The sequence below is a fragment of the Kordia sp. genome, assembly GCF_050633145.1.
Lineage (GTDB): Bacteria > Bacteroidota > Bacteroidia > Flavobacteriales > Flavobacteriaceae > Kordia.
This window is the reverse complement of record NZ_JBOEFY010000040.1, coordinates 133,527-191,197: the sequence shown is the minus strand read 5'-3', so window position 1 is coordinate 191,197 and position 57,671 is coordinate 133,527. Positions and strand designations below refer to the sequence as shown.

Genomic DNA, 57,671 nt, shown 5'->3' with positions numbered 1-57,671 from the left:
CTTTACGGCAAACATTCAACCATCAATCGTATTCAACTATCTAGGAGATTTTGGAGCAACGCAAGAAAAGTTTGAAGACAAAAAACTACAACAAGCGTTTGAAAGTATTGGTGCAAGTATTGCCGATGAAAACGGAAGTGATACGTTATTAAATGTTTACGGAATGATCGGATCTGGTCAATTACAAATTTCGTTAGACTACCAAAAAGAAAGTCTTGATGATGAGAAAGTAGCCGAATTAATGGAGCGTTACAAAATGTATCTCTCAAAACTAATCTATGAAGTATCAAAAGAAGAAACAACGTATTTAACGCCTTCAGATGTAACATACAAAGGATTATCAAGAGACATCTTATCAACATTAAATTCAGAAAACACATTAGAAGATGTATATGAGTTATCTCCATTGCAACAAGGTATGTACTATCACTGGAAAGCAGATGCATCTACATCACAATACTTTGAACAATTAACATACCGATTAAAAACCAACGTATTACCTGTTGAAGCAGTAGTAAAAGCATACCAAGAATTAGTGTCAAGACACACAATTCTTCGTACAAGCTTCACCGAAAAATATGGAGAATCGTTATTGCAAATCGTTCACAAATCAGTAGATGGAACAGTTGTATTTGAAGAATTTAATGGAGAAGCAACCGATAAAAACATAGAAGCGTTTGTAAAGCAAGCGAAAAATGCAGACAAAGCAGAAGGATTCAACTTAGACAATCCATCGCAAATGCGTTTAACGTTGTTGCAACTAAAAGAAAACACGTATGAATTTATATGGAGTTTCCACCACATTCTTATGGATGGATGGTGTGTAAGTATGCTAATTAACGAATTCTATCAAATACTCAACGGAGTTATCAATGAAGAAGCAGTATCCTTAGCAAAACCATTACCATATTCAGACTATATAAAGTGGCTTGACAAAGTAGATAAGGAAAAATCATTAAACTATTGGGATACATACATTGCTGGATACAGCGACATCGCAAAAGTTCCTTTCGAATTGCAAAACCAAGACGATAGCGCGTTTACAAAAGCTGTAGAAACGCTGACACTTAAAAACGATACGTTCCAACGAGTAAAACAAGTATGTAGCTCATTAGAAATAACGCAAAACACATTCATACAAGGTGTTTGGGGTTATTTACTATCAAAATACAACAATACCAAAGATGTTATTTTTGGAACAATTGTTTCAGGAAGACCAACTGATTTAAGAGGAGCCGAAAATATGATCGGACTCTTTATCAATACCATTCCTGTACGAGTTGGATACACTGCAGAAGATACGCCAGAAACGCTATTAAAAAAGCTTCAAGTAGCTGCTGCGGATGGAAACTCACATCACTATGTAGGACTTTCAGAAATTCTGTCACGTCAAACATCAATTGAGAACTTTATCAATCACATTCTAGTATTTGAAAACTATCCTTTACAAGATACCATCAAAGAAGAATTAGAAAGTTCAAAATCTGCTGCAATTCAAATAGAAATTGAAGCAATGGATGTAGCAGAACAAAGTAACTACGATTTTGAAATCATTGTAGTTCCAGAAAGAGCAGGACTCAGTGTAAAATTTGAATACAATACGTTTAAATATGATGCAACACTCATCAAAGAATTAGCAAATCACTTTGCTAAAATAGTAGATCAATTCTGTGATGATGCTTCACAATTATTAGAAGATATTAATTTCATTTCAGAAGAAGAAGAAGCGAAATTACTATATGAATTCAATGATGCAACAGTAGCATATCCATCAACAGCGACTATTGATGAGTTATTTACAAAACAAGCAACAAAAACACCAAACGCAATCGCAGTTTCTTACAATGAAACGCAGTTGACTTATGGAGAGTTAGAAGCGCGTTCAAATCAATTTGCAAACTTCTTACAAGCAACTCATAACATTGAAAAAGGAGATGTAGTTGCTATACTATTAGAAAGAAGCGAAAACTTGCCAGTAGTTATTTTAGGAACTCTAAAAGTAGGAGCAACGTACTTACCATTAGATCCTGAATATCCGCAAGAGCGAATTGATTTTGCACAAAAAGACAGCAACTTCAAAGTAGCAGTAACGCAAGAAGTGTTAAGCGCATTCAATGAAGAAGAATCAAAAAGTGAAGAGCGAAAAGCTGTAAATACAACCGCAGATGATTTAGCGTACATTATGTACACATCAGGTTCTACAGGAACGCCAAAAGCGGTGATGATTCCACATCAAAGTGTAGTTCGTTTAGTAAAATCGGCAAACTACTATGATTTCTCTGCGTCTGATAAACTAATCTCTACAGGAGCTTTTTCTTTCGATGCAACGACATTTGAATATTGGGGAATGTTACTAAATGGAGGCGAATTGATTCTATGCGATCAAGATACCTTATTGCAAAACAGTGCATTGAAAAATGAAATTCAAACAAGAGAAGCAAACGTAATGTGGTTTACTGCAGGTTGGGGAAATCAATTAATAGATGATAACATTGAAATCTTTGAAGGACTCAACACAGTATTACTTGGAGGAGAAAAATTATCTCCAAAACATATTCAAAAACTAAGAAGTACATATCCAGCACTTCAAATAGTAAACGGATATGGTCCAACAGAAAACACAACGTTCTCATTAACCTATAACATCAAAGAAGTTACGGACATCATTCCTATTGGAAAACCAATAAGTAACAGTTCGGCATACATCTTAAACGAAAAACAACAATTGCAACCAATTGGAGTTATCGGAGAAATATACTTAGGTGGAGACGGATTGGCAAAAGGATATTTGAATGATGCAGAAAAAACAGCTGAGAAATTCATTGAAAATCCATACAAAACTGGTGAAAAAATCTATAAATCAGGCGATTTAGGAATGTGGCTTCCAGACGGAAACATTCTGTACATGGGAAGAAACGACAATCAAGTAAAAATTAGAGGTCACAGAATTGAACTTGGAGAAATAGAACAAGTGTTACAAGCACAAACTTCTATAGCGCAAGCTGCCGTTACGGTAAAAACTGTAGACAAAGACAAAACGATTGTTGCATACATACTTCCTCAAAATGAAGCTATAGACAAAGAAGTATTAAGAAACGATTTAAAACAAGTACTTCCAGACTATATGATTCCAAATCATTACGTAGAAGTGACAGAAATGCCACTAAACGCAAACGGAAAAGTAGATTACAAAGCCTTACCAGAATTACAAGAAGTAGATATCATACGAACTGAATATGTAGCCGCAACTACAGAAACAGAGCAACAATTAGTTAATATATGGCAAAACTTACTACAACTCGAACAAATTGGAATCAAAGACAACTTCTTTGACTTGGGCGGACACAGTATAAAAGCCATTAAAATGAGCCACGATATCAGTACTGTATTTGAACTTGATGTAAGTATCAAAAACATATTTGTATATCCTACAATTGAGCAGTTAGCTGCACAAATTGAAATTGCTAAAAAACAGCAAGAGGCAATTACTTCAAACACAGAATTAAACGAAATTGAAATATGATAGATTTTATAAAAAATCTTTCTGATCAAGGTATATATCTCCGCTTAAAAGAAGGGAAACTAAAACTTTCTTTTGAGGGAGATATTAGCCCTGATACGTTACAGGAGGTAAAAGCAAGGAAACAAGAGATCATAGCATACCTGGAAAATCATAGTTTTGAAACTGCGTCAGAAGAAAAAATTGAAGCAGCAACGTTTTCTCCAGATAATAGCTACCCGATCTCAGATGCACAACGAAGACTTTGGGTATTAAGTCAATACGATGGCGGATCGTCTGTATACAACATTCCATCAAGCGTACCATTAAAAGGTGCGTACGACATTGAAAGCTTCAAAAAAGCAGTCAATGCAGTCATAGACCGACACGAAATATTACGTACGGTTTTTAGAGAAGATGAAAATGGTGATGTAAAACAATGGATACTAGACAGAAACGACATTCATTTCGACATCAAATACAAAGACTTTACAAACGTAATAAACAAAGTTGTAGCTGTTGAAAACTATATTATAGAAGATTCTTTCAAAGAATTCGATTTAGCAAACGGTCCTTTATTACGTGCAACACTTATTCAAACGCATGAGCAAGAATATGTATTCTATTACAACATGCATCACATCATTAGTGATGGATGGTCGATGGAAATATTACGAAAAGATATTTTAGTCTACTATGAAGCATTTGTAACTGATACAAAACCTGCAAATACAGCGTTAAGCATTCAATACAAAGACTATGCGTCTTGGCAATTGGCACAACTAGAAACAGAAACTTTCAAAAAACATAAAAGTTATTGGTTAGACAGTTTATCAGGAAAATTACCTGTCTTAGATATGCCAAGCACAAAGCTTCGACCAAAAGTGCAAACTTATAATGGTACATTGCTAAGTACATTTATAGACAAAGAAACAAGTAAACTATTAAAAGAATACTCGCAAAAAAATGGCGGGAGCTTATTTATAAGCCTACTAGCAGTTTTTAAAATCTTACTCTATAAATATACCAATCAAAAAGATGTTATTATTGGAAGCCCTGTTGCAGGAAGAGAGCACAAAAAATTACAAGATCAAATAGGGTTTTATGTAAATACCTTAGCATTTAGAAATCAAATAGATCCGACTGAAAGCTTCGATACATTTTACCAACGTATCAAGCAAAACACCTTAGAAGCATATAACCATCAAATGTATCCGTTTGATAGACTTGTGGAAGATTTAAAAATCAAAAAGGATGTTACAAGAGGAACCATATTCGATTTAATGTTGGTGCTTCAAAACAATGGAGACAATCAAGTAAAGTTAAACTATACAGACGAGCAACTAAACAGAATTATTGAAGTAGGAAACACAAGAGCAAAATTTGATCTCAACGCCACTTTTGAAGAAATGGGCGTAAACATCTTATTTGACTTTGAATACAACTCAGACATCTATGACAAAGAAATCGTAGAAAGAATGATGCAGCATTACAAACAATTAATGCACTCATTACTAACACAACCTGAAGCGTGCATTTCTCAAATAGATTTTGTTTCGGAAGAAGAAAAAGAAGTACTAACAACGGTATTCAATAACACAAAAGCAGACTATGCTACAAACAATACCATTGTAGATGTATTTAAAACACAAGTACAAAAAACACCAAATGCTACAGCATTAGTTTTTGAAAACAAAACGCTTACGTACCAACAACTTGATGAAAAATCGAATGAGTTGGCGCATTTCTTACTAGAAAATAACAAGATTGAAAATGAAGACTTTATTTCAATTCAACTAGGAAGAAGCGAATGGATGATTGTAGCAATACTAGCTGTATTAAAAACAGGAGCAGCGTATGTACCTGTGCAACCTGATTATCCGCAAGAGCGAATTGATTACATAGAAAAAGACACGCAATGTAAAGCAATCATTAATGAAGCATTACTAGAAAAATTCCAAGAACAACGTTACAGTACGTCCGCAGTAAATGTTGAGGTGTTACCAAATAACCTAGCATACATTATTTACACTTCGGGAAGTACAGGAACGCCAAAAGGAGTAATGATTGAACACAAAACAGTGATCAATCTAGCATATGCTCAAATTCAAGAATTTGGAATCACAACCGATGAAAACATATTGCAATCATCAAGCATTACATTTGATGCTTCTGTAGAGCAAATATTCATCGCATTATTAAGTGGAGCCAAACTAAGCATTGCCAACAAAGCGTTACTATTAGACACAGAAAGATTAGCCGATTATATAGAGAGCAGTAACATAACGCACATTCACAGTGTGCCTAGTTTCTTAAAATTAATTCCAAGAAGAAAATACAGCGCTCTAAAAAGAGTCATTTCTGGTGGAGACAATTGCTCGTTAGAATTGGCAAAATCATGGGCTAGAAATTCAGTAAAATTTTACAATGAATATGGACCAACTGAAACTACAGTAACCGCTATAGAGTCATACTATACAAATGATTTGGCAACGAGGCGTGGCGATATGCCAATTGGAAAACCATTACCAAATTACAGAGTTTATATTTTAGATGAATTCTTAAACATAGCGCCTACTGGAGTTACAGGAGAAATTTGTATCAGTGGAGATGTACTGGCAAGAGGATATTTAAACTTACCAGAAATAACGGCAGAAAAATTTATAGAAAACCCTTTCGAACAAGGAAAAAAACTATACAAAACTGGTGATTTAGGAAAGTGGATGCCCGATGGAAGTATTGAATTCATTGGTAGAAAAGACAACCAAGTAAAAGTACGAGGATATCGAATAGAACTTGGAGAAATTGAACATGTACTAACACAAATAAAAACAATTGAATCTACCATAGTATTAGCAAAAGAAACGCAAACAGGAGAAAAAGAATTGGTAGCGTACTTTACGTCTGAAACGGAATTTACATCAGAAGAATTACGCGATCAACTCAGCAAAAAGTTACCAAACTACATGCTTCCTGCATACTATGTACAACTTGAAGAATTTCCATTAACGGCTACAGGAAAAATAGATCGAAAAAATCTACCAAATCCTAAAAACTTAAAACTTTCTAGCGGTAGCGAATATGTAGCGCCTAGAAATGAAATGGAAGAGAAGCTGGTTAAAATTTGGCAAGAAGTATTGCAACTTGAAAAAGTTGGAGTCAAAGAAGACTTCTTCTTACTAGGCGCGAGTAGTTTAAAATCGATTCGTTTGGTGAACATGTACAACAAAGTATTTGGAGTCAAAGTAACACTAAAAGACATATTTAGTCATTCAGATATTGCTTCACATACACGTTTGATTAGATCATCTAAAAAAGAAAAATTCATTCAAATAGAAAAAGTAGCTGAGCAAGAAAGCTATCCAATCTCTTTTGAACAAAAGCGAATTTGGTTACTATCGCAAGATGAAAAAGCATCGATAGCGTATAACATGCCAACAACGCTAGAGTTTGATGGACAAATGAACCTTGAAACATTTCACAAAGCAGTTTGGAAAGTACTCGAAAAACACGAAGTACTACGAACGGTGTTCAAAGAAGAACAACAAGGCGATGTAAAACAATGGATTATTCCAATAGAAGATTTCAAATTTAAAATTGATCACAAAAACTTACAAGAAGAAAAATACCAATTCACAGATGTTGAAGCATATCTAAAAGCAAAATTCTATACGCCTTTCGATCTGCAAAACGGACCGTTAGTTCGTGTAGGTTTTTTACAATTAGAAGCAAACAAATTCATCCTATACTATTGCATGCATCACCTAATTAACGATGGTGCATCTATGGAAATACTAGGAGATGAAGTTTCAAGATATTATCAATTACTTGAAGAAGGGAAATCAATTGACGAAGCTCCATTACGTATTCAATACAAAGACTATGTGGCTTGGCAATTAAAAATGTTTGAAACAGATGCAGTCAATGATATTTCTGACTATTGGAAAGAAACATTCGAAAACAATGTGACGAAAGTAAAATTTCCATTCGAGAAAAAACGACCGGAAAACTTTCAGTCTAACGGAAACATCATACAATTTGATCTTCCAAAAGAAATCAAAAATGGTTTTCAGGAAATCACAACAGCATCCGATGGAACCATGTATATCTCGTTTGTATTCTTAGTAAATACACTCATGTATCAATATCTCGGAGACAAAAACATCATGGTAGGGTCGTCATTCTCAACCAGAACGCACGAAGAACTTAGCGAGCAAATAGGTTTCTATGTAAATAACTTGCCTGTTGTCGCTACTGCAGATGAATCTCTAACATTACAAGAGTTTTACAATCAACTCAAAAACACGGTACTTACCATAAACTCAAACTCATGGTATCCGTTAGAAAAAGTAATAGAAGATGCAAAGTACACATACGACTCATCGTATTCAGGATTGTTCAATGTATTGGTAGAATATCACAGTAAAAATGCAGCAACAAACAATGCAGAAACAGAAGCTTTTTACAATGAAACAGAATACACATACAACGTTCCTTGTCAGTTTGACTTATCGATGGAATTCTTTGAAAATGATCAAAAAATTACCTGCGTATTAACGTATAACAATGCGCTGTATGAAGAATCTCAAATAGAACTATTAAAAGACAGATTTGTCAAAATAGCAGAAACACTCACAACAAGTATCGACGAATTTGATACACTCACATTAGGCACATTCAACTACGAAGATGCTTACGAGCCAGAAATGAGTTTCTCAGATGCACTATTTGCAGAACTAGAAGAAAACTTCTAATCACAACTTACATAAAAAATGATGCGGTCATTACTTAGATGACAAGGGAACGCTTTCTCTAAAAAGAAAGAAAATTTATTAACTATAAAAAGCTAAATCATTATGATTAAACCATTAATTCATTCGATGGCTGTGTGTCCAGATATGACTAGGACATATCCAAAAATCACACATGGAAAAGGTATCTACTTATATGATACCAACGGAAAAAGATATTTAGACGGCTCTTCCGGATCTTCTTCAGTGTCCAACATTGGACATGGTAGAGAAGAAATGGTAGAAGTCATGGCAGATCAAATATCAAAAATTACAGTACTTCCTACACATGCTTTCAACAGCGACGTAGTAGAAGGATATTTGCAAAGACTAACAGAATTTGCACCAGAAGGTTTCACCAAAGCTTGGACCGTAATGAGCGGAACAGAAGCTGTTGAAAATGCCATCAAACTTGCATTGCAATATCACCAATTAAGAGGTGATAATTCGCGATTTAAAATCATTTCACGATGGAAAACCTATCACGGAAACTCAGTATTTACGCTAGATGTTGGAGGAATGAAAGCGCGTCGTGGTTTATATGACAAATGGCTACACAACTTTCCACACATATCGGCAGCATACTCATACAGAAAACCAGCAGATTTAAGTGAAGAAGAATACACGCAAGAATTGCTGGAAGAATTTGAAAACGCCATCGTAAAAACAGGACCAGAAACGGTAGCGGCATTCATTGCAGAACCTGTAATTGCAGCAGCTTTAGGTGCAGTGCCACCACCAAAAAACTACTTTAAAGGAATCAAATACATCTGTGAAAAATACGGAATCTTATTCATCTCAGATGAAATTCTTTCTGGGTTTGGTAGAACTGGTGAAAACTTCGGAATCAACAACTTCGGTATTACACCAGATATTATCGCTTCTGGAAAAGGAATTAGCGGAGGTTATTTCCCATTATCGGCAGTCATTGCTTCCGAAAAAGTAGTACAACCATTAATTGATACCAAATCAGCATTCTTAGGCGGACACACTTTTGCGTGTAACCCAATGGGAGCAAGAGTTGGAAATCAAGTATTAGACATCATGGAACGCGAGCAATTAGTAGCACGCTCTAAATTCATGGGGAAACTATTCAAACAAAAACTAGAAACACTATACGAATTTGATATCGTAGGTGATGTACGCGGTGTAGGATTACAGTGCGGAATAGAATTGGTACAAGACAAAGTAACCAAAGCACCATTTCCATCAGAAATGAAACTCTCTAAAAAAATAGGCGAAAAAGCTATTGAAAAAGGAGTGGTTTTATATCCAGGAAGTGGATCAGTAGATGGAAAAGCGGGAGATCATATTCTCGTTACGCCACCACTAACAATAAATGAAGAACAATTAGACGAAATCGTAGATGTAATGAGAGACTGCTTAAAAGAAGTAGTATCCGAATCTAAAAAACTTACAGTATAAAATGGACAGAGAGGCAATCTTACGACAGGCAAAGACAGAAGAGTTTTGGTCAAAAAACATGCAAGAAATTGCAGAACTAAACGCATCTTCTTTTTTTGGAGGAATTCAATTGAGAGGAGAAAAGGGCAATACAAGTTTAAAAATAAACTTGAATACAACAGATATTACAGCAGTAAAAAAACTATGTAATAACTCTGAAGTATTACTTCATAACTATTTTTTAAATGTTATTAGCAAGTTATTAATTGATTACAAAGAGGTCCCTTTTTTCCTTTCTCCTTTAAACCAATTCCAACAATTTAAGAATAGCGAAAAAATCTTTTTTATCCAGCCTGAGATTAATTCAGACGATCACTTTAAACAACTGTTCTCTACTCAAAAAAACATGCTTGCGCAACAGCTAAAGTATGTACTCTCTTGGGAAGAAATCACAGCACTAGTTGAAGATGAAAACGTACTGAATAACCTCTCCCAATTTGGTTTTGTGGTTAACACCAAAGAAATAGCAACAGAACTTGAGGCACATGTAAACACATTTTTTCAATTTGTATTAGATGCGGAAAACCCATATCTAAAAATACAAGTAAAAGGTGAAATGTATGCGCCGAGAGTTCTGGAGTTATTGGGCGAAAACTTCAAAACCTTGCTAAGCGAAGTCATAGCAAAAACCTATGAACCAGTAAAAAACTTGCAAAGAAGTGGAACTACTGAACAAGCTATTTTAGCAAACATCAATGAGCCAAGAAGCTACTTTTCATTAGAAAAAAATACGCTCGAACTTATTGATGAACAATCAAAACTATACACAAGTAAAGTTGCTTTAAAACACAACGATCAAACGGCTACGTATGGCGAATTAGCGTTAAAATCAAATCAAATAGCTGCGTTTTTAGTAGACAAATACAATGCACAAAAAGATGATCTTTTTGGAATGATGTTGTCTCGATCTATCGGAATGGTAGAAGCTATTTTAGGAGTTTGGAAAGCAGGAAGCGCGTATGTACCAGTTGGCACTGAATTACCAGATGAAAACGTAGTACAAATCATTGAAAACTCGCAATTCAACGCAATCATTACAGATAATGAAGCAGTTGTAACACAACTTGCAAGATTGAATGTTAGTGTACCTGTAATTCACTTAAAAAAGGATGCTGCAACAATTGCTAGTTATTCAACAGAAGAATTACAAATTCCTATTAATGACAATGACTTAGCCTATGTAATATACACAAGCGGATCAACTGGAAAGCCAAAAGGAGTAATGATTGAACATTTAGGAATGTTAAATCACATTGGCGCAAAACTTACGGAAACAAATATTACCAAAGATAGTGTTGTAGCACAAAACGCACCACATACTTTCGATATCTCAGTATGGCAATTAATCGCACCATTAGTAGTAGGAGCAACAGGTATTATTTATGACAATGAAACCATCATTGACATCAAAGAATTTGTATCACGATTAGAGGAAGATCAAATCTCAATCTTAGAATTAGTGCCATCGTATCTGTTAGAAATGTTATTTCACATTGAGCAAGAAGATGCAAACATACAACTAGCATTAACGATCTTAATTTTAAATGCAGAAACGTTGACAAAATCAATGGTAGAGCGTTGGTTGACATTATATCCTAAAATTCCAATTGTAAACACCTATGGAGCTACGGAAGTATCTGATGATACATCGCACTACGTAATGAGTACTGTACCAACAAGTTATTCGGTTCCAGTAATGGATTTCCCAATTCAAAACTTTGAAGTACACATTGTAGACGAAAATTTCAGAAAAGTACCAATTGGAGTACAAGGAGAAATCTTATTAGCAGGACCATGTGTAGGACGTGGATATTTCAACGATCCAGAACGTACTGCAAAAGCATACTTGCAAGGTCCGGTAGAAGGAATTACAAATTGCGAACGTATTTATAAAACAGGCGATTTAGGACGATACATGCCAGATGGAACAATGGAATTTGTGGGTCGTAACGACAACCAAGTGAAAATATCGGGGCACAGAATCGAATTAGACGCTATTGAAAACATCACTGCAGGAATTGAAGGCATCATAAATGCAAAAGCGGTTGCGCATACAGACAAGCAATTCATCGCTTTATATTATTTGGCTGACACTGCTGTAGAAAAATCAATCATAGAAGAAACAATTTTACAAAAACTACCAAAGTATATGTTGCCATCGGCAATTGTACACATGACAAACTTTCCATTAACGACCAATGGAAAAATTGACAAAAAAGCATTACCAGATCCATTACAATACTTACAAAATGATACCTCAGCGTATGTAGCGCCAGGAACAGAAACGCAAGAAAAAATTGTAGCAATATGGCAAGAAGTATTAAATGTAGAAAAAGTAGGTGTTAACGATCATTTCTTTGAATTAGGCGGACACAGTTTAAAACTGATGCGTCTAAAGAACGAATACCACAAAGAATTTTCGGTAAACATCAAAATCAAAGAATTCTTTGAAAATGCTACTTTAAAAGCACATGCAGCTATCATTGATGCTGCCGAAAATGATGTATATGTAGCCATTAAAAAAATACCAGAAGCTACAAGTTATGAAGTATCAAACGGTCAAAAGCGCTTGTGGATTGTAAGTCAAATACCAAATGCATCTTCTGCCTACAATATGCCATACAGAGTATACTTAGATGGAAGCTACAATATTGAAAATCTTGAAAAAGCAATTCATGCGACTATTGACAGACACGAAACGTTGCGAACGGTTTTTAAAGTAAATGAAAATGGAGAATTACGACAAGTAATTCAATCAACAACAGAAACAAATTTCAACATCACACGATTAGACTTTAGAGAAATCAAGGATATTCCTGGAGCTGTTGAAGAATACATAACGCATGACACGCATAGAATGTTCGATTTGGAGAACGGACCCTTATTTAGAGCTACACTAATCCGTACTACCGATGAAAACTACCTTTTCTATTACAACATTCATCATATCATAGGTGATGGATGGTCTACTAAAATACTAGTAGAAGATGTCATGCGTTTTTACCAACAATTTCAAAACGGAAACAATGAAGAAGTTTCTGCATTAACAATTCAGTACAAAGACTATGTAAACTGGGAAAACGAACAAGTTGCTTCTGGGAAATACATAAGGCATCAAAACTATTGGACGAAACAGTTCTCAGGAAAAATTCCGCAAATAGAATTTCCTGAACAGAAAAAACGACCAGCAACACGTTCGTATGCAGGATATGCACTCGGACTTTACATTTCAGAAGAAAACACAAACAAGTTAAAAGACTTTTGTAATGAAAACGATGGTAGCTTATTCATGGGAATGTTGGCAGTATGGAATGTACTTATTCATAAATACACAAAAGAAACTGACATTATCATTGGTTCGCCAGTAGTAGGAAGAGAACATGCCGATTTAAAAAATCAAATTGGGTTTTACATGAATACATTGGCATTGCGAAACAACATCAATCCTAATGATGATTTCAATACAGTATTCCAAAAAATAAAAAGAAACACGCTTGAAAGTTACGATCATCAAATGTATCCTTTTGATGCTATCATTGAAGACATTGCTTTACAAACAGAACGAAATAGAAATCCGCTGTACGATATTATGTTTTCATACCATAACATCGAAGAAAACAAGCAAACAGGCATTCAAGTATTTTCAAAAGATGTCATTGATCTAGGCTTTGTAAAGTCAAAAATTGACTTGCTTATCAACGGAATGGAAGTAGGGAATCAATTATACCTAGAAATCAATTATGATAGCGATCTCTTTGAAATGAGCATGATGAAACGATTGTTACGCAACTACAATCAATTGTTAGCTGAAGTACTTTCAAACAGTACGGAAAGCATTCAAAACATCAAATATCAAAAGGAATCAATCAAACAATTCAAAAAGAACAATCTTTTAAAACTTAAAAGCATAAAAGCAAACGCGATATGAAAAATCAATTATTAAAACTAAGAAATATGGGCGCTGTGCAAACACTTAGCGCAGACGTAGTAAAAACTTCTTTTCTAGATAATGGATTGAATTTTCCATTAGTGTTAGAATCTACCACGAGTGATGTAGTCCTTGAAAAATGGATGGTTGACAATCGAACAGAATTTGAACAAAAATTACGCAAACAAGGTGGAATTTTATGCAGAGGATTCAATATCGATACCGTAGAAAAGTTTCAAAGCTTAATGGACAAGTTTCCAAACGAACTTTTAGACTATGCATTTCGATCGTCACCACGTTTTGAAATTACAAACAATGTATATGTTTCTACAACGTATCCGCCAGAGGAAATCATCAACATGCACAGTGAAAGCTCGTATGCGCCAACACATCCAAGTCGCATTGTATTCTGTTGCATCATTGCTGCAGAAGAAAGAGGTGAAACTCCAATTGCAGACAACCGATTAATTCTGGAGCACATGAGTGATGAATTGAAACAAAAATTCACAGAAAAAGGTGTGCAATACAGAAGATACCTTAACAGCTTTATGGGCTTAGGTTGGGAAGAAGTTTTTCAAACAGAAGACAAAGCAAAAGTAGAAGCAGAGTGCAAAAAGAACGGCATGGACTTCACTTGGGTAAGCGATCAAGAATTGGTACTTACTTGGACTAAAAAAGCAATTTGGGAACATCCTGTAACGGGCGAATTGGCTTGGTTTAATCACAGTTTATTCTTCAACAAATACATGTTGCCAGAATCAATCTTAAACACTGTAGAAACAGACGATCAATTACCAAACAACACATTCTTTGGAGATGGAACACCAATTTCGAAAGAAGAAATAGAAGAAATAAAAAACGCTTACAAAAAATCAACCGTGATGTTTCCTTGGGAAGAAGGAGACGTATTATTCTTAGACAACATGTTTGCATCACATGGAAGAAACTCATACAAAGGTGATCGAAAGATCATTGTTTCCATGTCGTAAGCAAAAAAATAAGATCACGTAGTAAAGCATTCATTCAAAAAACTTACAACAATTAAAAACGTATATACATTATGGCTTCAAATGTCGCAGAAAATATAGATGGATATGAATTCTCTGATAATCAAAAAAGATTATGGAATGTAGCTAAAGAACAGCTTTCAGCATTCTATAACCAAGTGGTACTTACTGTACAAGAAAACAAAACCTCAGCAGAAGTTTTGCAAGCAATACGTACAGTATTCAAAGCACATGAGGTGTTCACATTCAGATCACATAACAACTATCAATATTATTATCCTGTTCAATATCAGTATAATGCAGAATGTATTGATTACAAAGAAATAGACGGAAATGTAACAGCAGCTCAAACAGCAATTGAAACTTACTTATCGGAACCTTTTCAACCATCAGAAAATGCAGGAGTACGTTTTTGCTTTACAATGCAAGACAACTTTGTAAAAACAATTCACATTCGATTATACAGTTTATGGGGCGATACGTATAGCGCGTTGTTTTTAGCTGAACGAATGAACACGCTTTTAAATGCTACAGAAAATACAAGTAATGATGCTGATGCAATTCCGTATATCAACTATGCAGCTTGGCAAAACGACCTAATCAAAAATCCAGAAGACGATGCACAATCATTTTGGAAAACCTATGCAGATGAAAAAGGAAAAACAATCATTCCTTTTCAAAAAGCAATTACAGGAACGTTTACTCCAAAAAGAAAGCAAATTGCAGTTATTGATGCAGCAGGAAAAAAAGAATTGGAAACAGTATGTGCAGGGAAAGAAGGAACACTTTCAAACGGTTTGTTCTATCAATACCTTTCGTTCTTAGCAACCTTTACCAAAGAAAACGTAACTGTTGGGTATGTGCAAAACGATCGAACGTATGATGAACTTAAAAGTACACTCGGATTTGTAAACAAAACACTTCCTGTAGTACTCGAAACAGCTTCAATTATTGAGAATGGAGACATCAACATGATCCAAAATCAAATAGAGCAAGTAACAAATTGGTCAGACTATTACACGATCAAAAAAGACAACCCACAACAATGTTTCAACTACTGTTTTGAATGCATTTCGGCAGCTAATGAAACAACAGCTATTACCGATGTATATTCTATACAAAACACATTCAGAGTAAAACTAAGTTGTGTTGTATATGCTGATAAAATTGTGGTAGACGCGTATTATGATACTGAATACTATTCGGAAAATGATATAGCGGTCCTGGAAGCACAATTAAAAAAGCATTTCACAAATAGTACATTACAACCGAAAAAAACACAGAAACTAAGTACAATTGAAAACGAAATTATAAAAGCCGCAAACAGCACTTCTCAAGCATTTGAAAGTTACAATGCCATCACTGAACTCATTGATGAGCAAGTAGCAAAAAATCCAAAAGGAATTGCAATTGCGTATGACTCTATTCAGTTTACATACCAAGAATTACAAGAAAAAGTAAACAAACTAGCCAACCATTTAGTCAATCAATATAAAGTATCAAAAGGAGATGCGGTTTGTATCTTATTAGATCGATCGGAAGCATTTATAGTAAGCTTACTAAGTGTCTTAAAAACGGGCGCGTATTATGTACCTATCAGTAAAGAATATCCTTTAGAAAGAGTTCGATTCATCTTAGAAGATACAGCTTGCAAACTATTGCTTACAGATGTAGATACAAAAGCAGATGAAGGCACTACGGAAATAGAAACTTTTAATCCTGAGCGTGTAACAGCATATGAAAATGAAGCAGTAACGTTTAAAACGAATGTACAAAATACAGACACAGCGTATTGTATTTACACAAGTGGATCAACAGGAAAACCAAAAGGTTGTCTTATCTCGCACAAAAACATTCTCAACTATATCTCTTGGGCAAATCAATATTACTTTACCAATGCAGATTTAGGAAATTGGGGATTCTTTACAGCAGTTTCGTTTGACTTAAGTGTTACAGCAATCTTTACCAGTTTGACTAGAGGAAAAAGGCTTACCATCGAAAAAGAAGGAATGCACATTGCAGAATTGCTAAAAAAGAATTTTGAAGATCCTACAGTTGATACACTCAAGCTAACACCAGCGCATCTTTCGCTATTGGCAGAACTTGACATTAAAGAAACTGCGATGCGTGTTTTAATCTGCGGAGGCGAACAACTAACACAGCAACAAGTAAACATTGTCAAAGCTATCAGTCCAGATATTACACTATTTAATGAATACGGACCTACAGAAGCAACAGTAGGTTGTATCACTAAAGTAATTGAAGCTGGAGAGAAAGTTTCTATCGGAACGCCAATAGCAAACATGTCTGCTGCCATTGTAAACGATCAAAATGAAGCTTGTGAAATTGGCGCAACAGGAGAATTAATTCTTTCAGGAACAGGAATTAGCAAAGGATACTTGAACAGAGATGATATAACTGCTGAAAAATTTGTAAACGGATCTTCTAATGAAGATAGAAGACAGTACAAAACAGGCGATTTGGCACGTTGGACAGCAAATGGAAATATTGAATTCTTAGGTAGAATTGACGATCAAGTCAAAATAAGAGGATATCGTATTGAACTTGCTGAAATAGAAAACTGTTTATCACAATTTGATATTATTGATGAAGCAGTTGTCGTAGTTCGAGAAAATGATGTTGCAGAAAAAGAACTAGTAGCGTATATACGCGCAAAACACACACTAGATGCAGCAACTATTCAAGAATATCTTGCAGAAAGAATTCCTGAGTATATGCTTCCAGAACACTATGTACAACTTATTACATTCCCACTTACAATCAATGGAAAAGTAGATAGGAAAGCATTGCCAGAACCGTACGGAATCACATTATCTAGCGGTGCGGAATACCGAGAAGCAACAACAGAAACAGAAAGTAAACTTGTAACTCTTTGGGAAGACATTCTAAAAAGAGAACAAGTAGGAGTAGATGATAACTTCTTCTTAATAGGAGGAAACAGTTTAAAAGCAATGACTGTAATCAATCATATTCATAAAACATTTGAGATAAAATTACAGCTAAAAGACTTCTTTGAATCTGCGACTATAGCAGATATAGCAACACAAATAGATTCATTAATCGTATTACAATCGCTCAAAGAAGAAATGAATTCTGAAAAAGAATTTGAAAGCGAAATCATATTATAAAGACAGCACCACCATGTATACATTATTAAAAACATTAGTAGCAAATAATATTCATCTTTCTGTTGAAAATGGAAATTTGAAAGTAAAGTTTGATGGTAAAAAATTACCACAAGACTTACTTTCTCAAATCAAAGAGAATAAGGAAGCATTGATAGCGTATCTTTCACAAGAAGACGCTGTAGCAAACTTACACATCGAAAAAGCAACAGAAAATGTTTCGTATCCTTTGTCTTCTGCACAAAATAGATTGTGGATTTTACATCAAGTAGATCCAGGTGCGGTAGCTTACAACATGGCAGGACAAACAACACTCGACGGAACCTATAACCTTGAAAACTTTGAACGTGCTATCAATGCTACAATTGCACATCACGAGATTTTAAGAACTGTTTTTAGAGTAAATGAAAATGATGAAGCAAGACAATGGATTTTAACTCCAGAAGCTATAAATTTCAAAATTTCACACCGAGATTTTAGAGGTTTAGAGGTAGCAGAGCAACAAGAAAAAGTAACAGCATACATTCAAGAAGATACTGTAAAACCATTCGACTTTGAAAATGGACCTTTATTACGTGCTACAATGCTTCAAGTTGCAGACGATCAGTTTGTATTCCATTACAACATGCACCACATAATTAGTGATGGTGTATCTATGGATAATTTAGCCAAAAGCATCATCATGGCGTACAATGCCATTGAAGCAGGAGAAGAAGTAACATTACCAGCATTACGCATTCAGTACAAAGACTATGCTGTATGGCAATTAGCGCAATTGGAAAGTGAAGCATCAAAAGCAGATAAAAACTTTTGGTTAAATCAATTAGCAGGAGAATTACCAACCTTAAATCTTCCAGCTACAAAAAAGCGTCCTACGGTTCAAACAACAAACGGAAAAAATCTTGCAACGTACATCAACAAAGACACGGCACAGCAATTCAAAGCCTTATGTCAGCAAGAAAATGGAAGTTTATTTATGGGATTAATAGCTGTGTTAAATGTTCTTTTTTACAGATATACCAATCAGAAAGACTTTATCGTTGGAACACCAATTGCAGGTAGAGACAATGTAGATTTAGAAAACCAAATTGGTTTCTACGTAAACACATTGGCCTTACGAAATACACTTGAATCAGAGCAATCTTTCAAAGATGTATTTACCAATGTTAAAAAGAATACCTTAGAAGCCTATGCACATCAAGCATATCCGTTAAATCAGCTAATTCAAGACTTAGGTTTAAAAAGAGACGTGAGCAGAAGCGCCATTTTTGATGTAATGGTTACAATGCACAATTTCGATAATAGTACTGTAAACCTTCAAGTGAATGAAAATGAGATTGGTACTATTATGGATTATGGAACGGCACAAAGTAAATTTGATCTTGAATTAAACTTTAAAGAAGTTGATGGATACATATACGTAGCAGTAATCTATAATGAAGATGTATATGAAGGAGAAATGATTTCTAACTTTATGACGCACTTCCAAAGTGTATTGGAAGCAGCGACTAAAGTACCAACAGAAAAAATTGGACAATTAGACATTTTACAGCAAACAGAATTAGCTACGTTAGAAGCGTTCAATGCAACAGATGTAATCTATAACGAAGCTAAAAATGTAGTAGATTTATTTGCAGCGCAAGTAGCAAAAAATCCTAACAAAACGGCTTTAGTATACGAAGGTAAAAAATTAACGTTCAGAGAACTTGACGAAAAATCAAATCAAGTTGCTAACTATATTGAAACACTAAACTTAACAAATACATTAATTCCTATCTGTGTTGATCGTTCTTTTGAAATGATCATTGGAATTTGGGGAATCTTAAAATCTGGAAACGCGTATGTACCAGTAGATCCAACATATCCACAAGACAGAATAGACTATATTTTAGACGATACACAAGTTTCGTTAGTATTCTGCAACACTGCGTATACAGCATTCTTTGAAAATGTAACGGTGGTTGACTTAGATACATTTGACTATAATTCGTTCGCAACAACGTCGCCAAATGTGAGTATTTCTGAAGATCAGTTAGCGTATTGTATTTACACGTCAGGAACAACAGGAAAGCCAAAAGGAGTATTAAACGCACATGCAGGATTAGCAAATCGTTTATTCTGGATGCGTGACGACTTAAATATCACAGCAGATTCTGTATTATTCCACAAAACACCGTACGTATTTGATGTATCTGTTTGGGAATTAACAATGCCTTTCATTGTTGGATGTCCATTAGTAATTGCACGTCCAGAAGGACATTTAGATCCAGAATACTTACAAGATACTATTGAGCGTGAAGGTGTAACATTCATTCACTTTGTACCATCAATGTTAAATGTATTTATTGATGTTGCATCGGCAGAAAAATTACAAAGCTTAACACACATTGTATGTAGTGGAGAAGCATTATCTGCTGCGGTTACAGAAAAAACGAAGCAACTATTAACAACTCCAGAAATTGTTAACCTTTACGGACCAACAGAAGCTGCTATTGATGTAACGTCAATGAACTTAAGAGCAATTGATACCGAAAAAGAAGGTGTAAGTATTGGAAGACCAGCAGCAAACACAAAAATATATGTAGTCAATACAGACTTGCAATTACAACCTGTTGGTGTTGTTGGAGAATTGCTAATTGGAGGAATTCAAGTAGCAAATGGATATGTAAACAAACCTGAATTAACAGCGCAAAAATTCATCAAAAATCCTTTCCAGGCAGAAGGAAATGTTTATAGAACGGGCGATTTAGTTCGTTGGTTACCAAATGGAACGTTAGACTTCTTAGGAAGAAAAGACGATCAGGTAAAAATTAATGGATACCGTGTTGAATTAGGCGAAGTTACAAATGCTATAGAAAACTTAGAAACTGTAAAACAAGCAGTTGTAGTTGTCGATGAAGCATGTGGAAGCAAACGTCTTTTAGCGTATTTTGTTGCTGAAAATGAATTGACTAGAGAAGGAATTCAAAAGGAATTAAAAGGCAAATTGCCAGAATATATGATTCCTGTCGATTTCATGCAATTAGATACAATTCCATTAACAATCAACGGAAAAGTAAACCGAAAAGCATTGCCTGCTTTCTTAATTTCTGAAACGGAAACTACGAACTATGTAGCACCACGAAACGAAAAAGAAGAAATCATTGCTGCAATTTGGCAAGATGTTCTAGGTATAGAAACTGTTGGTGTCAATGATAACTTTTTCTCTTTAGGAGGAGATTCAATCATTGCAATTCAATTTATCAGCAAAGCGAAAAAACAAGGAATTACACTAAAGGTAAAAGATGTATTTGAATTCCAAACTATTGATGAATTAGCAACGAAAGTAAATCACGAAATACAAATCATCAGTGAACAAGGAGTTTTAGAAGGAAACTTCGGATTGTTACCAATACAATCATACTTCTTTGAAAAAGGATATACAAAAGACGATCAATACAACCAATCGTTATTATTAACCCTACCAAAAAACATCACGCGAAATCAATTAAATGAAGCGGTTGCAGGTGTATATCAAAAACACGATATCTTACGTGCACGTTTTGAACTTGTAAACGATGAATTTGTTGGTGAGTATGAAACTACAATCCCTGAAATTTCAGAGGAAACAATTACAGCAACAGAAGCTATTGGAGAAGCGGTAACAAAAGTATGTGCTTCCTACCAAGAAACACTAAACACAACAGAGGGAACTGTTGCAAGATTTGTGCTAATAAACACTCCAGAAAGTGAAGCTGCAAATCGTGTATTCATCGTAGCGCATCACTTAGTAATTGATGGTGTTTCATGGAGAATTATAGCAGATGATTTAACGGCAAACTTGCAAAAAGTATCTAAAGGAGAAACTGTAACTATTGGAGAAAAAACAACATCATTCAGACAATGGCAAGAACGTTTGGCTACGTATGCAAACAGTGAAACATTAAACGAAGAATTTGCGTATTGGAAATCGATCACAGAAAAGATAGAAACCTTACCACAAGACACAGATTTTGATGGAAAAACAACCTATCAAGGTGTAGATTCTTATAATGTAAGTTTCTCTCAAGAATTAACAACGAGCTTACTAAAAGAAAGCAATCAAGCATTCTCAACAGAAATCAATGACTTATTATTAGCAGCCTTAGCAATGTCGTTCTCAACATGGACAAACAACGACAATCTTGTAATTGGATTGGAAGGTCACGGTAGAGAAGAATTATTTGATGATGTAGACATTACAGAAACAGTAGGATGGTTTACATCTTTATATCCTGTATTGCTCGAAAACTTTCAAGATGATGTAGAAGCAACGATTGTTCAAGCAAAAGAAAACCTAAAAGCCATTCCAAACAAAGGAATTGGATATGGAGCATTACGCTATTTAGCTGCGGACGAAAGTAAAAGAGAAAGCTTGCACAAAGACATAGAGCAAGTAATCTTTAACTACTTAGGTCAGGCGGATCAAGGAAGTTCTGAAACAGCTTCTCTATTCAACTTTACAAATGAAGGAAAAGGAGAAGACATTCACCCAGAAAACGAATACGGAGGAAAAATCACAATCAACAGTGTTGTTACCAATGGAACATTAAGCTTACGTTGGGATTATGATACCAATCGTTTTGCAAAAGAAAGCATTGAAACGCTTGCAGAAAATTACATAAAAGCGTTAGAAATAGTTGTAAACTTCTGTAAATCACAAACGGAAACAGTAGCAACTCCAGCAGATTATGGACTCAATGGATTATTACCATATCAAGATTTAAGAGCATTCAAAGCAACAATGAATGCAGAAGAAATTGAAGATATCTATCAATTAAGTCCAATGCAAGAAGGCATGTTATTTTACAGCTTGCTTAACAAAGACTCAAATGCCTACATTAATCAAATAAGTCTTGATTTAACAGGCGAATTCAACCTAGAAAACTTTAAAAACGCATGGAAGCAAATCATACAAAAACACAGTATACTCAGAACATCATTCCACTTAGAAGGACTCAACATTCCTGTACAATGTGTACACAAAAATGCGGAGCTGCCAATAACTGTTCTCGATTACACGACAAAAGATAATGTTGAAGCTGCAGTAACTGCTTTCGCTAATGAAGATGCAAGTACAGCTTTTGAAATGGACAAAGCGCCATTATTCAGAATAACACTTATAAAACAAGCGGAAGATAGTATCAAACTAATCTATTCAACGCATCACATTATCTCAGATGGTTGGTCAACTCCAGTAATTTTTGGAGAATACTTAGAAAACTATCAAGCATTAGCAGCAGGAAAAACAATTGCAACGGATGAAGTAGATAATTACAAAGAATATATCACACACATTACAGCTAAAAACAATGCAGAAGTAGTTAACTATTGGAAAAACCAACTAAGCACGCTTACATCACCAAGCTTATTGCCTTTTACAGATACCACAAAAAATCTGAACAAAACGTTCGGAAATACAAGTATGGTATTATCAAAAGGAAAAGAATATGTGATGGAATTGGAAGCATTTGCTAAGAAAAATCGTTTAACGGTAAACACAGTAATTCAAGGAGTTTGGGCATACTTACTATCGCAATACACAAACAATGAAACGGTTGTGTTTGGTACAGTAATCTCTGGAAGACCAACTGAAATAAAAGACATAGAAAAAAGATTGGGATTATACATCAATACCATTCCATTATGTACTTCTATAACACAAGAAACAAACATCGTTTCATGGTTAACAGACATTCAAAGTAACTATGCAGTTTCAAGAGAAGAATACGGACATTCGTCATTAGTAGACATTCAAAAACAAAATAATGTAGCTAGAGAATTATTTGATAGCTTATTAGTCTTTGAAAACTATCCGTTAGATGCTATTGAAGAAGCAGAATCAGATGTGGTAATCAATAACTTAGAAACAAAGCAGCAAAACAATTATGTATTAACAATTTCTATCGGACATGTTTCTGAAACAGGAATGAACGTAGAATACGAATACAATTCTGAAATACTATCAAACGAAATCATCACCATGATGAAAGGACATTTTGATACACTTTTAGAAGCAATTGTAAAAAGTGAAACTATTGGCGACTTAGAATATTTAAGTAGTGAAGAAATAGCATTATTATTAGACACGGTAAACAATGTAGAATCACCAAGCAATTCAACATTGGTATTAGATAGATTCAATGCGCAAGTAGCAAAAACACCAAATCAAGTTGCGATTTCTTTTAAGGATGAAACATATACATACAAAGAACTAGATGAAAAATCGAATCAATTAGCAAACTGTTTGGTAAACGATCACAGCATCAAAAATGGTGATGTAGTCGGAATCAAATTAGACAGAAGCAATTGGGTTTTAATCTCTATTTTAGGAATCTTAAAAACAGGAGCGGCGTATGTGCCAATTGATCCTGCGTACGGTTCATCAAGAGAAGAACACATTTTGAGCGATGCAAACCTAAGCTTGTTAATAACAGAGTCAAGCTATATGTTTGACATGTTTGATTTTGATGGAAACATGCTCACGGTTGATATTGACTTTGAAGCAGACGAATTTTCAATAGCATTTGAAGCAATAGGAATTACGGAAGAAACAGTAGCGTATATGATTTATACGTCTGGATCTACTGGAAAACCAAAAGGAGTACTAATTCAGCATGGAGCTTTAGCAAACTATTTAGATTGGGGAACGAAGCAGTATTTAACTGAAAACACACTTGAAAACTATGACTTCGGATTGTATACATCGTTATCTTTCGACTTAACGGTAACAAGCTTATTCTTACCAATAGTAAATGGAGGAACGCTTCACATATACGATCAAGGAGATATTTCACAAACCTTAACATCGTACTTAAACAGTGGAGTTTCATGTATCAAACTAACGCCAGCACACATTACATTGTTAAAAGAACTTGACATTGAACAAAGTGCGGTTGCGGTTGCTATTGTTGGAGGAGATGCTTTATTACCACATCACGTGGAAACATTAAGAAGCATCAATCCAAACATGAAAATATACAATGAATACGGTCCTACAGAAGCGACTGTTGGTTGTATGGTGTTTGAAGTAACATCGAAAGATGAAATTACGATTGGAAAGGCAATTCAGAATACTGAAATCTTTGTATTAAACAGAAACAATCAATTAGTACCAAACGGAGTTTCAGGAGAAATTTGTGTCGGTGGCGCCGGATTGGCAAAAGGATACTTAAATCGTGAAGATTTAACGGCAGAAAAATTCATTCCACATCCCTATGTACAAGGAAAAAGATTGTACCGTACTGGTGATGTTGGAACTTGGTTAGCCGATGGAAACTTAGCGTATTTAGGAAGACAAGACGATCAAGTAAAAATACGAGGATACAGAATTGAGTTAGGAGAAATAGAACAACAATTACTCAACAAACAAAGTATTCAGGAAGCGGTTGTGTTAACACACACCATGGAAAACGGCGAAAAACAATTAGTTGCGTATCTAGCTTTTGAAGAAAAAGAAGATACAGCAATGAACATTCGCAAATTCCTTGCGGAAAGCTTACCAGCATACATGATTCCTGCACACTTTGTTCCTGTAGAGCGTATGCCACTTACAGTAAATGGTAAAATAAACAAAGAAGAATTAGCAAACTTAAAAGACGTAAAACTAGATGGAGGTTCAGAATATGTAGCTCCAAGAAATGAAACAGAAGAACAAGTTGCAAAAATTTGGGAAAAAGACTTAGACATTGATACGATCAGTATTCGCGATGATTATTTCCACTTAGGAGGCGACTCTATCAAAATGATTCGTTGTATCAGTTTCATAAACAAAGAGTTTGATGTTGAAATGCCAGTAGCAACGTTCTATGAAAATCCAACCATAGAAGGAGTTGCAGCATATATTTCAGAAATTGAAAAAACGGGACGAGGCGCAAATACGATAAAAGCAGAAATTGAAGCAGAAATTGAAGCAATTGCTGCAGCTGTATTGGCGGTGCATCCAACACCTGAAAATGTAGAAAATGTATATCCAATTAGTGATGTACAATTGGGAATGGTATTAACAAGTCAGCTAACCAAAGAAACTGATGAACATGGTGTATATCACGATCAATTCTTATTCCAATTAGGAACCGTAGACATTCCTACATTGATGCGTGCAATGGAGTTAATGGTACAAAAGCATGAAACATTACGTACTTCATATCACTTATACGAATATGAGAATCAAGTACAAATTATTCATAAAAAAGTACCTGTATCAATTGGTTATGAAGATATCAAAGCGCTGAACAAAGAAGAAAAAGAAGAACACATTCAAAACTTCTTACTAAAAGAACGTACAGAACGTCCTTTCGATACCACAAATGCGCCAACATGGAGAATTAATGTATTTCAAATCGCAGCTTCAGATATCATCTTTGTATTCCAATTTCATCATGCAATGATTGATGGTTGGGGACAAAGTAACTTTAAAGTTGAACTCTTTGAAACGTACGAACAATTAAGAAAAGATAGTACATACACACCAGCGCCATTACAATGTAGCATGCGTGACAGTATTGTGTCTGACTTATTAGAATTACGTAAAGAAGACAATAGCGCATTTTGGAAAGACAAAATGAGCGGTTACAAACGATTAGAAATCTTAACAGATGAGCACTTAGACGATCAATTCATAAAAATATATCCTGAAGAATTTACTTCTAAGATTATTGAAAAATGTAAGCAAGATCAAATTACGCCAAAAGCATTATTCTTTAGTGCGTATTTATATGTGTTATCGTTACTCTCTAACGAATCTGATACAACCATAGGATTGGTAGCGCACAGGCGTCCAATTGTTGAAGACGGAGACAAACTATTAGGATGTTTCTTAAATTCAGTACCATTCCGATTTGATGTAGCAAATACAACAGATAAAACTTGGTTAAGCTATGTAAAGACTATTGAAAACGGTTTAAACGAATTAAAAGGAAAAGATAGATTCTCTCTAAATGAAATTGCAGACTTAGTGGGCGAAAGTTCTCAAGGAAATCCATTCTTTGATATCTTATTCAACTATATCAATTTCCATGTACTAGAAGAATTACATGATAATGAAGAGTTTAAAACGCAGCAAGCACAACGTGAAGTAACTGATTTTGAATTTGGCGATTATGAAAGAACCAATACACACTTAGACTTTACCGCTGAGCGATCTGCCAAAAACGTTTCCATAACGTTAACGCAAAGTCGTGCATTCAAATCGAATCATAGTCTAGCAGACATTGTTTCTTACTATGAAAATTTCCTTGACAATTACTTGGAAAGAGATCAAGAAAAAATTAATGCCTATACCATCTTCTCAACTGAGGAGCGTAGCGAATTAATGAACAATGCCAAAGGAAAAGAATTGGAATTACCTAGTAAAGCAACCATTACAGGTGTTTTTGAAACGCAAGTACAAGAAACACCAAACAATGTTGCAGTTGTGTACAGAGACAAGTCGTTAACGTACAAACAACTAGATGAGGTTTCAAATGCATTTGCACAGTTCTTAGCACAAGAATACAAAGTTGCTAAAAATGATATCATTGGAATTCAATTAGATCGAAGTGAATGGATGACAGTTGCCATCTTTGGAATATTAAAAACAGGTGCCGCGTATCTTCCAATAGACATTGCATACCCAACTGAAAGAGTTGCATACATGCAGGAAGACAGTGAAAGTAGATTGACAATTACAAACGAATTAATTACAAAATTCTTAGAAAATCAATCACGTTACGCAACTGAAAAAGGAGCACATGTTCGTAACACCAACGATACAGCGTATATCATTTACACTTCAGGATCAACAGGAAAACCAAAAGGAGTTATCATTGAAGACAATACCATTTTAAACACCATATTATCGCAAGTTGAAGCTTTCAATTTAAAACAACAACGAAATGTATTACAATTTGCATCGTTCTCGTTTGATGCTTCTATCTGGGAAAGTTTCATGTCGTTACTATCTGGTTCAACACTATTTATTATAGATGAAAAACTACGAAAAGATCCAACGGCATTAGAAGCGTATATCGGTGAAAACAACATTGACATAGCAACACTTCCGCCAGCATACTTAACATTGATGAACATTCAGAATTTGAGTGGCATCAAAACCTTAATCACAGCTGGTGAAGCACCAATTTATGAAGACGTAAAAGAATTCTTAGCACTCGAAAAAGGAACATACATCAATGCTTACGGACCAACAGAAGTAAGTATTTGTGGTTCTACACATCACATTTCAAGTGTACAAGAATTAGAAAGCGGAAACATTTCAATAGGAAAGCCAATTGCAAATGCTTCTATCTATTTACTGAATGACCTGAATCGCTTACAACCTTTAGGAAGTATTGGAGAAATATGTATTGGAGGCGCAGGATTGGCACAAGGATACTTAAATCGACCTGAATTAACCAAAGAAAAGTTCATTCAAAATCCTTTCAAAGAAGGAGAACTACTTTACAAAACGGGCGATCTAGGAAAATGGCTGTCAAACGGATTGCTTGAATTCCACGGAAGAAAAGACAATCAAGTCAAAATACGAGGTCATAGAATTGAGCTTGGAGAAGTAGAATACCGATTACTAGAAAGAGATACCATCAATGAGGTTGCGGCCTTAGTCATAACAGACGATGCAGGTAGCAAACAATTGGTTATGTATTTCACTTCTTGCGAAGAAGAGGTATTATCTGAACTAAGAACAGAATTACAAGAAAAATTACCATCCTACATGATTCCAGATGGTTTTGTACAATTAGAAACCATGCCACTAACAATAAATGGTAAAATTGACAAAAAGAAACTAGCTGAAATCAAAGGGAAAAGTTTACTAGCAGTTGAATATGTAGCTCCTAGAGACGAAATGGAATTGAAACTTGCAGCCTTATGGCAAGAAATTCTGAAAAAGGAACGTATAGGAGTCAAAGATTCCTTCTTTGAAATAGGAGGAAACAGCTTAAAAGCAATTCAATTAATAGCACGTATTCAAAAAGAATACAATGTCAACTTTGAAATTGCGGGACTCTATGATACACCAACCATAGAAGCACTCAAAGAAAAACTAGAAAATGTTCTTTGGGTTACGAATCAATTTGTGGAAAGCGAAGAAAATATTGAAAGCTTTTCATTCTAAATTAACAACACACTAATCATGGTTCAAACAATATTACATACACTCAAAACACTCAATGTTAAAATTGATGTAGTTGATGAACGTTTAGACGTAAAAGCTCCGAAAGGAGCTCTTACGCCTACGTTAATTGAAGATATAAAATCTCATAAACAAGCGTTAATCGACTTCATTAAAGAACACAAAGCAGTAAGTGCAGATACATACGAAATGATACAACCTGTTGAAAAACAAGTACATTATCCTTTATCTTCTGCACAAAGACGTTTATGGATTCTTAGTCAATTTGAAAAAGAATCTATTGCGTACAACATGCCGCAGTATCGTGAGTTTTCAGAAGATATAAATATTGAAAACTTTGAAAAAGCAATTTTTCAAACTATTGAAAGACATGAAATTTTACGAACGGTTTTTGGTGAGAGTGAAACAGGTGAAGTACGACAATTTATACGTACTATTGACGAACTTAACTTTACAATAGATCATCAAGATTATTCAACGCTATCAAATAAAAAAGAAGTAGCTGCGTATTATATAAATACGGACGCTGCCAAACCTTTTGATCTCAAAAATGGACCGTTGCTCAGAATAGCTATTTTAAAAATGGCTAAAAACAAAAGCATCTTTTATTTCAATATGCACCACATTATATGTGATGGTTGGTCAATGAATGTCCTAACAAATGATGTAACGCACTTTTATCAAGCATTACAAACGGAAATAACGCCAATGTTAGATCCGCTGGAAATTCAATACAAAGACTTTGCAAATTGGCAACAAGAAGGCTTGGAAAGTAACCAACAAAAAGCTGCTGCAAACTATTGGAAACAACAATTTTTGGGTGAATTACCTGTATTAGAATTGCCAACACAAAAAAAGCGTCCTTTATTAAAAACTAGTAGTGGAAAAACATTTATAACGTACATTGATGCAGCTACAACAAAAGCTTTAAAAAGTTTTAGTACAAAGCATGAAGGAAGCCTTTTTATGGGATTGCTAACTGCGATGAACACACTCTTTTATAGATACACATCGCAAGACGATTTTATCATTGGTAGTCCATCCGCAGGAAGAGAACATGTACAATTAGAAAATCAAATAGGATTTTACTTAAATACCATTGCGTTACGAAATAAAGTAGCTGCTACAGATTCTTTTAGCTCACTATTCTCGAAAGTACGAAACACCACTTTTAATGCGTACAAACACCAACAATATCCTTTTGATCAATTGGTGGAAGAATTAAAGTTAAAAAGAGACAACAGTCGCAACCCAATATTTGATGTCATGTTGTTATTGCAAAATTTCAACGAAAACACAACAGAGGTTACCATTGAAAATCCAGAAGAAATAAAAATACAAGGAACTGGATTTTGCAAATATGACTTCCTATTTACATTTCAAGAAATAGGTGAGTACTTATCAATGGAAGTAAACTTTAATACAGATGTTTATGAAGATGAATTGATTCATGATTTTATAAAACACTTCAAAAACGTACTTTCTGAAGCATTAAAAGCACCAGAAACGGCAATTGGGAAACTAGCATTTATCTCTAAAGAAGAAAAATCAACATTACTAAATACATTCAATGCAACCAACACTTCAGATGTTGCTTCTATGAAAACACTCGTAGAATCCTTTGAAGCACAAGCGAAAAAAACACCGAACAACATTGCTATTGAATATGAAAACAAAACATATACCTACCAACAACTAAATCAACTTAGCAATCAATTTGCAAGATTCATTCAAGAAACGTATGACATTAAAACGGGAGACATTGTTGGTATTCGTTTGGAACGTTCAGGAGCTTATTTAGTATATCTATTAGGAATCTTAAAAACAAGAGCTTGTTGTGCTCCAATTAATAGCAAGATTCCTTTAGAAAAATTAGCACACATTACTAAAAACACCAGTTGTGTACTAACAGAAACTGAACTTGAAAAATTTTATTCGGAACAATCAAAATTTGACACAGCAAACCTAAATGAAACCTACAGTTTAGATGACTTAGCATACATTGTATACACTTCCGGATCAACAGGAGTTCCAAAAGGATGTATGTTACAACACAAAGGAATTGTAAATCATATTCACAGTAAAATTGAATTACTTGAGCTAGATAAAAACACTACAATATGTCATACCTCAAAAATGTATTTTGTTGGTGGAATTTGGCAACTGTGGACACCTTTATTCCTTGGCGGGAAAGTACTCTTAACAACCATGTCGGAATTGCAAAACATTCCATCATTAATTGACAAAGCTGTAGCAAATAAGGTTGACGTGTTAGAAGTAATTCCGTCACAACTTAATGCATTATTCGCCATAAAAGAAGAAACAAAATTAAAAGCATTTAGAAAAATCATTCTAACGGGAGAAAAACTCACCGTAAGTTATGTGAACAAATTTTTTGACATTCATCCAACAATCGAACTTATAAATACGTACGGACAATCAGAATGTTCTGATGTTACCACGTATTTTCAGATGAATTCTAAAATAGAACAAGGAAAAATTCAAATAGGAAAGCCTATCAGAAACACAAAAATGTATGTGTTAGACGACAACAAAGAACTATGTCCAATTGGTGTAGTAGGAGAGTTGTGCACTTCTGGTGTTGGTGTGAGTCCTGGTTATTTAAACCAACCAGAATTAACAGCAAAAAGCTTTGTTGCAAATCCGATTCATACAGAAGAACGCTTATACAAAACAGGCGATTTAGGAAGGTGGCTTCCTGACGGAAATCTTGAAATACTTGGACGAAAAGATCATCAAATCAGTATCAGAGGATACCGAATTGAAATGGGAGAGATTGAAAGTACACTTCAAAAATATGAAAATGTACGTAGAGCCGTAGTTCAAGCAAAAGAATTAAAAGAAGGAGAAACATCATTAATTGCCTATTTAGAAACCAATGAAACATTTAGTTTGCCAGAATTGCGTTCCTATCTTAAAGCACGCTTGCAAGAATACATGTTGCCATCGTATTTCATTGTATTGGATGAATTACCGTTGACACCAAATGGTAAAATTGATAAAAAATCATTACCACATCCAAGTACGGTAACCTTACAAACAGGAAATACATTTATAGCACCTAAAACGGCTGTAGAAAAACAAGTAGTAGCAATTGTCAAAGAAATCTTGGAAGTAGACAAAGTAAGTGTCAAAGATGGATTTTACGATTTGGGAGGCGATTCCATAAAGCTTATTCAATTATTACACGAACTTAAAAAACGAGGATATAACATACGTCCAGAACTTGTATTACAAGCAACCGACATTGAGGAAATTGCAACGGAATTAGAAAAAGTAGGCATTACAAATATAACAAACGATACAGCTAATTTCTGTATTGATATTACTGCTGATACGCTGATTGAGATTTCAGAAAATCAAAAACACATGATGCACTATAAAGACTCACAAGCAATTGTTGGTCCTTTTGTATTGCCACAAGATGTCGATGAAATTTTAGTACAAGAAGTAGAATACTTTTTAAATTATTTTCCTGAATTGCATATTGAATTCATAGAAAAAGACGGAAAAATATATCAGCGAAAAAGCACAGATAAAACTGTAAAAATTGACACAGTTTTTAAACAAGCTAATATCACCAATGACGTATTAGAAACATGGCAAGAAGAAATATCATTACAAGAATTTGATATTATAAACGAAGCTCCCATACGCTTGCATATTTTAAAAGATAGCACAAGCGGACGAACGTGGTTTTGTTTAGCTATCAGTCATGTACTTGCAGATTTACATACAGCATTGGTAATGCACGAAGTACTAAATACCTACATATTTAAACGTACAATAGGCAAAAAAGAAGAAGCATATTCAAGTTTGCACTATGCAAAATGGCAACAACAATTTTTGGAAACAGATACAGCAAAAGTTTCTAGAGATTTTTGGACAACATTCCTAACAGGAAACACAACAAAAATCACAAACAAAGAAACGGAAAATGAAGCTGCGTATGCTTCTGAAACATATACCATATTGGATGCCGATTTCAACGAAATTAAAGCGTATGCAAATCGTATAAAAGTACCAATATCTGTTGTCTTTATGGCTTACCATGAATACGTAATGGAGCAACTTTATGAGGAAAACATTCCGATGCAGTTAATGCTTGTAAATGGTCGTGAGCGCGAAACAAACGGCTTCGATAGTTCTAAAGTTTTAGGAGTTATCAATAATGTATTGCCAATGCCGCTACGAAAAAATAAAAACAGTTCATTTTCAGAACGTTGTCTTGATATGCAATTAAAATACATCAAAGCACGACAACATCAAGGAATTCCGTATGAGACTATTCGTACAGACTTTATAGAAAAAAGTAGTGTCGATATTGATCTACTACCCAAAAGTGTAGTCAACTTTCAGCAATTACCTGGTACTTTTACAGAGTTAAATAATCAATTAGTACAAAGGAAAATAATAAGAATGAACAGAAACCTAAATTTTGACATTACATGCAGAACCAAACAAAATGGAGTACAAATAGAACTCTTGAGCACATTGAGCAAGCTAGAAAAGCTGAAAAATGCAGCGCTGACGCCAAAAGACATACTTAAATTCTCAATATAAAATAAAAATCAAACAGGAATTAAGTATGAGAATAGGTATGATTTTCGGAAATAAATTTCAACACAATACACAAAAAAAACAATCATGAAAAAAACAGTTTTTAACACACAAGCAAACTTGATATGGTTCTTTATCATGCTGCCATTTGCCTTACTTGCCCAAGTAGAGTTAAGCGGTAATGTTAAAGATGAAACAGGTCCGTTACCTTTTGCAAATGTTGTAATTAAGGACGCTTCTGGAACAATAGTTACAGGTGCAATATCTGACGAAAACGGAGCTTTCAAAATAAAAGTAGACAAAGGAACTTATACCGTAGTGGTTAGTTTTATTGGAAGCAAAGATTGGACAAAACAAGTCACATTAAATGAAGATACTTCTTTAGGAGAAGTTACACTAGGAGCAGATAAATTGGCAACAGTAGTTGTTGTAGCCAGAAAAAAACTCATTGAATATAAACCAGATAGACTTGTGTTAAATGTAGAAAATAATATTTCTGCAGCAGGAGGAAACGCCATCAACGCTTTAAGTGTTGCGCCAGGAGTTATTATTCAAAACAACGACATTAGTATGTTGGGGAAAGGAGCTTCACGTGTAATGGTAGATGATCGTCTGATAGAGTTATCGGGAGCCGAATTGGTTAATTATCTAAATTCAATTGCTGCTGATGACATTAAAAGTATTGAAGTAATTACAAATCCTCCAGCAAAATATGATGCAGCTGGTGAAGGTGGATTGATCAATATTATCATGAAAAAAGGAAAAAGAGATTCATGGAGAAACTCTTCAACATTAAGTTATGATCAAAACACATTCAGCTTTTTTACTTTACGAAACAACTTCTTCTATAACAAAAATAAATTCAGATTCACCTTAAGTGCTAATGCAGTTACAGGAGACATGCGTAATAAAGCAGATTTAGATATTTCCTTTACGGATGGACCTTTGATACTGAAAGGAGATGAGAAGCAACAAAGAGATGATCTTAGTGGTCGAATTACAATGGATTATGACATTAGTGATAATGTTACCGTAGGTATTCAATACCAAGGAAATTCAAGTGATCCAGACAGACATTATCAAAACATTACCACAAAATTTGATAATAGTAATACTGTAGAATCACTTATTGTTAATGATGGTGATGCAGATTTAAAACGAGCAAGTCACTCTTTAAATGCACATTTAGAATCTACCTTAGATACTTTAGGAAGACGTTTATTCTTCGATATAGATTACTTTAATTACGATGCTGATACAGACAACAGATTTGTTGCAAATAACTTTTCGGGTACAGGAACATTCTTAGGAATTGATCAGGCAGCACGAAACATTTCTAATCAAGAAATTAACAACGTAAGTGTACGTGCAGATATGGAGCATCCTACTAAATTTGCAAACTTTTCATACGGTGCAAAATACAGTACAATTAATACAGACAGTGGGATTGAGTTCTTTGATGAAACTTCTGGAACTCCAGTATTTGATACCAATCAATCAAACGTATTTGAATACGAAGAAAATAACCAAGCAGTATACATTAGTGCCGCTAAAAATTTAAGTGACAAATGGAGCATGCAACTTGGTTTACGATTTGAAGCAACGCAAACAACAGGGTTTTCACAAACATTAAATCAGACAAACGATAACGATTATTCGAAGTTCTTTCCAACGTTTTACTTAAGTTATGTAAAAGATGACAAAAACACATTTTACTTTAACTATGGAAAACGAATCAATCGTCCAAGTTTCTCAAACTTAAATCCTTTTAGAACATATATAAACAGTACAAGTTATTCTGAAGGAAATCCGTTCTTACAACCATCATTTACAGATAACTTTGAATTTAGTTATACATACAAAAGAAAATGGCGTACGTATGCATTCTTAAACATTTTATCTGATGGATACGGTGTTGTTTTCAACGCAGACGAAGCGGCTAACAATCAAGTAATAACGCGTCAAAACTATTATGACGAATATTTCTACGGAATTGGAGAAAGCTATTCAACAAGTATAACATCGTGGTGGCAAAGTCAAAATGCAATATATCTTTTAGGATCTGACAGTGATTTTGATAATACAATCTCAGCAAGTCCTCAAAACGGATTGCAATTTTATGCAACATCAAACAATAGTTTCTCTTTAGGAGAACGTACAAAAATGCAGCTTGACTATGTATATAGCTCATCTCATAAAAGAGGCTTATACGAATTTGGACAAACATCAGGATTAAATATTTCATTCAGACAAAGTTTCTTAAACAAAAAATTAAATGCATCTGTTCTTATAAATGATGTATTCAATACTAATTTCTTAAGAGATTATACATCTGTAGTAAACAATATTAGACAAGTATACAACGAAAATAGTAGTAGTCGATTTGTACGTTTCTCACTAACGTATAACTTCGGAAACGACGATATCAATGTAAGAAAACCAAGCTTTGGTAATAACGAAGAACAAAACAGAAGTAAACAATAAACAATTTTCATAATTAATATATAAGTAAGATGCAGAAGAGCAAAGTACAGTTGTTTTTACTACACTTTGCCGGAGGAAGCAGATACTCTTTTGATTTTTTAAAAGAGTATCTGCTTTATGAAGTGGAATTTATTCCGCTTGAACTCCCTGGCAGAGGGAAAAGATTTGGAGAAACACTTATAAGAGATAAAGAAATCGCAATACGCGATTATTGTAAACAAATAAAATCATTAAGAAATAGTAGCAAACCATATATTATTTATGGGCATAGTATGGGCGCAACATTGGGAATTTCTGTTGCAAGCTTTATGCAAAAAATAGGAGATGAACCCGAAGCTTTAATTTTATCAGGAAATTCTGGTCCAGGTACACTTCCTATAGATAATGATGGGAACAACATTCCTAAGAAAATGCGATACCTAATGAATGCAATCGATTTTAAAAACGAATTGATTGAATTGGGCGGCGCACCGGAAGAAGTACTCAACAACAAAGAAATTTACGAGTTTTTTGATCCAATATTAAGAGCAGACTTTGAAGTCTTGGAAAAAGAAACAACCTATACCGAAGAAGATATTAGGATTAATGTACCTATTCATGCCTTAATGGGCACGGAAGAAAAAACATCGAATCAAATTACAAATTGGCAACGATTTACCACTGAAAAAATTCAGTATTCAATATTAGAAGGGAATCACTTTTTTATTCACAATCATGTGGAAAAACTTTCCGAAGTGATTACAGATTACACAAGAGTTAAAGCGCTACAGCTTTAATACACACACAAACACAAACATCATTTACAACCGAAACTAGTTTGCATCTTTTCTGAAGATGTGAACATACCTGCTTTATACCTATTACTTATGAAATAGCATATAGCATGTTGCGCTTTTTTATTAACGAACACATTTAAAACAAACCAAGATGAATTATACAAGTATCAATACTCAAGCCATTCCAGAAGTAATTTACGACATCAAAAATACGCATGTGTATTTACTAGAATCAAAAACTGCTGTGCGTTATGATGATGAACTAGACTTTGTAACGATCAATAAAACAAAACTTTCCGAATCATTGTCTATACGATTCAAATATACTCTGGGGAGTTTAAACTTCTTATTTGAAGAAGTATCACAAAAAATACAAGACATTAATGAAAAAAATAAACTACAAGATCAAATCGTCAATCTATTTGAAAGTCTGCAACGAGAATTAGGAGTCATTCAGTCAGAAAACCATGTAGAACGACTCATTGATTTTCTCAACAAAGAGAAATTAAAAATCAAAACAAGAATTCCAAATTACCTATAAAAAATAAACGAAAACAATTTAAAAATTAGAAAACATGTTTAACATTAAACCAAAAAACATTATTTACATAGTTTTATATGCGCTACCAAATACTGTATTGAGTTTTAGTATTGTATATATCATAAATAATGTACTTTCAGGAAAACCATCGTTTCTCAAAGCACACATGGGAATTGTCTTTGTAGCCTTGGTTGTATATACATATTTATTAAATATCGTATTCCAAAAATGGCTCAATAAATTTTCATTCGACATTCTTTACAGCAATGAGAAAAAAATATTCAATCAAATTTTAAAAGCGCCAATGCTAAGTTTGGAAAAGTTTGGTCCTAAACGCTTTCTTACAGCAGTAGAAGATTTAAGAACATTTTCAACCTTACCATATACGGTAACACATACAGTAAACTCAGTATTAATGTTAATACTATGTTTGGTATACATGTTTACCTTATCGGCAGCATCTGCACTTATCGTCATAGGATTAATTTTATGCGTAGCAGCTTGTTACTTCTTGGTTGTAAACTCTATGTCAAAACAAGTAGCAACCTTACGAGAATACAACGAACATTATTACCAATATGTTGGTGATGTTATGGACGGATTTAAAGAGTTGAAAATTAACTTTTTCAGAAGAGAAAACTTAATGAACAAATTCTTAGCGCCCAACCGTGACAAAGCAAAAGATTTAGACTTTAAAATCAATTATATATTCTTGTCAATCAATTTAATAAGTCAATACGGTTTGTACTTTGTAATTGCTGTAGTCTTGTTTTTATTACCAGCATTAAACTTATTGCCTAGAGCAGACGTAATTTCGTATGTAGTAATCATCATGTTTATTTCTGGACCTATAAACAACCTGATTAACTTACAGCAAATGTATACACGATTCATGGTGGCTAATATGCGAATTAAAAATTTCTTACGAGATTTTAAATTATTAGATAACTATGACAACATGGAACCAAATGAAGTAAATACGTTTGAATCTTTAAGTTTTAAAGATGTACATTTTAACTATGATGAAGATCCTGAATCTGACTCGTTTGCCTTAGGACCAATTAATCTTGAGATAAACAAAGGAGAAGTTGTATTTGTTGTAGGTGGAAATGGTTCTGGGAAAAGTACCTTTATCAACACGCTAACAGGAATTTATACACCATCAAAAGGAGAAGTAGTTTTAAATGGTGTATCTGGAAATATAAAAGGGAAATTACAAAACATGATTTCTGCGGTATTTACAGACAATCACATCTTTACACATAACTATGACAATTATAAACTGGAAGAAAATGCAATTTATAATGAATGGTTAAAAATTATGGAAATGGATAAGGTTGTGGCAGATGATAGTGAACAATCGGTAAGACGTAATTTCTCTAAAGGACAAAGTAAACGTATATCGCTCATCTTTGCTATGTTGGAAGACAAGCCTTTATTAATTTTAGACGAATGGGCAGCCGATCAAGATCCACACTTTAGAAAATTCTTCTATGAAGAACTCATTCCAAAATTTAGAGAAGCAGGAAAAACAGTTGTTGCAGTAACGCATGATGATGCATATTTCCACAGTGCAGATCGTATTATCAAATTTGACTATGGAAAAATAGTAAAAGATGTAAAAGTGATGAGCAAAAAAGAATTAACAGAAACACTTTGGATATAACTTAAAACACATACGAGATCATGAAAAAAAGTAAAAAAAGAAAACTTCAAAAAAAGATGAATACAGGTACAGAATTACCATCTATTCTTTTTTTTAGTTTCAAAAATGATACATTAGAACAATCTAAAACAATTGCTGTAAATCATTTTGATAAAGTAGTGGTAAGTCCACACATTCAAGCTGTATTTAAACAAGGCGATCAAGAATCGATTACCATCGAAGAACTTACTATTTCATCTGAAAAAATGAATGTTGAAGTAAGTGACAATGTATTAAAAGTATTCTTACATAAAGCTGAAGCTGAAGTAAGCATGGACGATGATCAGTCTGTAAATTGGGAAGATAATTCAATATACAGTGGTACCATTGCAAAAATTGTTATTACCTATAAAGATCTTGGGAAACTAGCATTAGTAGGTGAAGAAAAATTCACTTTCGTAGATAAAATTCAACAAAAAGACATCAAACTAAAACTGATAGGAAAAACGAAGATTTACATCAAAGATGCTGAAATTGAAAATCTGGATATTACTTCCTTTGGGAAAAACTATGTAGATGTCAGTTCAGGAAAAACTCAACATCAAAACATAACGGTTTTTGGTGAAGACGAACTAAATCTTATCAATGTTGAAAACGAAGTTACTCAGATAAAATCGTTAGGTAATGGAAAATTGAAACTTAATGTATCCAAAAAATTGAAAGTAACTAGTTTAGGAAATGCACACATTATGTACAAAGGTGATGCAAAGGTTTCCAAAGGGATCATGTTAGGGAATTCAAAAGTAGAAAAGCTATAAAATCACAGTAGCAAATTCTGCTACAATAATTCACACAGACAATTTAGGAGGTTAATCGTAACTATCTGTAATTAAGTATTTTAAATATTTTTTATTACAGATAGCTGGGATTCCTATGTCTAATTTTAACTAACAAACACAACTATTTATGAAGAAACAAACAAACAGATTGTCTTTTAAAAGACAAGTTATTTCAACCTTAAATGCTGCAAGCATACGAGGAGGATTAAAAAGAGCAACACAAAGCGATCAAGCGCATACGGGATGTCAAACCAACTGTACTGCTTATGATTGTTCAATGTCGCAAAAACAATAATTATAAACCCATAAAAACACACAACTATCTATGAAAACCACACCATTTAAACCATTAAAAATTAGAAGAAGCACAATCTCAAACTTGCAAGTTGCAAGTGTAGAAGCAGCAAAAAGTTGGGGACACTCATGCTTTACGTCACTTAAAAATCAACTATAAACATAACAATCAAAACGAAAATTATGAAAAAAAGAAAATCATTAAGAACAATTCAATTTAACAAAGAAAAAATTTCTCAGTTAGATAATTTCAATGGCGGACGTGCTGATAATTCATATCCAATATGCCATAGTGATATATGTACTCCTAATTTAACTCGCTTATGCCCAGACAAGACATAATTAATAACAACCAAAAAAACATGAAAAATAAAAGATCCAGAAAATTAGATTTGAAAAGAGGTGTCATTTCTAATCTAGAGAGAATTAATGGAGGTTTAAAACAACAGCCATCAGGAACAGGAGATACTGTTTTATGCGTTAGCAGACCACCATACTGTACATCACCACAAGAATCATAATCATTTAAAAATAGAAATCATGAAAAAAAGAAAATCAGTAAACAATTTAGAGCTTAGAAAAGGAACCGTTTCAAACTTCAATGAAGTCAAAGGAGGTTTAGACAGTATTGGAGGACCATCAGTAGATGTTTGCACAAGTAAATTTCCATTATGTCCAAAAGAAGATAAAAAACGATAAATAATTAACCATCAAAAAATTAAATCATGAAAACAAAATCAATAAACAAATTAAGCTTAAAAAGAGCAACAGTATCAAACTTAGAGAATGTAAATGGTGGATTGGCATCTCCAGTAAAGGAAGCACAATCTATAGAAAATACAACTTGTATGAGTATGTCAGCATGTGATACATATCGCGCTAACTAAAAAACAATTAACTATAGATTAACCATCAAGAACAGAAAATCATGAAAAACAACAGAAATAGAAGATCATTAGATCTTAATAAAAAAGCCATATCAAGACTTAATGAAGAAACCGTAAGCGGCGGAAGAGCAGAATGCTCTATTCTAGTTCGTAATACAGAATTTTGTCGCTCAAAACTTCATGATTGCCCGCCAGAACAACCACAAGATCCTGAAGAAGATAATTAGCATGCTAAAACTTCCTTGAGAATTTACTCTTTATGGAAGTCCAAAATTCTTTATAAAACAACCTAACATACACAACAGGAAACCATTAAACTAGAAAATCATGAAAAACAACAGAAACGATAGAAGTAACAGAAACACAAGATCATTAGATCTTAACAAAAAGTCAATATCAAGACTTAATGAAGAAACTGTAAAAGGAGGAAGAGCAGAATGCTCTGTATTAGTTCGCGATACTGAAATTTGCATTACTCGCGATGAAATGTGCCCAACTCGAAATGAAGATTGTGAACTAGCAGGAAGCTAGACCATCAAAATAGAAGCATCATGAAAAGTAATAGAAAAAACAGAAAACGTAAGAATAGAAGATCGTTAGACCTAAATAAAAAATCTGTATCAGCACTTAATCAAGAAGCTGTATATGGAGGTGTAGACACGGCAATTAGTTTCAGATGCCATAGTAGAGATTACTGCATAACAGGTAAGACCGTTTGCGAAAAAGAAGAACTATAAATCATCAAAATTTTTAAACCTATGAAAAAAAGAAAATCAAAAGAACTAAAGATTAACAAAAGCAAGATTGCAAACTTATTAGAAATCAAAGGAGGTCTTGCAAATGCAGCAAGAAGCTGGGAATTCTCATGTTTTTCAGATCATGGAGTAACCTGTGGTAAAGAATCCTAGATGAATACAATTCTTATTCGGCTTTAGACTTCCATAAAACAACAATTTTTATGGAAGTCTAATCTTTTTTAATCAACATTATAAATCATTAGCTAACCATAAAAAAAAGGAAATCATGGAAAATAACAGAAATAATAAGAACGATAGATATAGTAGACACAACCTTCCTCATAGAAACGGTAACGGGAGAAAAAGGAAACAAGAACTAGAAATGAAAGAACAAAAACAATAATCAAAAATAGAAAATCATGAAAAAAAATAGAAGTACTAGATCATTAGATCTTAATAAAAAATCTGTATCAAGACTGAATAGGGAAACCGTAAAAGGAGGCGCTGAAAATACAAAAGATACATGTCGTAGAAGTGTTTGTGTAACATGTCATACAGGTGACTGGACAATAAAAAGTGAATAAACATTAAAACAAAAAGTCATGAAAAAAAATAGAAACAACAGAAGAGATCAAAGTAACAGATCATTAAACCTTAATAAAAAGTCAGTATCAAGACTTAATGAAGAAACCGTAAAAGGAGGAAGAGCAGAATGCTCTCTAATACTCGAACAGACAGAAGTCTGTATCACAAAAGAAGCGCCTTGCCCAACTTATAATGCACTATGTGAAGAAAATTAATAAATATCAAGACTTCCTTGAAAATACACACTTCAAGGAAGTTTAAAACACTTTTACAACAACACAACAATACAACAACACACACACATTCAAACACACACACAACAGAAAACCATCAAAAATTAGAAATCATGAAAAGAAGATCATTAAAAAGATTAAATCATAAAAAGGCAACAGTATCAAACTTGAAAAGTATTAAATGTGGGTTAAGAGCAGATTCTTCAATGCCAGTTATTCTAGCACATTTACATAACGACATGCGATTAAATGCAGTAGGCATGTAAACTATCACACACAACACAACTCACACACACATAGAAAACCATCAAAAATTAGAAATCATGAAAAAAAGATCATTAGAAAAATTGAGCATTAGAAAAGTAAATATTTCAAGTTTAGATATCAGAAAAGGCGGATTAGCAAACAACACTCACTTTGTTGAAGCTTGTAATCAAAATTCAACACATTGCCACACCAATTTGTCACTTTGTAATGCTTGCAAAATAAAGTAAATCATTCAAAAAGAATTTCTTTCAAATATTCAACACAACAACCAATCACAACTACATGAATCATGAAAAATGAGACAGTAACGAGCATGCAACTTTCTAAAGCTACTATTGCAGATTTAACACAGCTGCAAGGAGGAACCGTAAGAAGTTGGAGCTCTCTTGTATTGCAAGCACTAAAGCAGCAAACACTACAAAAGCCAGAAATGATTAAATAATTTCTGCGTGACTTTCTAACGGACTCAACAGTAATGAGCCTTTAAACCAATTAGTTATTATGAAACTTACACTTCCACAACAGGATATATACTTTGAACAACTATTATATCCTAACGAACCTATATATAATATTGGAGCAAATATTCGTATTGAAGGAAACATCAACTACGATATACTAAACCAAGCATACATAGCACTCATCAACCAAAATGATGCCTACAGAAGCATATTAAAAGGAGACTTACTATCTACAGAAATAGAAATACTTCCTAGTTATAATACGCCTTTAGAATGTATTGACTTTTCCGCAGAAGCACACGCAACTAAACGCGCTAAGGAGTACATGCAGAACGATTTTAAAGTAGCTTTTGACATTACTGCTAAAAGCGTATTATTTAAATTTGTATTGATAAAAGTTGCCGAAACTACGTATCACTTATACTCAAAGTATCATCATATTATAGTAGATGGTTGGGGAACTTCGGTAATGTTTCAGCGTTTGGTGAAAAACTACAATGAATTAATGGCGTCTGGAGAAATCATTTCTGAATATCCATACAGCTATGAAGAATTTGTTGAAAACGATGCAGCATACCAAACATCTGAAGCGTATGAAAACGACAAAGCATATTGGACAGAAAAATTTAACACCTTACCAAATGCACTTTTCAATAGAAAAAATCCTTCGGTACACAGCAACATAAGCGATCGTAAAACATTGGTCTTAAAACGTTCTTTGTACAATACGTTGACAGATGTCTCTAAAGCATGCAAAGCAACAACATTGCATACTATTTTAGCGGCGCTAAATGTATACTTTGCTCGCAAGCATCAAAACAATGATATAGTTATTGGATTGCCTGTACTAAACAGATCGTCAGCAAAATTCAAAAGAACAGTTGGACTCTTCATGGGAATTTCTGCTTTACGCATGGAACTCGATTTAGAAGATACTTTCGAAACATTCGTACAACAAGTACGTCAACAATTACGACAAGACTATCGCTATCAGCGTTTTCCTTTGGGGAAATTGGTACAAGAATTAGACTTATTCCACGAAAAAGAAGGATTATTCAACATCACACTTTCGTATGAAAAGCAAAACTATGCGGATCACTTTGCAAACACAGCAACGGAAGTAATTCCAATGACACACGGAGCAGAACGTGTTGCGCTGGCATTATACATTAGAGAATTTGATGATACAGCAGATGTAAAAATTGATTTCGATTACAACACAAACTATTTCGATGAAACAGAAATCACACAAGTAGTTGCGCATGTAGAAACACTTTTACACAACATCATTGCAGATCCAACGGAAAAATTAGCAAGCTATACGTACCTTTCTCAAGAAGAACAAGCACAATTAGCAGCGTTTAATGACACAAAAACCGCATTATCGAAAAGTGATACAGTACTAAACGTATTTTCTGAAAATACCTCAACATACACACACAAAATTGCAGTACAAGATGCTGTAACATCATATACATACAATGCTTTAGAAATAAAATCTAATGCAATTGCACAAGCAATACAACAACAATTTGGAACAATAGATAAAGCGCCAATTGCTGTATTAATGGATCGCTCAGCAGATTTAGTAGCGGTTTTATTAGGAATTATGAAATCGGGTAGCGCGTACATTCCGTTAGATCCTTCTTTTCCAAAAGAACGACTACAATACATAATAGAACATAGCAACGTAAGCGGAATTATAGGAGATGCAGCGTACAAAGAATTACTAAACGCTTCATCAACATTCATTGACGCAAAAGAATTACTCGCAGCAAAAAACACAGGTGAAGTTTTAAAAGAAATAACACCACAAGATTCAGCATACATCATATACACATCAGGATCAACAGGAAACCCAAAAGGTGTTGAAATAGGGCACAAGTCATTATTCAACTTCCTATCAAGTATGATTCAGCGTCCTGAAATTAAAAACACAGATACTTTATTCTCTGTAACAACTATTTCGTTCGACATTTCGATCTTAGAATTATTTGCACCATTACTAGCAGGAGCAACTTTACACGTTGCAAGCAAAGAAACACTAAGCAATCCTTCGGAAATCATGAACGCATTACAAAAAGTAAAACCGAGCGTATTACAAGCAACGCCAAGTTTTTACCAAATGTTATTCAATGATGGTTGGCAAGGAGACAAAGCACTCAAAATATTATGCGGAGGTGATGTATTAGGAAAATCACTCGCACAAAAACTAGTAGATACCTGCAATAGTTTATGGAACATGTACGGGCCAACAGAAACAACGATTTGGTCAAGTGTAAAACGTATTGAAAAAGCAGCAGACGCTTCTAATATTGGAACGCCAATTTACAATACTGAATTCTTCATCTTGGATGATGCGTTACAACTATTACCAATTGGTTCGGAAGGAACTATATACATTGGCGGTGACGGATTGGCAAAAGGATATTATAAAAATGAAGCCTTAACGGAAGAACGTTTCATAGAAAATCCATATAACAAAAACGCACGCTTGTACAATACAGGCGACTTAGGAAAATGGACCAAAGATGGCGAAATTGAATTCTTAGGAAGAAATGATTTCCAAGTAAAAATTAGAGGTTTCCGTATTGAGCTAGGTGATATAGAAACAAAACTAAACGCAATAGACGCTGTAAAAGATGCCGTAGTTGTAAAGAAAATACAAAATGAAGAAGCTGTTTTAGTTGCCTATACGATGATGGCAAATGAAGAAAGCTTTGATGCAAAAGCACTTACGGAAGCATTGAAAGAGCGACTTCCTGCATATATGATTCCAAATGCAATCATTCCTGTAGATAGCTTTCCATTGACGCCGAATAAGAAAGTAGATCGAAAAGCATTATCAAACAGAGATTTAAAAATTGCAGGAGCATCACAAATAGTTAGCAAACCTGCAAATGCAACAGAACAAAAACTGTATCAATTCTTTAAAGAAATACTAAAAACAGATGAAGATTTTAGTTTGGACAGTAGTTTCTTTATGCTAGGCGGACACTCACTAAATGCAGTTCGATTGATCGGATTGATCGAAAGAGAATTTGAACATCGCTTAACACTTAGAGATATGTTTGATTATCCAGATGTAATCTCTTTGGCAAATCAACTTGAAACTAGAGAATTGATAGAAAAGCAAGTCATCAATCTTGCAGATAAAAAAGAATACTATCCAGTAACGTTTCCACAATATGCAATTTGGTTGGCATCGCTTCAAGCATCAAAATCAATTGCGTATAACATGTTTTCAACGTATGAAGTTCAAGGAACAATCGATGTAAACATTATTCAAGAAGCGTTTAAAGGTTTAGTAAACAAATTTGAAATACTACGTACCAACTTTGTAGAACACAACGGAAACGCGTATCAAAAAATAAAAGCGTTTGAAGCTGTAGCATTCAAGGTAGATGAAGTAGAAACAACATCAGACAAATTTGATGAAACATTAAAAAGCTATACAAATACAGAATTTGATTTAGCAAATGACCTGCTCATCAAAATTGCAGTATTCAAAACAGAAGGAGAACTTGATCGATTGGTATTCTCAACACATCACGTCATTATGGATGGATGGTCGTTAGAATTAATGATTCAAGAAACAACCGATCGTTACCGAGCTATTTTAGTTGATAAAGCCTATGAAGACGAAGCATTAACGTTTCAATTCAAAGACTTTGTAGAATGGCAAAACAAAAAAGAAGAAGACAACTTAGAAAAAAACACAGAATTCTGGAGCGAATATATTGAAGGATATCAATGGAAACAATTAGTTCCGTACGATAATCAATTCGCAGAAACAAGCTACCAAGGAGAATTTTACCAATTCAAATGGGAACGTTCCTTCTTTGATGCATTGAACGATGTAGCAATACAAAACAAAGTAACGCTACATACATTACTCATGGGAACATTTAACACCTTACTATACAAAATGTATGGTCAGGATGATTTGTGTGTTGGAACAATTAACTCAGGAAGAACATTCTCAGAATTAAACAGACACTTAGGAATGTTTGTAAAAACACTTCCATTGCGAACACAAATTACACCAGAAACATCGTATGCTGAATTCTTGCAACTAACGCATGAAAATTTAATGAATGTGGATTCGCATCAAGATGTACCAGAAACAGTATTAAACACACTGCGTTTTGAAGCAATTTTAGTATTACAGAATCAATCGTTCAACTATGGAGAAATTGAAATCTCAGACAAATTAAAACTGGTTTCAAAACCCGCAATTGCAGAATTCAACAGGCTTCCAATGTTAATTGATTTCTCAGCAGACAAAAACTACTTGCACGGTTGCATCTTATATGATGTAAGTAAGTATCACAGAGAAACACTAGAAATATTAATATTAAAATTTGAAAAATTACTACAACAAGTACTTCAAAATGTACAAGCGCCAATTCATGAACTTGATATCAGCTTAGACTTTGAACAACAAGAAGTAGTAGACATTGACTTTAATTTTTAACAACAATTCAATAGAAAATCATATTATCATGAATACTAAAACAAAATTAATCATCACATTATTTACATTCTTCATTGCAACAATTTTCAACAGTGTATACGCACAAGATGTAAAATTTGAAACAACAGATTCTTTTTACGGACATGTTGAATCATTAAAAGAAGAAAACATTACATGGGCAGTTTTAACCGTTCCTGAAAATTGGGACATACCTAAAGAGCGAAAAGTTAAACTTGCAGTCTCAGTCCTAAAAAATAAATCGGGAATAGAAAATGCAGAAGCAGTTGTATTTGTTCAAGGCGGACCAGGTGAAAAAAGTGTAGAAAATCTTTGGTCTTGGTTAGATCATCCTTTGCGTGAAACGAAAGACATTGTACTATTCGACATCAGAGGAACAGGACTTTCAAAACCACGATTATGTGAAAACTTAGGAGAAGAATTCTTCAAAATACTAGCAAAAGATCAATCGGCAGCAGAAGATGAACAACAAAAAGTTGCTGCAGTATTAGACTGTAAAGAAGATCTTATAAATAGAGGAATTGACACAGACGCATACAACAGTGTATCTATTGCCAAAGACATTCACGCATTAAAAGAATCATTATCATACAAAAAATGGAATGTTTACGGAGTTTCTTATGGGACGTATATGTCGCAAGTATATGCAAGCATGTTTCCAGAAGACATCAATTCGTTAATCTTAGACTCTTCCATCTCAGACATCAAAGAATACTATGCAAACAATACTAGTAACTATATACAAAGTTTATCAAAAGTATTTGAAGCGTGTAAAAATGATCCTGACTGTAATGCAGCATATCCAAACATTGAAGATATGTACTATGAAGTAATTGCTGACTTAGAGAAAAATCCACTAACGGTACCTGTATCAAAAGATTATCTTGAAAGTGGAAGCTTTACATTCAACGCAGAAGACTTCAAAATTGCCATTCAGCAATCATTGTATAACAAACAAATGGTAGAAGTATTACCATTACTAATCAGCGAATTTAGCAAACGCAATGCAACGGTATTAGGAAACTTAATTCCTTCATTCTCTGGTATGTTGGCAATGGATTTTGGAATGTATTTCTGTGTAAGCTGTAACGAAACCTTACCAAACAATAGTATACAAGCTTTTGAAAAAGATGCTGCACAATACAGTAAGCTATCTGGCGGATTGGCATTTTATAAATCAGATTTCAAAGTATGTGAATCATGGAAAAAAGCGCCAGCAGATTCTTTAGTTGTACATCAAGACTTATCAAACTTAAAAGATGCGGCATATCCAGTACTCGTATTTGCAGGTGCGTATGATCCAATTACGCCAGCATCAAACGGAAGAGCAATTGTTCAAAAATTTAAAAACGGATACAAAGTAGAAGCAAGTGCATACGGACACGTACCAAGTGTTTCCGACATAGGTGATAAGGTTGTAGCAAACTTCATCAATGATCCGTCAAAAGCACCACGAGCAGATATCTTTGAGAGCGACTCAAAAGTGACAATGGTTCAAGGAATCACAACAAATAAAGGAGTTGCAAACATGGGAACCATGCTTAGTCAACTTGATCCAATGTTACTATTACCAATACTATTAGCCATTGGCTTAATGATTTCGTTCATAGTAGCACACTGCATTCGATTGGTAAAGCAAAAACAAATGAGACTATCAGACAAAGTAATTCGTATTCTAAATGTTGTGACTTCTACTTTAGGAGTTATCACTTTCGTGGGATTAGTCTTTGCTTTATTAGATACCTCAGGAACAAACATGTTCGCCTTAGCGTTCGGTTTACCAGATCGTTACAACTATCTATTTACAATCATGTTAGTCTTTATTGTACTACTAGCAGTTTCAATAATTTATTTCTTCTTCAGTCTAAGAAAACTAAAAGACAGAAGTGTGCTATTGTCAGTACTATTCTCTAACATATTAATTGCTACATATTTCTTTTACTGGGAAGTATTTACATTTTAAACATGTTCTTATAACGAACTCATCTTGCTTTCTAACTTTTTTAAAGCACAAAAGTTAAGATGAGTTCTACAACTCACAGATTAACAATCAAACTATACACAATGAAAAACACAATTTTATTTGATAGCTATGATAGTTTTATGAAAGAAGAAAAACTAGATCTATCCTATCGCTTAAATCCAGATAACGAACTTGTACCAGAATTTTTTAGAGACTTCAAATATCCAATATCATCTTGGCCAATTATATTGCCAGAACGCTTGACAGATGAATTGGAGCGCGTAAGTATCAGAATTCCGCAACTCTTAAACAAAGTACCAGAACTATATTTTAAAAATGATGCCAAACGCATTGCAGATTTTTTCTTTCAAGGGGACGAACAAATTGCAGAATTCTTCATCATGTGTGTGCAAAAAGAAACGCCCGTAAGTTGTCGACTAGACCTTACATACACAACAGATGGTTTTAAAGTATTAGAAGCAAACATTGGTTCTGCTATTGGCGGATTGGAGTTTCAACATTTTGAACCTTTAATGGAACATACACATAATGAACTTAACGGAACAAAAGGTTTTGAATACAAGACGCGACAAACACAAAACTACTATATGAAGTTTATTGTAGATGAAATTGGAGAAGTTGGCGATCAGGTAAATGTATTTCTAGTAGGAAAAGAAGATGCAGATGAAACTTGGAAAGAAATTGAACGAAAATTCTATAACAATTTACTAACCGATGAATTAGCAGGAAGTAATAAAAAAGGCGATGTATTTATTGATACTATCGAATCATTGAAATTTAAAAACAATGCCTTGTATTACAACGATACCGTAATACATAGTGTATTGATATTAGATACAGGTCTTAAAAAAATGACTCCCGATTTATTCAGAGCATTGCTTATGGATACGGTATACTTTCCAGATCACTTAGGAAACATGTTCATAGGAGACAAACGATGTTTAGGTTTACTAAGACACTTAGCAGAAGACAAAGCTTTCAGTCAAGAAGACAACGAACTCATATTAAGAAATGTTCCTTGGACAGAAATTGTAGAAGATGCAGCTGTTGTTTACAAAGGAAAATCGCAAGCATTACTACCAATGCTTCAACAAGATAAAGATGGATTTGTAGTGAAAGTAGCTGATGGAATGCAAGGAAACGATGTATACATTGGTAAATACTTAACACAAGAAGAATGGGAGGAAGCAATTGCAAAAGCAGTAGCACATGGAAAATACATTGCACAAGAATTTAGTGATTCCATGGACTTACTTGCTCCCGACGATACGAACCAATGGTCACCTCACAAACTTATTTGGGGTTCATTTGGTTTTGGAAACTCATACGGAGGTGTATGGGTACGAATGTCAGCGCTAAAAAATACTTCTGGAGTTATTAATTCGGCAAAAGGAGCAGTAGAAGCGATTGTATATGAATCGCATCCAAAAGCAATAGTACAGCAAGCAAAAGCGCAAGTACTTACCATTTAGGTAAATGTAACTAACTACTAAAAAAAACAAAATGGAAACTATCGAAATTACATCAAATACCCAAAGAGTTATTGAAAATCTTGACGGATCAACTTTACGATTAATCTATGAAGAGTTTTCCAATGCATGGGCAAAAAAATTACAAGAGCAAGGAAACGTACCTACATTTTATGATCATATCATAAAAGATGGATTAACACTTTTCTCCATGAATATTTCTTCCATTCCATGGGACAAAGACATACAAAGCATTATAAGTATCATGGAAAACTTTGCGTCACGTGAAGGAATTGAAGCATTTATATCGCAAATGATCAATTGGTATTATGGGCGTTATGTTCCATATGATGTACGTGTGAAGCCTAATGAAATGCTACAAACAGACTTGGATGTAAATTTTCTTAAAAAACCAGGGAGAGATGCAATGTTTACAATGAGTCAAGGACGTTTTGAATGTTTAAAATGGAAAGATGAAATTCTTTTCAAAACAGTTTATGACTTGGCAATGTATCAAATGTTAATGTGGGAATTAAAACCAAGAACAATCATTGAAATAGGATCGGGAACTGGTGGAAGCGCTGTTTGGATGGCAGACTTAATGAAATCGTATGGCGTGGAAAGCAAAATTATTTCATTTGACATTATCGCACCACAAATAAAATACAACGACGTGACTTTTTTACAAGGCGATTGCAACGAAATTGAAAAGGTCATGAAGACAAAAATTTTAGAAAAAATGCCACATCCTTGGTTAATCGTTGAGGACGCGCATGTAAACGTATATGGAGTCTTACAACATTTTCATTCTTTAATGAAAGAAGGAGATTACCTCATTGTAGAAGACAGTGAAAGTAAGCAAGATGAAATAGATCGCTTCTTAAAAGATACAGACGAAAGCTATTTGGTAGATGCAGAATATTGCGACTTTTTTGGTCATAATGTAACCTGCTCTTTCGATTCAATCTTTCGAAAAATGAAATAGCAATAAAACAAACAACACACTAGACATTTTAAAAAAAATACCATGGAACAAATAGTTATAGAACCAAAAATAAAAAACACAATTTTAGCAGGAAGACATGAAGAGTTTGAATGGAGTCGTGTTAAAGACACTCCAGTACTTATAAAACCAAAAGATCACGATTTACCAAAAATCTTGGATAACTTTCAGTATTCAGTTGGTGCGTGGCCTATCATTCTTGAAGAAGATAAGATAGATACAGTAAAAAAACTCTCGGCTCGCATTCCAAGATTAATAAAACGCATTCCAGAATTGTACTTTAAAAATGATCAAAAGCGCATTGCAGACTACTATTTTAACGGAGACGAAATGCTTGCACAATTTGCAATGCTTTGTCATAGTAAAAATGTAGATGTAGGATGCAGATTAGATTTGATGTATTCCGAAGGTGGCTTTAAACTAATTGAAGTCAATGTAGGCTCTACCATTGGAGGTTGGCAAGTACAGGTTTTAGAAGAGATGATTAGACAATATCATCCACAACTAAACGATCCTGTAACAGCTTCTAAATATGAATCACCTGACACACAGGCTGTTTACATTGAGTTTTTAGTTGATAGCATTATGAAGCACATCAAACCTACTGATAGTGAAGCTAATGTGTTTTTTGGTGTTGGACATATTGATAGTGATGAAAATAAAAAAGAAGTTTTATCATTTTTTGACAACTTATTAAATAAAGAACTAGCTAAAAGAGGATTGAAAGGTCGTTCGCATACAGGAAAATATTCTTCGTTAGTTATGAAGAATGGAAGATTGTACTGTGGCGATAAACCAATGCACAGTGTCATAGCCTTTAAAACAGAAATTGATGACCCAATTCCGCCAGACGTATTTAGAGCTTTTATTATGGATGAAATTTATTTTCCAGACAACCTTACGCATGGAATGACTGAAGATAAACGAAACCTAGAAATATTACGATCGTTAGCAGAAGAAAAAGCATTTTCGGAAGAAGACAATGCGCTGATTTTAAATCACATTCCATGGTCGTCAGAAATAGTTCATAAACAAGTACAGTACGCAGGAAAAACACAATCTGTAGAAGATGTATTGAGAACACATAAAGAACAAATGGTTATCAAAGATGCCATGGGTTATCAAGGAATAGATGTGTTTGTTGGGAAGTTTGCTACCAATGAAGAATGGGAAAAAGCAATACAACTTGCATTTTCAGAGAAAAATTTCTTAGCACAAGAATTTAATGAATCGATCGATTACTTAGCTCCAAACCTTCAAAAAGAATGGACAGACCATAAAATAGTATGGGGTTCATTTGGCTTTGGAGATAATTATGGAGGCGTTTGCGCCCGAGTTTCGGAAGTAAAAACAGACGTTGGTATTATAAACTGCGCTAGAGGCGCTGTTGTAGCTATTGTTTATGAATTAAAAAAATAACTAGTCATGATACACATATTTTATACATATACATCAGAAGAAAATCACAATGCTTTGTTGCGTAAGTATTTACCAGTGTTACCACAAAGCTATCGTGAAAAAATACTTCGTTTTCGTAATTGGAAAGATGCACAATTATCGCTTCTTGGACGTTTATTATTGGAACATGGAATTAAAACCAAGTTTCCGCAATATGCAGACATGTTAGAGATTGCGTATACACAATTTAGAAAGCCGTATTTTAAAGACCATGATCTAAAATTTAACATCTCACACTCAAAAGATATGGCAATTTGTGTCTTATCAGACGGAGCTGATATGGGAGTTGATATAGAAGAAATTGCGCCTGTAAACATTAATGATTTCAAAGATTACATGACTCCTTATGAATGGCAAGAAGTTGTAAATTCATCTAAAAAAGAAGATGCATTTTACAAGTATTGGACAAAGAAGGAAGCTGTCATTAAAGCTGATGGAAGAGGTTTATCTATTCCATTAAAAAGCTTTGAAATCAAAGAAGAAATGACGCAAATAGAAAATAATTCATATGTACTTAAAGAAATCTTTTTAGACATGAATTATGCGTGCTACGTAGCACTTAAGAAAAATGCTTCTCAACAAAATGAGCCTACTTTTGATGAAAAAGTACAGTTGAAAGAAGTATGCATTGCACCAGAAGCTAGTATGGCATTGGTGTAAGCAATTATACAATAATACCCAGATTCGAATACATATTTCCTATCAATTCGAATCATCTCAAAAAATAGTAGAAAAAAAGATGCAATCTAACGCGGTACGCTGTGTTGGAACGGATACTTGCATGCTATTTTTTAAAATCTGCATTATGCATTAGAACACAATAGTTGTTCATAAGTTTTATAAGTTTCTAATGTGTAGTGCAGTTCAAAAAATAAAATGATGATCATTCAGGTGTGAATGGTTTTCTAGTGTTGTGTTTGAAGAAGTCACCAATAAAATTGGGGTTTCACAAAACAAAAGCTTCTCGGGTGCGGGAAGCTTTTGTTGTTTTAGGACATTTTGTTTTTGGATGTTTATCTCTTCTTAGAAATCAATTGCTCTTTTTCCATAGATTTTACAATCATTTTAACATAATCGTCTGTTGCTTCAGCAATATTAGTAGGATCAATAATAGTATAACTACTAGACCAAACCAACGATTTATCTTCGCCTTCTTTCAAGTTATATATAGAAGTTTCTACATAAAACACTTTGTACTTTTTATAATCGTCCTGATTAAAATAATCATCGCGAGAAGCTAAATAACCACCCAGAAAACGCTGTAAATTATAATCAAACTTTGGAGAAGCGCCACTTCTCGATTCGTTTTCTTGCATGCCTTTTACAGCAGAAACCAATACCGTATCATATCCAACTGTTAGTAACTGATTGATTTGTGTTTCAATCTCAGCTTCGGTTTGTGTAGCATCTTGAAATAATTTTTCAAAAACAACGGTGCTTTGTATTGCGTTAATATTACGTGCGTTTAACTCTCTGGCTAATACAAATTCAAAATTACTTCTAGCTTCAAAATCGGGCGTAACACCAACGACTAATACATTCTTTGGGTTAAAATCAGTAAACGCCGGATTTCTCCAACTTTCACTTTTTTTAATAGAAGAACAGCTCGGAATAAGTAATAAGATGCATAGGATGGAAAATGGTTTCATACGTTTCAAGTTAATTGATCAATTCTTCTTTGTCTTCTTTTTTAGGCGGTGTTTTTGATTTAATAAGCTGTTCGCGCTCCAACACGGCAATTGCCATATACACATAATCGTTTACAGATTCTTCAATAGAAGTAGGATCTACAATATCGATATATCCTTTCCAAAGTAATTCTCTATCTTTTGTTGGACAAATACAATACATTGACGTTTCCGAATGATATATAGTATACGAATCGTAATATTCGGGATTGTAATAAATATCTTGATACATTAAATATTCATTGCTAAACTTTCGATACGTTTCGTCATATCCATGATAATTTTGCTTGTATTGAATTTTATCTTCTACACCAATAATTTTAGTCAACAAAATAGTGTCAAAACCATCTTCAATAAGTTTATTTTCAATAGCTTTTATTTCTTCTGTTGTCATTTTTTCTGTTCGCAAAGAAGGATCAAAAATGGTCAAACTTGTCACTGCTTCACTGCCGCGAGATTCCAATTCTTCTTTAAGTTTTTTTTCAAACTTTTCACGTGCTTTTACATTAGAGGTCAACCCAACGATCAATACTTTTTGTGGTTCGTAGCGATCAATACTTGGATTCTTCCAATGATCAACTAACTGCGTTGTAGCACATCCTGTTAAGAGAAATACACTTATAAATAGGGTAAAGAGTATACGTTTCATAGTCGTTTATTTAATGATTTTTATCAAACAAAGAGCGTAGTTTGTTTTCTTTTTTTATGCCTTTAATAATGTTGAATAATTGTGTTTTTAACGCACGATATTCTTGTAAAAAAGCATCCATTTCCAGGCTTAACTCTCGGTGTGTTTCCTTGTATTTTTTCTCATCTTCTAGCTGGTCTATTTCATCAATCATAATCGTAAGTTCTTTTTCGTGTTTTACGATAGTATCAATAAGTCGAGCTGTATTCCTATACGATCTATTAAGAACGTCAATGATTTCTTTATCGCTAGAAAAAATATCTAACTCTTGTAAATCAGTTGAAAAAGAGGATATTAAGTGTTCAAAGAAATGATGTTCATCTTTTATAAAGCGCAACTGTGACAACCAATGTAACGAGTTTGTATGCATATCTTCTGCGCTAATCCATTCAATATATTTTGTAGTAGTTTGTATTGTTTTCATGATAAATAGGGTATATGTTTTACAAAATTAGTTGGAGTTAAAAAAATCGCGCACCAAGGCTTTTACTTGGTTATCTGTCATGCTATCTGCTTTGCGAATGCCTTTAATTTTAGAGCTTACTGTTTTGTAATGTTCTTGTAACTCTTTGGCAAATTTTTCATTTGTTCCCGCAGGACCAAAAATTGCTAAAGCATCTATATCGGTAATTCTGGTAGCTATTTCTTTAAAGTAGAGTTTCATTTGTTGCTTTTCGCGTTCCAAAAATTTACTGTCTTGGATAACATCTTGCGGACCGCCTTTTAAGCGTGAACCAGAACCGCCATGTGGGCGAAAATGTTCAATATTTGAATCTATACTTTGTAATGTTTCTTGCTGATTTTCTAAGGTTACAATAAGTGCTTTATTTTTATCTAACCATATTCCTGTTTTCTTCATAATTTCTAGGTTTTTAGTTTTTTAAATCATGCAACACTAATACTGGGACTTTATAAAAAGTAACTTCTTTTACCAACGGATTTGTGAAAATGCTATCAAAAAAGGAGTGTTTCTTATTAATGAATGCTACCATATCACTATCTCTGCTTTCAACAAAAATTTCAACAGCATCATTGATAGAATGCAATGGCAAATAGTGAAATGAATAGTTGTTTTCTTGAAAAATTTCTTCTAACAACTTTTGTTGTTCTTTTTGCTGTTTGTTTAATTCTTTATCAGAAATATGTAAAACGGCAATAGTTGCATTGCATTTTTTAGCGATATCGGTTAAGTATTGCAGCTCTCTTCTCTTAAAACTTGAGGTATAATCTGTTGGAAATACAATTTCTTTAGGAAGTGTATGCGGAGCATTTTCAGGAACTGCCAACACAGGACAATTTCTAACTTTCTCCATTGTTTTAATTGCAGTACTTCCGTATACGGCTTTGTGATTATTGGTTTCTCCTTTTGTTCCCATCACAACAATTTCGATATCTTTTTTCTCTACAATATCTTTAATGGCTTCTACAACATCATTAAATGAAGAAATGATATGATACGTATGTTTTACATTATCTTCTTCACTTACTTTTAAAAGGTCAACAATTTTGTTCAACTCTTTCTCCGAAGCGTCTTTTACGCTTTCATATGCTTCACTTCCTTCTACCATGGTAAATA

39 protein-coding genes (2 of these 39 cut by a window edge) are annotated in these 57,671 nt (G+C 34.0%); 34 read left to right on the top strand and 5 right to left on the bottom strand.

All coding sequences use genetic code 11. From position 1 onward, the window contains the following. The 34 genes from ACRBBL_RS18790 to ACRBBL_RS18625 form a co-directional block, all read left to right on the top strand. Positions 1-3,523, top strand: the final stretch of a protein-coding gene (locus tag ACRBBL_RS18790; protein ID WP_431370624.1) for an amino acid adenylation domain-containing protein. The gene continues 4,370 nt to the left of window position 1, outside the view; 3,523 of the gene's 7,893 nt are visible here — the last part of the coding sequence; its start codon lies beyond the left edge, outside the window; it ends in the stop codon at positions 3,521-3,523. After that, entirely contained in the window at positions 3,520-8,253 is a 4,734-nt protein-coding gene (locus tag ACRBBL_RS18785; protein WP_431370623.1) for an amino acid adenylation domain-containing protein, read from the top strand. Before ACRBBL_RS18790 ends, ACRBBL_RS18785 begins: the two co-directional genes overlap by 4 nt. Positions 8,254-8,355: 102 nt before the next feature. Next, a complete protein-coding gene (locus ACRBBL_RS18780) occupies positions 8,356-9,714 on the top strand; it encodes an aspartate aminotransferase family protein (protein ID WP_431370622.1) in 1,359 nt (452 codons plus the stop codon). Between the two features lies 1 nt (position 9,715). Next, positions 9,716-13,681, top strand: coding sequence for an amino acid adenylation domain-containing protein (locus ACRBBL_RS18775; protein WP_431370621.1), 3,966 nt, complete (start codon positions 9,716-9,718; stop codon positions 13,679-13,681). Beyond that, positions 13,678-14,670, top strand: coding sequence for a TauD/TfdA family dioxygenase (locus tag ACRBBL_RS18770; RefSeq protein ID WP_431370620.1), 993 nt, complete (start codon positions 13,678-13,680; stop codon positions 14,668-14,670). The genes ACRBBL_RS18775 and ACRBBL_RS18770 overlap by 4 nt, the downstream gene beginning before the upstream one ends. Positions 14,671-14,741: 71 nt before the next feature. Continuing rightward, positions 14,742-17,837, top strand: a complete 3,096-nt coding sequence (locus tag ACRBBL_RS18765; protein ID WP_431370619.1) for an amino acid adenylation domain-containing protein — start codon at positions 14,742-14,744, stop codon at positions 17,835-17,837. A gap of 13 nt (positions 17,838-17,850) precedes the next feature. After that, entirely contained in the window at positions 17,851-28,962 is an 11,112-nt protein-coding gene (locus ACRBBL_RS18760; RefSeq protein WP_431370618.1) for an amino acid adenylation domain-containing protein, read from the top strand. An 18-nt stretch (positions 28,963-28,980) separates the two neighbouring features. Next, positions 28,981-33,564: an amino acid adenylation domain-containing protein gene (locus ACRBBL_RS18755; protein WP_431370617.1), complete on the top strand. Its 4,584-nt coding sequence runs from the start codon at positions 28,981-28,983 to the stop codon at positions 33,562-33,564. 84 nt (positions 33,565-33,648) lie between these two features. After that, positions 33,649-36,045 (top strand): TonB-dependent receptor domain-containing protein, encoded by a 2,397-nt coding sequence (locus tag ACRBBL_RS18750; protein WP_431370616.1) that lies wholly within the window; start codon positions 33,649-33,651, stop codon positions 36,043-36,045. A gap of 29 nt (positions 36,046-36,074) precedes the next feature. After that, positions 36,075-36,821, top strand: a complete 747-nt coding sequence (locus tag ACRBBL_RS18745; RefSeq protein ID WP_431370615.1) for a thioesterase II family protein — start codon at positions 36,075-36,077, stop codon at positions 36,819-36,821. A gap of 151 nt (positions 36,822-36,972) precedes the next feature. Then, positions 36,973-37,362, top strand: coding sequence for a hypothetical protein (locus tag ACRBBL_RS18740; protein WP_431370614.1), 390 nt, complete (start codon positions 36,973-36,975; stop codon positions 37,360-37,362). Positions 37,363-37,396: 34 nt separating this feature from the next. After that, positions 37,397-39,028: a cyclic peptide export ABC transporter gene (locus ACRBBL_RS18735; protein ID WP_431370613.1), complete on the top strand. Its 1,632-nt coding sequence runs from the start codon at positions 37,397-37,399 to the stop codon at positions 39,026-39,028. A gap of 20 nt (positions 39,029-39,048) precedes the next feature. Next, the gene (locus ACRBBL_RS18730; protein ID WP_431370612.1) at positions 39,049-39,825 is read left to right on the top strand and encodes a GIN domain-containing protein; all 777 of its coding nucleotides are present in this window, start codon (positions 39,049-39,051) and stop codon (positions 39,823-39,825) included. A gap of 148 nt (positions 39,826-39,973) precedes the next feature. Continuing rightward, complete coding sequence (locus ACRBBL_RS18725) at positions 39,974-40,141, top strand: hypothetical protein (protein WP_431370611.1); 168 nt, start codon at positions 39,974-39,976, stop codon at positions 40,139-40,141. A gap of 30 nt (positions 40,142-40,171) precedes the next feature. Next, entirely contained in the window at positions 40,172-40,300 is a 129-nt protein-coding gene (locus tag ACRBBL_RS18720; RefSeq protein ID WP_431370610.1) for a hypothetical protein, read from the top strand. Positions 40,301-40,323: 23 nt separating this feature from the next. Further along, complete coding sequence (locus ACRBBL_RS18715; protein ID WP_431370609.1) at positions 40,324-40,482, top strand: hypothetical protein; 159 nt, start codon at positions 40,324-40,326, stop codon at positions 40,480-40,482. A gap of 20 nt (positions 40,483-40,502) precedes the next feature. Then, on the top strand, positions 40,503-40,661 hold the full coding sequence (locus tag ACRBBL_RS18710) for a hypothetical protein (protein WP_431370608.1): 159 nt from the start codon (positions 40,503-40,505) through the stop codon (positions 40,659-40,661). A 19-nt stretch (positions 40,662-40,680) separates the two neighbouring features. Next, positions 40,681-40,839, top strand: a complete 159-nt coding sequence (locus ACRBBL_RS18705; protein ID WP_431370607.1) for a hypothetical protein — start codon at positions 40,681-40,683, stop codon at positions 40,837-40,839. A 26-nt stretch (positions 40,840-40,865) separates the two neighbouring features. Beyond that, complete coding sequence (locus ACRBBL_RS18700; RefSeq protein ID WP_431370606.1) at positions 40,866-41,027, top strand: hypothetical protein; 162 nt, start codon at positions 40,866-40,868, stop codon at positions 41,025-41,027. Positions 41,028-41,068: 41 nt separating this feature from the next. Continuing rightward, positions 41,069-41,254 carry a hypothetical protein gene (locus ACRBBL_RS18695; protein WP_431370605.1) on the top strand — a complete coding sequence of 62 codons (186 nt, stop codon included), beginning with the start codon at positions 41,069-41,071 and terminating at the stop codon, positions 41,252-41,254. 100 nt (positions 41,255-41,354) lie between these two features. Next, a complete protein-coding gene (locus tag ACRBBL_RS18690; protein ID WP_431370604.1) occupies positions 41,355-41,558 on the top strand; it encodes a hypothetical protein in 204 nt (67 codons plus the stop codon). Between the two features lie 20 nt (positions 41,559-41,578). Continuing rightward, positions 41,579-41,764 carry a hypothetical protein gene (locus ACRBBL_RS18685; RefSeq protein WP_431370603.1) on the top strand — a complete coding sequence of 62 codons (186 nt, stop codon included), beginning with the start codon at positions 41,579-41,581 and terminating at the stop codon, positions 41,762-41,764. Positions 41,765-41,785: 21 nt separating this feature from the next. Next, a complete protein-coding gene (locus tag ACRBBL_RS18680) occupies positions 41,786-41,935 on the top strand; it encodes a hypothetical protein (protein ID WP_431370602.1) in 150 nt (49 codons plus the stop codon). 248 nt (positions 41,936-42,183) lie between these two features. Then, positions 42,184-42,348 carry a hypothetical protein gene (locus tag ACRBBL_RS18675; protein WP_431370601.1) on the top strand — a complete coding sequence of 55 codons (165 nt, stop codon included), beginning with the start codon at positions 42,184-42,186 and terminating at the stop codon, positions 42,346-42,348. A gap of 18 nt (positions 42,349-42,366) precedes the next feature. After that, positions 42,367-42,564: a hypothetical protein gene (locus tag ACRBBL_RS18670; protein ID WP_431370600.1), complete on the top strand. Its 198-nt coding sequence runs from the start codon at positions 42,367-42,369 to the stop codon at positions 42,562-42,564. Positions 42,565-42,581: 17 nt separating this feature from the next. Continuing rightward, positions 42,582-42,848: a hypothetical protein gene (locus tag ACRBBL_RS18665; RefSeq protein WP_431370599.1), complete on the top strand. Its 267-nt coding sequence runs from the start codon at positions 42,582-42,584 to the stop codon at positions 42,846-42,848. Between the two features lie 57 nt (positions 42,849-42,905). After that, complete coding sequence (locus ACRBBL_RS18660; RefSeq protein WP_431370598.1) at positions 42,906-43,076, top strand: hypothetical protein; 171 nt, start codon at positions 42,906-42,908, stop codon at positions 43,074-43,076. A 62-nt stretch (positions 43,077-43,138) separates the two neighbouring features. After that, positions 43,139-43,291, top strand: a complete 153-nt coding sequence (locus ACRBBL_RS18655; RefSeq protein ID WP_431370597.1) for a hypothetical protein — start codon at positions 43,139-43,141, stop codon at positions 43,289-43,291. 59 nt (positions 43,292-43,350) lie between these two features. After that, entirely contained in the window at positions 43,351-47,787 is a 4,437-nt protein-coding gene (locus ACRBBL_RS18650; protein WP_431370596.1) for an amino acid adenylation domain-containing protein, read from the top strand. A gap of 28 nt (positions 47,788-47,815) precedes the next feature. Further along, the gene (locus ACRBBL_RS18645) at positions 47,816-49,768 is read left to right on the top strand and encodes an alpha/beta fold hydrolase (protein WP_431370595.1); all 1,953 of its coding nucleotides are present in this window, start codon (positions 47,816-47,818) and stop codon (positions 49,766-49,768) included. A gap of 101 nt (positions 49,769-49,869) precedes the next feature. Beyond that, on the top strand, positions 49,870-51,261 hold the full coding sequence (locus ACRBBL_RS18640) for a hypothetical protein (protein ID WP_431370594.1): 1,392 nt from the start codon (positions 49,870-49,872) through the stop codon (positions 51,259-51,261). Between the two features lie 31 nt (positions 51,262-51,292). After that, positions 51,293-52,243 carry a CmcI family methyltransferase gene (locus ACRBBL_RS18635; RefSeq protein WP_431370593.1) on the top strand — a complete coding sequence of 317 codons (951 nt, stop codon included), beginning with the start codon at positions 51,293-51,295 and terminating at the stop codon, positions 52,241-52,243. A 42-nt stretch (positions 52,244-52,285) separates the two neighbouring features. Then, a complete protein-coding gene (locus ACRBBL_RS18630; protein WP_431370592.1) occupies positions 52,286-53,680 on the top strand; it encodes a hypothetical protein in 1,395 nt (464 codons plus the stop codon). Positions 53,681-53,686: 6 nt separating this feature from the next. Then, positions 53,687-54,379, top strand: a complete 693-nt coding sequence (locus tag ACRBBL_RS18625; RefSeq protein ID WP_431370591.1) for a 4'-phosphopantetheinyl transferase family protein — start codon at positions 53,687-53,689, stop codon at positions 54,377-54,379. 353 nt (positions 54,380-54,732) lie between these two features. Here the strand turns inward: ACRBBL_RS18625 and ACRBBL_RS18620 are convergent, their stop codons facing one another. The 5 genes in view from ACRBBL_RS18620 to ACRBBL_RS18600 are tightly spaced (at most 27 nt apart) and all read right to left on the bottom strand, a layout consistent with a single transcriptional unit that may run on beyond the window. After that, positions 54,733-55,368, bottom strand: a complete 636-nt coding sequence (locus ACRBBL_RS18620; RefSeq protein ID WP_431370590.1) for a hypothetical protein — start codon at positions 55,366-55,368, stop codon at positions 54,733-54,735. Between the two features lie 10 nt (positions 55,369-55,378). Further along, the gene (locus ACRBBL_RS18615; RefSeq protein ID WP_431370589.1) at positions 55,379-56,056 is read right to left on the bottom strand and encodes a hypothetical protein; all 678 of its coding nucleotides are present in this window, start codon (positions 56,054-56,056) and stop codon (positions 55,379-55,381) included. Positions 56,057-56,066: 10 nt separating this feature from the next. Further along, complete coding sequence (locus tag ACRBBL_RS18610; protein ID WP_431370588.1) at positions 56,067-56,519, bottom strand: hypothetical protein; 453 nt, start codon at positions 56,517-56,519, stop codon at positions 56,067-56,069. A 27-nt stretch (positions 56,520-56,546) separates the two neighbouring features. After that, positions 56,547-56,954 carry a hypothetical protein gene (locus tag ACRBBL_RS18605; protein WP_431370587.1) on the bottom strand — a complete coding sequence of 136 codons (408 nt, stop codon included), beginning with the start codon at positions 56,952-56,954 and terminating at the stop codon, positions 56,547-56,549. Positions 56,955-56,967: 13 nt separating this feature from the next. Then, positions 56,968-57,671: the 3' portion of a universal stress protein gene (locus tag ACRBBL_RS18600; RefSeq protein ID WP_431370586.1), read on the bottom strand. The gene runs 145 nt beyond the window's last position; 704 of the gene's 849 nt are visible here — the last part of the coding sequence; the start codon falls outside the window, past its right edge; the stop codon is at positions 56,968-56,970.

Excerpts from the sequence above, each read along its gene's own strand:
- ACRBBL_RS18785 (WP_431370623.1), top strand. The coding sequence starts at position 3,520 with ATGATAGATTTTATAAAAAATCTTTCTGATCAAGGTATATATCTCCGC.
- ACRBBL_RS18780 (WP_431370622.1), top strand. The coding sequence starts at position 8,356 with ATGATTAAACCATTAATTCATTCGATGGCTGTGTGTCCAGATATGACT.
- ACRBBL_RS18775 (WP_431370621.1), top strand. The coding sequence starts at position 9,716 with ATGGACAGAGAGGCAATCTTACGACAGGCAAAGACAGAAGAGTTTTGG.
- ACRBBL_RS18770 (WP_431370620.1), top strand. The coding sequence starts at position 13,678 with ATGAAAAATCAATTATTAAAACTAAGAAATATGGGCGCTGTGCAAACA.
- ACRBBL_RS18765 (WP_431370619.1), top strand. The coding sequence starts at position 14,742 with ATGGCTTCAAATGTCGCAGAAAATATAGATGGATATGAATTCTCTGAT.
- ACRBBL_RS18760 (WP_431370618.1), top strand. The coding sequence starts at position 17,851 with ATGTATACATTATTAAAAACATTAGTAGCAAATAATATTCATCTTTCT.
- ACRBBL_RS18755 (WP_431370617.1), top strand. The coding sequence starts at position 28,981 with ATGGTTCAAACAATATTACATACACTCAAAACACTCAATGTTAAAATT.
- ACRBBL_RS18750 (WP_431370616.1), top strand. The coding sequence starts at position 33,649 with ATGAAAAAAACAGTTTTTAACACACAAGCAAACTTGATATGGTTCTTT.
- ACRBBL_RS18745 (WP_431370615.1), top strand. The coding sequence starts at position 36,075 with ATGCAGAAGAGCAAAGTACAGTTGTTTTTACTACACTTTGCCGGAGGA.
- ACRBBL_RS18740 (WP_431370614.1), top strand. The coding sequence starts at position 36,973 with ATGAATTATACAAGTATCAATACTCAAGCCATTCCAGAAGTAATTTAC.
- ACRBBL_RS18735 (WP_431370613.1), top strand. The coding sequence starts at position 37,397 with ATGTTTAACATTAAACCAAAAAACATTATTTACATAGTTTTATATGCG.
- ACRBBL_RS18730 (WP_431370612.1), top strand. The coding sequence starts at position 39,049 with ATGAAAAAAAGTAAAAAAAGAAAACTTCAAAAAAAGATGAATACAGGT.
- ACRBBL_RS18725 (WP_431370611.1), top strand. The coding sequence starts at position 39,974 with ATGAAGAAACAAACAAACAGATTGTCTTTTAAAAGACAAGTTATTTCA.
- ACRBBL_RS18720 (WP_431370610.1), top strand. The coding sequence starts at position 40,172 with ATGAAAACCACACCATTTAAACCATTAAAAATTAGAAGAAGCACAATC.
- ACRBBL_RS18715 (WP_431370609.1), top strand. The coding sequence starts at position 40,324 with ATGAAAAAAAGAAAATCATTAAGAACAATTCAATTTAACAAAGAAAAA.
- ACRBBL_RS18710 (WP_431370608.1), top strand. The coding sequence starts at position 40,503 with ATGAAAAATAAAAGATCCAGAAAATTAGATTTGAAAAGAGGTGTCATT.
- ACRBBL_RS18705 (WP_431370607.1), top strand. The coding sequence starts at position 40,681 with ATGAAAAAAAGAAAATCAGTAAACAATTTAGAGCTTAGAAAAGGAACC.
- ACRBBL_RS18700 (WP_431370606.1), top strand. The coding sequence starts at position 40,866 with ATGAAAACAAAATCAATAAACAAATTAAGCTTAAAAAGAGCAACAGTA.
- ACRBBL_RS18695 (WP_431370605.1), top strand. The coding sequence starts at position 41,069 with ATGAAAAACAACAGAAATAGAAGATCATTAGATCTTAATAAAAAAGCC.
- ACRBBL_RS18690 (WP_431370604.1), top strand. The coding sequence starts at position 41,355 with ATGAAAAACAACAGAAACGATAGAAGTAACAGAAACACAAGATCATTA.
- ACRBBL_RS18685 (WP_431370603.1), top strand. The coding sequence starts at position 41,579 with ATGAAAAGTAATAGAAAAAACAGAAAACGTAAGAATAGAAGATCGTTA.
- ACRBBL_RS18680 (WP_431370602.1), top strand. The coding sequence starts at position 41,786 with ATGAAAAAAAGAAAATCAAAAGAACTAAAGATTAACAAAAGCAAGATT.
- ACRBBL_RS18675 (WP_431370601.1), top strand. The coding sequence starts at position 42,184 with ATGAAAAAAAATAGAAGTACTAGATCATTAGATCTTAATAAAAAATCT.
- ACRBBL_RS18670 (WP_431370600.1), top strand. The coding sequence starts at position 42,367 with ATGAAAAAAAATAGAAACAACAGAAGAGATCAAAGTAACAGATCATTA.
- ACRBBL_RS18660 (WP_431370598.1), top strand. The coding sequence starts at position 42,906 with ATGAAAAAAAGATCATTAGAAAAATTGAGCATTAGAAAAGTAAATATT.
- ACRBBL_RS18655 (WP_431370597.1), top strand. The coding sequence starts at position 43,139 with ATGAAAAATGAGACAGTAACGAGCATGCAACTTTCTAAAGCTACTATT.
- ACRBBL_RS18650 (WP_431370596.1), top strand. The coding sequence starts at position 43,351 with ATGAAACTTACACTTCCACAACAGGATATATACTTTGAACAACTATTA.
- ACRBBL_RS18645 (WP_431370595.1), top strand. The coding sequence starts at position 47,816 with ATGAATACTAAAACAAAATTAATCATCACATTATTTACATTCTTCATT.
- ACRBBL_RS18640 (WP_431370594.1), top strand. The coding sequence starts at position 49,870 with ATGAAAAACACAATTTTATTTGATAGCTATGATAGTTTTATGAAAGAA.
- ACRBBL_RS18635 (WP_431370593.1), top strand. The coding sequence starts at position 51,293 with ATGGAAACTATCGAAATTACATCAAATACCCAAAGAGTTATTGAAAAT.
- ACRBBL_RS18630 (WP_431370592.1), top strand. The coding sequence starts at position 52,286 with ATGGAACAAATAGTTATAGAACCAAAAATAAAAAACACAATTTTAGCA.
- ACRBBL_RS18625 (WP_431370591.1), top strand. The coding sequence starts at position 53,687 with ATGATACACATATTTTATACATATACATCAGAAGAAAATCACAATGCT.
- ACRBBL_RS18620 (WP_431370590.1), bottom strand. The coding sequence starts at position 55,368 with ATGAAACCATTTTCCATCCTATGCATCTTATTACTTATTCCGAGCTGT.
- ACRBBL_RS18615 (WP_431370589.1), bottom strand. The coding sequence starts at position 56,056 with ATGAAACGTATACTCTTTACCCTATTTATAAGTGTATTTCTCTTAACA.
- ACRBBL_RS18610 (WP_431370588.1), bottom strand. The coding sequence starts at position 56,519 with ATGAAAACAATACAAACTACTACAAAATATATTGAATGGATTAGCGCA.
- ACRBBL_RS18605 (WP_431370587.1), bottom strand. The coding sequence starts at position 56,954 with ATGAAGAAAACAGGAATATGGTTAGATAAAAATAAAGCACTTATTGTA.